This window comes from Streptomyces diastaticus subsp. diastaticus, assembly GCF_011170125.1.
GTDB classification, from domain to species: Bacteria; Actinomycetota; Actinomycetes; order Streptomycetales; family Streptomycetaceae; genus Streptomyces; species Streptomyces diastaticus.
Map to the genome: position 1 here is coordinate 1425626 of NZ_BLLN01000003.1, position 56566 is coordinate 1482191.

The 56566-nt window shown below is 74.4% G+C and carries 51 protein-coding genes and 1 pseudogene (2 of these 52 cut by a window edge); 29 read left to right on the forward strand and 23 right to left on the reverse strand.

Annotation, left to right across the window (positions count from 1 at the left end):
* Positions 1-757, forward strand: the 3' portion of a protein-coding gene (locus Sdia_RS14840; RefSeq protein WP_100455594.1) for a GlxA family transcriptional regulator. 167 nt of this gene lie to the left of the window's left edge; only the last 757 of its 924 coding nucleotides appear in the window; the start codon falls outside the window, past its left edge; the stop codon is at positions 755-757.
* A 34-nt stretch (positions 758-791) separates the two neighbouring features.
* Here Sdia_RS14840 and Sdia_RS14845 read toward each other — a convergent pair whose 3' ends face one another.
* From Sdia_RS14845 to pgm, 3 genes are all read right to left on the reverse strand, one after another.
* Positions 792-1574, reverse strand: coding sequence for an SAM-dependent methyltransferase (locus Sdia_RS14845; RefSeq protein WP_100455595.1), 783 nt, complete (start codon positions 1572-1574; stop codon positions 792-794).
* Positions 1575-1733: 159 nt separating this feature from the next.
* The gene (locus tag Sdia_RS14850) at positions 1734-3755 is read right to left on the reverse strand and encodes an ABC transporter ATP-binding protein (RefSeq protein WP_229831393.1); all 2022 of its coding nucleotides are present in this window, start codon (positions 3753-3755) and stop codon (positions 1734-1736) included.
* A 223-nt stretch (positions 3756-3978) separates the two neighbouring features.
* Entirely contained in the window at positions 3979-5619 is a 1641-nt protein-coding gene (gene pgm, locus Sdia_RS14855; protein ID WP_189500312.1) for a phosphoglucomutase (alpha-D-glucose-1,6-bisphosphate-dependent), read from the reverse strand.
* Positions 5620-5772: 153 nt separating this feature from the next.
* Here pgm and Sdia_RS14860 point away from each other — a divergent pair, with 153 nt between their 5' ends.
* The 4 genes from Sdia_RS14860 to Sdia_RS14875 all read left to right on the forward strand — a co-directional run bounded on the left by Sdia_RS14860 (position 5773) and on the right by Sdia_RS14875 (position 10580).
* The gene (locus tag Sdia_RS14860) at positions 5773-6537 is read left to right on the forward strand and encodes a uracil-DNA glycosylase (protein ID WP_100455597.1); all 765 of its coding nucleotides are present in this window, start codon (positions 5773-5775) and stop codon (positions 6535-6537) included.
* Positions 6538-6865: 328 nt separating this feature from the next.
* Entirely contained in the window at positions 6866-7816 is a 951-nt protein-coding gene (locus tag Sdia_RS14865; protein WP_189500313.1) for a TauD/TfdA dioxygenase family protein, read from the forward strand.
* Positions 7817-7942: 126 nt separating this feature from the next.
* Entirely contained in the window at positions 7943-9403 is a 1461-nt protein-coding gene (locus tag Sdia_RS14870; protein WP_100455599.1) for an MFS transporter, read from the forward strand.
* A gap of 136 nt (positions 9404-9539) precedes the next feature.
* Entirely contained in the window at positions 9540-10580 is a 1041-nt protein-coding gene (locus tag Sdia_RS14875) for a glutathione S-transferase family protein (RefSeq protein WP_100455600.1), read from the forward strand.
* Positions 10581-10584: 4 nt separating this feature from the next.
* Here Sdia_RS14875 and Sdia_RS14880 read toward each other — a convergent pair whose 3' ends face one another.
* From Sdia_RS14880 to Sdia_RS14905, 6 genes are all read right to left on the reverse strand, one after another.
* On the reverse strand, positions 10585-11121 hold the full coding sequence (locus Sdia_RS14880) for an adenylyltransferase/cytidyltransferase family protein (protein WP_229831395.1): 537 nt from the start codon (positions 11119-11121) through the stop codon (positions 10585-10587).
* Positions 11122-11368: 247 nt separating this feature from the next.
* The gene (locus Sdia_RS14885) at positions 11369-11530 is read right to left on the reverse strand and encodes a hypothetical protein (RefSeq protein ID WP_164495084.1); all 162 of its coding nucleotides are present in this window, start codon (positions 11528-11530) and stop codon (positions 11369-11371) included.
* Between the two features lie 121 nt (positions 11531-11651).
* A complete protein-coding gene (locus Sdia_RS14890; RefSeq protein ID WP_100455602.1) occupies positions 11652-12602 on the reverse strand; it encodes a cytochrome c oxidase assembly protein in 951 nt (316 codons plus the stop codon).
* Positions 12603-12738: 136 nt separating this feature from the next.
* Positions 12739-13764, reverse strand: a complete 1026-nt coding sequence (locus Sdia_RS14895; RefSeq protein ID WP_100455603.1) for a 6-phosphofructokinase — start codon at positions 13762-13764, stop codon at positions 12739-12741.
* A gap of 285 nt (positions 13765-14049) precedes the next feature.
* Entirely contained in the window at positions 14050-14781 is a 732-nt protein-coding gene (locus Sdia_RS14900) for a type 1 glutamine amidotransferase (RefSeq protein WP_100455604.1), read from the reverse strand.
* 29 nt (positions 14782-14810) lie between these two features.
* Positions 14811-16049, reverse strand: a complete 1239-nt coding sequence (locus tag Sdia_RS14905) for a MurT ligase domain-containing protein (protein WP_100455605.1) — start codon at positions 16047-16049, stop codon at positions 14811-14813.
* Between the two features lie 206 nt (positions 16050-16255).
* Between Sdia_RS14905 and def the strand changes: the two genes are divergently transcribed.
* A complete protein-coding gene (gene def / locus Sdia_RS14910) occupies positions 16256-16804 on the forward strand; it encodes a peptide deformylase (RefSeq protein WP_100455794.1) in 549 nt (182 codons plus the stop codon).
* A gap of 39 nt (positions 16805-16843) precedes the next feature.
* Here def and Sdia_RS14915 read toward each other — a convergent pair whose 3' ends face one another.
* Positions 16844-17497: a TetR/AcrR family transcriptional regulator gene (locus Sdia_RS14915; RefSeq protein ID WP_100455606.1), complete on the reverse strand. Its 654-nt coding sequence runs from the start codon at positions 17495-17497 to the stop codon at positions 16844-16846.
* Between the two features lie 171 nt (positions 17498-17668).
* Here Sdia_RS14915 and Sdia_RS14920 point away from each other — a divergent pair, with 171 nt between their 5' ends.
* A complete protein-coding gene (locus Sdia_RS14920) occupies positions 17669-18895 on the forward strand; it encodes an acyl-CoA dehydrogenase family protein (RefSeq protein WP_033238848.1) in 1227 nt (408 codons plus the stop codon).
* A gap of 164 nt (positions 18896-19059) precedes the next feature.
* Complete coding sequence (locus Sdia_RS14925) at positions 19060-20073, forward strand: zinc-dependent alcohol dehydrogenase (RefSeq protein ID WP_115068370.1); 1014 nt, start codon at positions 19060-19062, stop codon at positions 20071-20073.
* 39 nt (positions 20074-20112) lie between these two features.
* Here the strand turns inward: Sdia_RS14925 and Sdia_RS14930 are convergent, their stop codons facing one another.
* On the reverse strand, positions 20113-22107 hold the full coding sequence (locus Sdia_RS14930) for a hypothetical protein (RefSeq protein ID WP_115068369.1): 1995 nt from the start codon (positions 22105-22107) through the stop codon (positions 20113-20115).
* A 309-nt stretch (positions 22108-22416) separates the two neighbouring features.
* Here Sdia_RS14930 and Sdia_RS14935 point away from each other — a divergent pair, with 309 nt between their 5' ends.
* From Sdia_RS14935 to Sdia_RS14945, 3 genes are all read left to right on the forward strand, one after another.
* The gene (locus Sdia_RS14935) at positions 22417-23502 is read left to right on the forward strand and encodes an S-(hydroxymethyl)mycothiol dehydrogenase (protein WP_124288269.1); all 1086 of its coding nucleotides are present in this window, start codon (positions 22417-22419) and stop codon (positions 23500-23502) included.
* Positions 23502-24131 (forward strand): MBL fold metallo-hydrolase, encoded by a 630-nt coding sequence (locus Sdia_RS14940; RefSeq protein ID WP_100455610.1) that lies wholly within the window; start codon positions 23502-23504, stop codon positions 24129-24131. The genes Sdia_RS14935 and Sdia_RS14940 overlap by 1 nt, the downstream gene beginning before the upstream one ends.
* Positions 24132-24320: 189 nt before the next feature.
* Complete coding sequence (locus tag Sdia_RS14945) at positions 24321-26321, forward strand: NAD-binding protein (protein ID WP_100455611.1); 2001 nt, start codon at positions 24321-24323, stop codon at positions 26319-26321.
* A gap of 43 nt (positions 26322-26364) precedes the next feature.
* Here Sdia_RS14945 and Sdia_RS14950 read toward each other — a convergent pair whose 3' ends face one another.
* Positions 26365-26841 (reverse strand): VOC family protein, encoded by a 477-nt coding sequence (locus tag Sdia_RS14950; protein ID WP_100455612.1) that lies wholly within the window; start codon positions 26839-26841, stop codon positions 26365-26367.
* A gap of 97 nt (positions 26842-26938) precedes the next feature.
* A complete protein-coding gene (locus tag Sdia_RS14955) occupies positions 26939-28207 on the reverse strand; it encodes an ROK family transcriptional regulator (RefSeq protein WP_229831403.1) in 1269 nt (422 codons plus the stop codon).
* Between the two features lie 169 nt (positions 28208-28376).
* On the opposite strand from Sdia_RS14955, the pseudogene Sdia_RS14960 reads away from it, so the two are divergent.
* Positions 28377-28741 (forward strand): annotated as a pseudogene (locus Sdia_RS14960) (extracellular solute-binding protein); the annotation flags it as partial.
* A gap of 180 nt (positions 28742-28921) precedes the next feature.
* Positions 28922-30307 carry a GH1 family beta-glucosidase gene (locus Sdia_RS14965; protein WP_100455613.1) on the forward strand — a complete coding sequence of 462 codons (1386 nt, stop codon included), beginning with the start codon at positions 28922-28924 and terminating at the stop codon, positions 30305-30307.
* 30 nt (positions 30308-30337) lie between these two features.
* Here the strand turns inward: Sdia_RS14965 and htpX are convergent, their stop codons facing one another.
* A complete protein-coding gene (htpX, locus tag Sdia_RS14970; RefSeq protein ID WP_100455614.1) occupies positions 30338-31255 on the reverse strand; it encodes a zinc metalloprotease HtpX in 918 nt (305 codons plus the stop codon).
* A 171-nt stretch (positions 31256-31426) separates the two neighbouring features.
* Positions 31427-32569, reverse strand: a complete 1143-nt coding sequence (locus Sdia_RS14975; protein ID WP_100455615.1) for a S1 family peptidase — start codon at positions 32567-32569, stop codon at positions 31427-31429.
* Between the two features lie 241 nt (positions 32570-32810).
* Here Sdia_RS14975 and Sdia_RS14980 point away from each other — a divergent pair, with 241 nt between their 5' ends.
* Entirely contained in the window at positions 32811-33656 is an 846-nt protein-coding gene (locus tag Sdia_RS14980) for a DUF4389 domain-containing protein (protein WP_100455616.1), read from the forward strand.
* Here the strand turns inward: Sdia_RS14980 and pspAB are convergent.
* From pspAB to Sdia_RS14995, 3 genes are all read right to left on the reverse strand, one after another.
* Positions 33643-34245, reverse strand: coding sequence for a PspA-associated protein PspAB (gene pspAB, locus Sdia_RS14985; protein WP_100455617.1), 603 nt, complete (start codon positions 34243-34245; stop codon positions 33643-33645). The genes Sdia_RS14980 and pspAB overlap by 14 nt on opposite strands.
* Positions 34246-34737: 492 nt before the next feature.
* Positions 34738-35088, reverse strand: a complete 351-nt coding sequence (locus Sdia_RS14990; protein WP_189500314.1) for a hypothetical protein — start codon at positions 35086-35088, stop codon at positions 34738-34740.
* A 52-nt stretch (positions 35089-35140) separates the two neighbouring features.
* Positions 35141-35893, reverse strand: a complete 753-nt coding sequence (locus Sdia_RS14995; protein ID WP_100455619.1) for a sulfite exporter TauE/SafE family protein — start codon at positions 35891-35893, stop codon at positions 35141-35143.
* Positions 35894-36171: 278 nt separating this feature from the next.
* On the opposite strand from Sdia_RS14995, the gene Sdia_RS15000 reads away from it, so the two are divergent.
* A complete protein-coding gene (locus Sdia_RS15000) occupies positions 36172-36360 on the forward strand; it encodes a hypothetical protein (RefSeq protein WP_189500315.1) in 189 nt (62 codons plus the stop codon).
* A gap of 13 nt (positions 36361-36373) precedes the next feature.
* On the opposite strand, the gene cobF is transcribed toward Sdia_RS15000, so the two are convergent.
* A complete protein-coding gene (gene cobF, locus Sdia_RS15005) occupies positions 36374-37141 on the reverse strand; it encodes a precorrin-6A synthase (deacetylating) (protein WP_189500316.1) in 768 nt (255 codons plus the stop codon).
* A gap of 372 nt (positions 37142-37513) precedes the next feature.
* Here cobF and Sdia_RS15010 point away from each other — a divergent pair, with 372 nt between their 5' ends.
* From Sdia_RS15010 to Sdia_RS15030, 5 genes are all read left to right on the forward strand, one after another.
* Positions 37514-38716 carry a PP2C family protein-serine/threonine phosphatase gene (locus Sdia_RS15010; protein ID WP_100455621.1) on the forward strand — a complete coding sequence of 401 codons (1203 nt, stop codon included), beginning with the start codon at positions 37514-37516 and terminating at the stop codon, positions 38714-38716.
* On the forward strand, positions 38713-40344 hold the full coding sequence (locus Sdia_RS15015) for a sensor histidine kinase (protein ID WP_100455622.1): 1632 nt from the start codon (positions 38713-38715) through the stop codon (positions 40342-40344). The genes Sdia_RS15010 and Sdia_RS15015 overlap by 4 nt, the downstream gene beginning before the upstream one ends.
* Positions 40341-40784: a response regulator gene (locus Sdia_RS15020; protein WP_100455623.1), complete on the forward strand. Its 444-nt coding sequence runs from the start codon at positions 40341-40343 to the stop codon at positions 40782-40784. The genes Sdia_RS15015 and Sdia_RS15020 overlap by 4 nt, the downstream gene beginning before the upstream one ends.
* A 119-nt stretch (positions 40785-40903) precedes the next feature.
* A complete protein-coding gene (locus Sdia_RS15025; protein WP_203605147.1) occupies positions 40904-41371 on the forward strand; it encodes an ATP-binding protein in 468 nt (155 codons plus the stop codon).
* 205 nt (positions 41372-41576) lie between these two features.
* Positions 41577-41972, forward strand: a complete 396-nt coding sequence (locus Sdia_RS15030; protein ID WP_100455625.1) for an STAS domain-containing protein — start codon at positions 41577-41579, stop codon at positions 41970-41972.
* Between the two features lie 60 nt (positions 41973-42032).
* Here Sdia_RS15030 and Sdia_RS15035 read toward each other — a convergent pair whose 3' ends face one another.
* Positions 42033-42953: an AEC family transporter gene (locus Sdia_RS15035; protein ID WP_100455626.1), complete on the reverse strand. Its 921-nt coding sequence runs from the start codon at positions 42951-42953 to the stop codon at positions 42033-42035.
* Positions 42954-43180: 227 nt separating this feature from the next.
* Here Sdia_RS15035 and Sdia_RS15040 point away from each other — a divergent pair, with 227 nt between their 5' ends.
* Both Sdia_RS15040 and Sdia_RS15045 read left to right on the forward strand, forming a co-directional pair.
* Positions 43181-44023 (forward strand): aldo/keto reductase, encoded by an 843-nt coding sequence (locus Sdia_RS15040; RefSeq protein WP_100455627.1) that lies wholly within the window; start codon positions 43181-43183, stop codon positions 44021-44023.
* A gap of 81 nt (positions 44024-44104) precedes the next feature.
* Positions 44105-44947, forward strand: a complete 843-nt coding sequence (locus Sdia_RS15045; RefSeq protein ID WP_189500317.1) for a sulfite exporter TauE/SafE family protein — start codon at positions 44105-44107, stop codon at positions 44945-44947.
* 11 nt (positions 44948-44958) lie between these two features.
* Here the strand turns inward: Sdia_RS15045 and Sdia_RS15050 are convergent, their stop codons facing one another.
* Positions 44959-45117, reverse strand: a complete 159-nt coding sequence (locus tag Sdia_RS15050; protein ID WP_189500318.1) for a hypothetical protein — start codon at positions 45115-45117, stop codon at positions 44959-44961.
* Between the two features lie 172 nt (positions 45118-45289).
* Between Sdia_RS15050 and Sdia_RS15055 the strand changes: the two genes are divergently transcribed.
* The 3 genes from Sdia_RS15055 (at position 45290) to Sdia_RS15065 (ending at position 48322) form a co-directional block, all read left to right on the forward strand.
* The gene (locus Sdia_RS15055) at positions 45290-47173 is read left to right on the forward strand and encodes an ABC transporter ATP-binding protein (protein ID WP_189500319.1); all 1884 of its coding nucleotides are present in this window, start codon (positions 45290-45292) and stop codon (positions 47171-47173) included.
* Between the two features lie 76 nt (positions 47174-47249).
* Positions 47250-47615: a GNAT family N-acetyltransferase gene (locus Sdia_RS15060; RefSeq protein WP_100455630.1), complete on the forward strand. Its 366-nt coding sequence runs from the start codon at positions 47250-47252 to the stop codon at positions 47613-47615.
* 50 nt (positions 47616-47665) lie between these two features.
* Complete coding sequence (locus Sdia_RS15065) at positions 47666-48322, forward strand: arylsulfatase (RefSeq protein ID WP_100455631.1); 657 nt, start codon at positions 47666-47668, stop codon at positions 48320-48322.
* Positions 48323-48860: 538 nt separating this feature from the next.
* On the opposite strand, the gene gnd is transcribed toward Sdia_RS15065, so the two are convergent.
* Entirely contained in the window at positions 48861-50321 is a 1461-nt protein-coding gene (gene gnd, locus Sdia_RS15070) for an NADP-dependent phosphogluconate dehydrogenase (RefSeq protein ID WP_124288277.1), read from the reverse strand.
* 372 nt (positions 50322-50693) lie between these two features.
* Between gnd and Sdia_RS15075 the strand changes: the two genes are divergently transcribed.
* Positions 50694-52034 (forward strand): transglycosylase family protein, encoded by a 1341-nt coding sequence (locus tag Sdia_RS15075; protein ID WP_189500320.1) that lies wholly within the window; start codon positions 50694-50696, stop codon positions 52032-52034.
* Between the two features lie 18 nt (positions 52035-52052).
* Here Sdia_RS15075 and Sdia_RS15080 read toward each other — a convergent pair whose 3' ends face one another.
* Positions 52053-52967, reverse strand: a complete 915-nt coding sequence (locus Sdia_RS15080; RefSeq protein WP_185392790.1) for a DMT family transporter — start codon at positions 52965-52967, stop codon at positions 52053-52055.
* A gap of 358 nt (positions 52968-53325) precedes the next feature.
* Here Sdia_RS15080 and Sdia_RS15085 point away from each other — a divergent pair, with 358 nt between their 5' ends.
* The 3 genes from Sdia_RS15085 to Sdia_RS15100 form a co-directional block, all read left to right on the forward strand.
* Entirely contained in the window at positions 53326-54786 is a 1461-nt protein-coding gene (locus tag Sdia_RS15085; RefSeq protein ID WP_100455635.1) for an SDR family NAD(P)-dependent oxidoreductase, read from the forward strand.
* Positions 54787-55148: 362 nt separating this feature from the next.
* Positions 55149-55322, forward strand: coding sequence for a hypothetical protein (locus Sdia_RS15090; RefSeq protein ID WP_164495085.1), 174 nt, complete (start codon positions 55149-55151; stop codon positions 55320-55322).
* A gap of 1059 nt (positions 55323-56381) precedes the next feature.
* Positions 56382-56566, forward strand: partial view of a SpoIIE family protein phosphatase gene (locus tag Sdia_RS15100; RefSeq protein WP_100455636.1) — the start only. The gene runs 1927 nt beyond the window's last position; 185 of the gene's 2112 nt are visible here — the first part of the coding sequence; its start codon is at positions 56382-56384; the stop codon falls past the right edge of the window.

Consider the following 56566-nt stretch of genomic DNA (forward strand, 5'->3'; position numbering starts at 1 on the left):
CACCGACTGGCCCGAGCTGGGCCCCGGCGACCTGCTGCTGGTCCCCGGCCGCCGCTCGCTCCGGCTGGGCGGCGGCCCCTGGTTCGGGCCCGGGATCCGCGAGCGGCTGCGCGCCCACCACGCCGCCGGAGGGACCGTCGCCAGTGTCTGCTCCGGTGCCGGAGCCCTGGGCGAGGCCGGACTGCTGGACGGGCGCCGCTGCACCACCCACCACGAACTCCAGGACGAACTGGCCGCCCGCCACCCGCGGGCGACCGTGGTCCGCGACGTCCTGTACACCACCGACGACCGGGTGGTCACCTCCGCGGGCATCGCCAGCGGTATCGACCTCGCCCTGCACCTGCTCGCCGAACGCCACGGCCCGGCGCTCGCCGCCCGGGTCGCCCGCAGCATGGTCGTCCACGCCCGCCGCAACGGCCACGAACCCCAGGCCAGCGTCATGCTGCGGCACCGCGCCCACCTCGACGACGCCGTCCACCGCACCCAGGACCTCATCGACGCCCGGTTCGCCGAACCGCTGCCCCTCGCCGGCCTCGCGGACGCCGCCCGGGTCAGCCCACGCACCCTGACCCGGCTCTTCGCCCGGGCCACCGGCGGGCTGACCCCGCTCCGCTACCAGCAGCAGCTACGGCTGGAGCACGCCCGGCACCTCATCGGCCAGGGCACCCCGGCCGAGACCGCCGCCCGCGCCGTCGGCTTCAGCGACGCGCGGATGCTGCGCCGCCTGCGGCACCGCGAGGCGGCGGCCACCGCCTGAGCCCCGGCGTCCGTTCGCCGGACCTCCGTCCGCTCTACGGGACCCGGGCCACCCCCACGTAGAAGCCGCTGCGTTCACTGACCGGCGCGGGCTCCTCCCGGTACCAGCCGGTCGCCGTCACCAGGCCGGGCGCCGCCAGCTCCAGCCCCGCGAAGAACCGCTCGACCTCGGCGCGGGTGCGCATCCGCAGCGGGATCGCGCCCTCCTTGTAGGCGTCCTTGGTGCTGCTCTCCAGCTCCGGGTGCTCATCGGCGGTGCCGTGCGAGAGGACCAGCCAGCTCCCCGAGGGCAACGCGTCGACCAGCGCCCGCGTGATGCCGTACGGGTCGTCGCCGTCCGGGACGAAATGGAGCAGGGCGATCAGCGACAGGGCGACCGGCCGGTCGAAGTCCAGGACCGAACGGGCGTGCATGATGATCGACCCGGGGTCGCGTACGTCGGCCTCGATGTAGTCGGTGACGCCCTCCTCGCTGCTGACCAGCAGGGCCTCGGCGTGGCGCAGCACGATCGGGTCGTTGTCCGCGTAGACCACCCGGGCCGAGGGGACGACGGCCTGCACGATCTGGTGGAGGTTGGGCTCGGTGGGGATACCGGTGCCGATGTCGAGGAACTGGTCGACCCCCTGCCCGGCCAGCCAGGCGGCCGCCCGGTGCATGAAGGCCCGGTTGCGGGCGGCGTTGCCCCGCGCCTCGGCCGGGAGCTTCTCCCCGACCCGCTGGTCGACGAGGTAGTGGTCCTTGCCGCCGAGAAGCCAGTCGTAGACCCTGGCCGGGTGCGGCCGGCTGGTGTCGATCGCGGGTTTGGGCGTTGCCGTCATGGGCTGCTCCGGTGGGGCTCGGAGGTATGGGACGCGGAACCGGCCGGACACGGGCCCGGCCCCCGGTACGCCCCTGAGGCCGCTCAACTCCCTTGCGCACCGCGCGAGGTGCCTCACGGTCGGCCAGGTGGTCCCCGGTCAGCCGGATTATGCCATCGCTCACCTGCTCGATTCGGCAGGGGCGGGCGGCGGAGGACCGGCGCACGCGGGGTTCTGCCCGGCGTCGGCCTCATCCGCCGCCTCGGCCGCCGGTCCGGCCCGGTGGGGGAGCGGCGGCCCGTCCCCGGTCTCCGGCGGGCCCGGCTCGTACTGTGCCGCCTGCGCCTCGTACATGGCGGCATAGCGGCCGCCCGCCGCGAGGAGCGTGTCGTGGGTGCCCTCCTCGGCGACCCGGCCGCCGTCCAGGACGTAGATCCGGTCGGCCCGGCGCACGGCCGCCATCCGGTGGGTCACCAGCACCACCGCGCGGTCGGGCCCCGCCAGCCCCCGGATGCGGTCGAAGGCGGCGATCTCCGCCTCCGGGTCCAGTGCCGAGGTCGGCTCGTCCACCAGCAGGAAGCGGGCGTCGCGGTACTCCGCTCGGGCCAGGCCGATGCGCTGCCACTGGCCGCCCGAGAGGTCGCTGCCGCCTCTGAAGACCCGCGACAGCAGCGTATGCAGGCCGCGCGGCAGCCCCTCGACCAGCGGGCCGGCGCCCGCCGCCCGGGCCGCCTCCAGGACGGCCCGCTCGTCGCCCGGCCGGTCCGGAGCGCCGATGCGGATGTTGGTCCCGGCCGTCATCGGCCACCGTTCGAAGTCCTGGGTGACCAGGCCGACCTGGGCGAAGAGCTGGGCGCGGTCCGCCTCGCGCAGGTCCACCCCGTCCCACAGCACCCGGCCCGAGGCCGGCAGCAGCAGGCCGGCGAGGAGCTTCATCAGCGTCGACTTGCCCGCGCCGTTCTCCCCGACCACCGCCGTCACCTCGCCCGTCCGCACCCGCAGCGACACTCCGTCGAGCACCGGCTCCGCCCGGTCCGGGTAGCCGAACCGCACCGTCTCGAAGCGCACCTCCGCCACCTTCTCCGGCAAGGGAACCCCGCCCACCGGGACGGCCCGCTCCGCCGCCCGCGCCACACACTTCTCCAGGTCCGCCACGTACAGCGACTCCTCGGTCACCGCGTTGAGGTTCACCACCAGGGCCCCGAGCGTCGCCGACCCGGTGCGGATCGCCACCACCGCCGTCCCCGCCACCGCCAGGTCCACCCGCCCGGACACCACCAGCAGCGCCAGCGCGACCCAGGTCACCAGCATGGCCAGCCCCGAGAGCGCGGCCGCCGCCAGCTCCGTGCCGGCCCGCTCCCGCGCCAGCCTCGCCTGCTCCGCCTCGGCGTTGGCCGCCATGGCCCGGTAGTGCCGCAGGAGGAACGCGCCCGCCCCGTGCACCCGGATCTCCGGCGCGGAGTGCCGCGAGGTCAGATGGCGGCTGATCAGCGATCCGGCCCGCCGGTGCTCCACCCAGTGCATCACCGAGGCGTACCGGCGCTGCGTCACCCGCATCGCGCCCCAGCCGCGCGGCGCCGCGATCAGCACGAGCATCGGCAGCAGTACCGGATGCAGGACGGTCAGGACGCCAGCCGCCGCCAGCAGCGACAGCAGACTGTTCACCGTGGAGACGCCCTGCCCCACCATCCGCCGGGCCGAGGAGGCGCCCATCTCGGCGACGTCGATCAGCCGCCGGAACTCGCCGTCCTCCACCGCCTCCAGTTCCACCGCCACGACCGCGCCCAGGAACCGCTCGTTGGCGGCCCGCTCCACTTTCGGCTCCAGCCGCCCCGTGGCCGCCGTCGACAGCGAGGCGAGCAGCGCCCCCGCCACCGCCACGGCCCCGCCGGCCGCCAGCGCGGGCAGCGCGCCGTACAGCCGGTCGGCCACTTCGCCGACGCCCAGCAGCGCCCCCAGCACCTGGTTGACCAGGACCAGCCCCACCGCCGCCGCGACGCCCTGCCCCACCTCGGCCGCGCCCACGGTCCACAGCGCCCGCCGGTCGGCCCGCGCCGCCAGCCGCAGCGTGCCCGCCACCATCCCCGGGAAGGCCCGCAGCGTGGAACGCAGGGTCTGCCCCTCGAAGGCGTACTCGTGGGTGGACCAGCCCAGGTCGTACCGGAGCGGGCCGCCGAACAGCTCCTGTTCCGACTCCGACACCGGGGGTTTCGCGGCCTTTCCGGGCCGTCGCCCGCCGGGCAGCCTCATCGCCGCGCCCCGTCCCCGCACCCGCTCGCCACCGCGTCTCCCCTCGCCGACGGTCCGGACGGGCACACCCTCCCCGCCCCGCCGGCCCGCTACGCACCGCGCCCCCCGTGCGACCACGGTGTGCCCCCGGACGCCCCTCCCGCATGAGGCCGGGCGCCCGGGGGGAAAGGGCCTGTCAGCCGTCGAGGGCGGCCCGCACCACGGCCTTCGCCGCCTCCTGGACCTCGGTCAGGTGCTGCTCGCCGCGGAACGACTCGGCGTAGATCTTGTACACGTCCTCGGTGCCGGACGGCCGGGCGGCGAACCAGGCGTCCGCCGTCGTGACCTTGATGCCGCCGATCGACGCGCCGTTGCCCGGCGCCTCGGTGAGCACTCCGGTGACCGGCTGCCCGGCCAGGGTGTCCGCCGTGATCTGCTCCGGCGACAGCCGCGCGAGGACCGCTTTCTCCTCGCGGGTCGCGGGCGCGTCGATCCGGGCGTACGCCGGGGCGCCGAACCGCTCGGTCAGCTCCGCGTACCGCTGCGAGGGGCTGCTTCCGGTGACCGCGAGGATCTCGGAGGCGAGCAGCGCCAGGATGATGCCGTCCTTGTCGGTGGTCCACACCGAGCCGTCCCGGCGCAGGAAGGAGGCGCCCGCCGACTCCTCACCGCCGAAACCGAGCGAGCCGTCCAGCAGCCCGTCCACGAACCACTTGAAGCCGACCGGCACCTCCACCAGCTCCCGGCCGAGGTCCGCCGCGACCCGGTCGATCATCGACGAGGAGACCAGCGTCTTGCCGATCCCGGTGGCGGCGGGCCACCGCTCGCGGTGCTCGAAGAGGTAACCGATCGCCACCGAGAGGTAGTGGTTGGGGTTCATCAGCCCGCCGTCGGGCGTGACGATGCCGTGCCGGTCGGCGTCGGCGTCGTTGCCCGTGGCGATGTCGAACCGGTCGCGCCCCTCGATCAGCGAGGCCATCGCGTACGGCGACGAGCAGTCCATGCGGATCTTGCCGTCCCAGTCCAGCGTCATGAACGACCAGGCCGGGTCGGTCCGCGGATTGACCACCGTCAGGTCGAGTCCGTACTGCTCGGCGATCCGGCCCCAGTAGCCCACCGAGGCGCCGCCCAGCGGGTCGGCGCCGATCCGCACCCCGGCCTTGCGCACCGCCGCCAGGTCCACCACCGAGGCGAGCGCGTCGGCGTACTGGCTGAGGAAGTCGTGCCGGCCCGTCGTGGGCGCGGCCAGCGCCCGCGACCACGGGATACGCCGGACCTCCTTCAGCCCGCCCGCGATGATCTCGTTGGCCCGGTCCTGGATCCACCGGGTCGCCTCGCCCGCCGCCGGGCCGCCGTTGGGCGGGTTGTACTTGAACCCGCCGTCCGTGGGCGGGTTGTGCGAGGGCGTGACCACCACACCGTCCGCCAGGTGCCCGGTGCGCCCCCGGTTGTACTCCAGGATCGCCAGTGACACCGCCGGCGTCGGCGTGTACCCGTCGGCGAGGTCGAGCAGCACCCGCACCTCGTTGGCGGCGAAGACCTCGACGGCCGTCACCCGGGCCGGCTCCGACAGGGCGTGCGTGTCCGCCCCCAGGTAGAGCGGGCCGTCGGTGCCCTGGAGCGCCCGGTACTCGCAGATGGCCTGGCTGGTGGCGGCGATGTGCGCCTCGTTGAACGCCGTCGCCAGCGAGGACCCCCGGTGTCCGGAGGTGCCGAACGCGACCCGCTGCGCCGGGTCCTCGGCGTCGGGCCGCAGCGCGTAATAAGCCGTCACCAGCCGTGGGACGTCGACCAGGTCCTCCGGCCGTGCCGCCTCTCCCGCACGCTCGTGGGCCATCCGCCTTCTCCTTCTCCTCGTCCGACCGGGCTCCGCCGCCATCTTCGCCGCTGCCCGCCGCCGCCGCGAGTACACGCCGCCGTGGCGGGGGCGTCCGGACAGCGGCCACCGGGCGGCCGAGCTCCGCCCGCCCCGCCCCCGTACGGTGGCCCCATGCACGACCCCGCCGCCCCGGACCCGAACGACCGCGACTACCCCGCCCTCATGGCGCCCGGCGCCCGGGACCTGGACGCCCTGGACGCCCGGCTCGTCGACTGCCGGGCCTGCCCGCGGCTGGTGGAGTGGCGCGAGGAGGTCGGCCGGGTGCGCCGCGCCGCCTTCCGCGACGAGACCTACTGGGCCCGGCCCGTACCCGGATTCGGGCCGGCCGACGCCCCGCTCGCCGTCATCGGGCTCGCCCCGGCCGCGCACGGCGGCAACCGCACCGGACGCCTCTTCACGGGCGACCCCACCAGCGACTTCCTCTTCGCCGCCCTGCACGCCGCGGGCCTCGCCGCGCTGCCCCACTCCCGCAGCCGCGACGACGGCCAGCGGCTCTACGGCACCCGGCTGGTCTCCCCGGTGCACTGCGTCCCGCCCGACAACCGCCCGAGCCCCGCCGAACGCGACAACTGCCGCCCCTGGATGGCCCGCGAACTCGACCTGCTCGGACCCGCCCTGCGTGCCGCCGTGGTCCTCGGCGGCTTCGGCTGGCAGGCGCTGATGCCCGTCCTCACCGCCGCCGGGTACGCCGTCCCCAGGCCCCGCCCGGTCTTCGGCCACGGCGCGCACACCCGGATCGAGGGCCCCGACGGCCCGCTCGACCTCATCGGCTGCTACCACCCGAGCCCGCGCAACACCTCCACCAAACGCCTCACCCCCGCGATGGCCACCGAGGTCTTCCGCCACGCCGCCCGGCTCGCCGGCGCCGGCCGCTGACCCGCCCTCTGCCGCTCCGCGCCGCCCTGCGATACGGTGCGGCCATGCACCAGCACCCCCGACTCCGCACCCGGGAAGCGCCGTTGAGCGCCTCCTGCGCGCAGGGGGTACGGCGCGGGCTCAGCCCGCTGCGCCGCCGTGGCCGGGTGGGTTCGCCCCCGGCCCTTACCTGTCGCTGATCCCCGGCACCCCCGCCGCGGCCAGGCAGCCCGCCGAGGACCCCGTGTCCACCAGGCCGGCCACGCTCGACCTCCCCGCGCGGGGCCCCGCCCGCCCCACCCCGCCGCGCGCCTTCGCGCCGCGGCTCCTAGCAGAGGGAGACCGACCGATGAGCATCACCGCGGAACCGACCACCACCGCGCCGGCCGCCGGCCCGCTCCTGCGCGACCACCGCGTCCCCGCCGACGGCATCCACGAGGGCCCCCGCCTGCTGCGGCGCCTGCCCGAGGGCACCGAGGACCGGCCGTACGAGCGGTTCACCCTCGTCCCGCAGGGCCCCCTCATCGGTGCCGAGATCCGCGGCCTCGACCTCTCCCGGCCCCTGGCCGAGGCCCACCGGGCCGAACTCGACCGGGCCCTGCTGGAGTGGAAGGTGCTCTTCTTCCGCGGCCAGCACCTCACCTCCGCCGCCCAGCGCGACTTCGCCCGCGCCTGGGGTGAGCTGGAGACCAACGCGCTGCTGGCCGCCGGCGACGCCGAGGACGTGGTCCGCTTCGACCGCAGCCAGGTGCCCACCTTCGAGAACGTCTGGCACGCCGACACCACCTTCCGCGAGAACCCCGCCCTGGGCGCCGTCCTCCAGCTCCGCGAGGTGCCCCCCTACGGCGGCGACACCCTGTGGGCCGACATGGCCGCCGCCTACGACAACCTTCCCGAGGCCGTCCGCGAGCGCGTCGAGGGCCTGCGTGCCGTCCACGACTACCTGCCCGGCTTCGCCCGCTTCACCTCCGCCGACCACCTCGCCGCCTTCCAGGCCACCTTCCCGCCCGTCGAGCATCCCGTGGTCCGCCGCCACCCGCGCACGGGGCGCCGCACCCTCTTCGTCAACACCTCCTTCACCACCCGCGTCACCGGCCTCCCGCAGGAGGAGAGCGACCGGCTGCTCCGGTACCTCTTCCAGCAGGCGCACGTCCCCGAGTACCAGGTCCGCTTCCACTGGCGCGCGGGCGACGTCGCCTTCTGGGACAACCGCGCCACCCAGCACTACGCCAGCGGCGACTACGCCGGCCACCGCCGGGTCGCCGAACGGGTCGCCGTCGTCGGTGACCGTCCCCACTGACCGGTCCGCGCCACGCCGCTCCCACCCGTGCGCCGCGCCCGGCGCGAACAATCGACGCACCCCCACTAAGGTGCGTCGAGGGGGCGGCCCCCCGGCCGCACCGACCGACACACAGGGGGCAGCCCGGTGAGTCAGCAGCAGCACCCGCCCGAGGCGCACGAACCCGACCCCCAGCGCTGGCGGGCCCTCGGCGTCTGCCTCGTCGCCGGCTTCATGACGCTCCTCGACGTCTCCATCGTCAACGTCGCGCTGCCCTCCATCCGCACGGGCCTCGACACCCCCGAGTCCGACCTCCAGTGGGTCCTCTCCGGCTACGCGCTCGCCTTCGGCCTCTTCCTGATCCCGGCCGGCCGGCTGGGCGACGCCCGGGGCCGGCGGACCGTCTTCATCGCCGGACTGGTCCTGTTCACCCTCTCCTCGGCCGCCTGCGGAGCCGCCCAGAACAGCACCTGGCTGGTCGTCGCCCGCCTCGTGCAGGGCGTCGCGGGCGGACTGATCTCCCCGCAGATCTCCGCCCTCATCCAGCAGATGTTCCGGGGCCGCGAACGCGGCCGGGCGTTCGGCATGTTCGGCACCGTCGTCGGCATCTCCACCGCCGTCGGCCCGCTTCTGGGCGGCCTCCTCATCCAGGCCGCCGGCCACCAGGAGGGCTGGCGCTGGGTCTTCTACGTCAACCTGCCGCTCGGCGTCGTCTGCGTCCTGCTCGCCCGCCGCCTGCTGCCCGACACCCCGCACGCGGGCCGGGTACGGCTGCGCGACCTCGACCCGGTCGGCGTCGTCCTGCTCGGCCTCGGCATCGTCGCCCTGCTGCTGCCCTTCGTGCAGTCCCAGCAGTGGAGCGGCAACGGGAAGTGGCTGATGCTGCCCGTCGCCGCCGCCCTGCTCGCCCTCTTCCTGTTCTGGGAACGGCGCTGCTCCCGCCGGGGCTTCCAGCCCGTCGTCACCCTCTCGCTCTTCCGGGTGCGCTCCTACTGGCTGGGCTGCCTGCTGATCCTGCTGTACTTCGCGGGATTCACCTCGATCTTCTTCATCACCACCCTCTACCTCCAGGTCGGCCTGGAGTACACCGCGCTCCAGGCCGGCATCGCCATCACGCCGTTCGCCCTGGGCTCCGGTCTGGCCGCCGGGACCGGGGGCCGCCTCGTCTCCCGGTTCGGCAGGCCGCTGGTGGTGGTCGGGCTCGGCATGGTCGCCGCCGGGCTGGCCTTCACCGCGCTCGCCGTGCACCTGGTCCCGGGCACCAACGCGGGCTGGGCGATGGCGCCCCCGCTGCTGCTCGCCGGACTCGGCAGCGGCCTGGTGATCGCCCCCAACCAGACCCTCACCCTCTCCGAGGTCCCCGTGCACACCGCCGGCTCCGCCGGCGGCACCCTCCAGACCGGGCAGCGGGTCGGCTCGGCCGTCGGCATCGCCGCCGTCGGCGCCGTCTTCTTCGCCCAGGTCGGACCGGACGGCTGGGCCACCGCCTACGACCACGGCCTGATCGTCTCCGTCGCCTTCGTCGTCGCCGCCCTGATCGCCGCCGTCGCCGACGTCGCGGCCGGCCACCGGCAGGCCCGGAAGGGCGGCGGCCCCGCCACCGACTGACCGCCTCCCGCCCCGGGAGCCGGAGGAACGGGACGCGTGTGTTCCTCCGGACGGGTGGGGAGGAGCCACGAACACCGCCCACGGGGAACGGATGATGACCGTTCCCGCCACCGCCCCCACCGGAAGGAGCCCGGCGATGAGCAGCCCCGCCACCACCCCCGCGGCCGACCCCAGCGGCAACGCCGAGTACGGCCACAAGCCCTTCAAGCGGGCCCGGAGCCACTTCGCCGACCGCATCACCAAGGACGGCCGCGACGGATGGCCCGTCGAGTCCGGCCGCTACCGCCTGGTCGTCAGCCGCGCCTGCCCCTGGGCCGGCCGCGCCCTGATCGTCCGGCGTCTGCTCGGCCTGGAGGACGCCCTCTCCCTCGCCGTCACCGACCCGCTCCAGGACGACCGGAGCTGGCGCTTCACCCTCGACGCCGACGGCGTCGACCCGGTCCTCGGCATCCGCTACCTCGGCGAGGCGTACCGCGCCCGCGAGAAGGAGTACGACGGCGGGATCAGTGTCCCCGCGATCGTCGACGTACCCAGCGGCGAACTGGTCACCAACGACTACCAGCAGCTGACCCTGGACCTGGAGACCCAGTGGACGGGCCTTCAGCGCGCCGGCGCCCCGGACCTCTACCCGGAGCGGCTGCGCGAGGAGATCGACGAGGTGATGGACGCCGTCTACCAGGACGTCAACAACGGCGTCTACCGCGCAGGGTTCGCCTCCACCCAGGAGGAGTACGCCGAGGCGTACCGGGCCCTCTTCCGTCGCCTGGACTGGCTCTCCGAGCGTCTCGCCGGGCGCCGCTACCTGGTCGGTGACACGCTCACCGAGGCCGACGTGCGGCTCTTCACCACCCTGGTCCGCTTCGACGCCGTCTACCACGGCCACTTCAAGTGCAACCGGGAGAAGCTCACCGAGGACCCGGTGCTGTGGGCGTACGCCCGGGACCTCTACCAGACACCCGGTTTCGGCGACACCGTCGACTTCGACCACATCAAGCGTCACTACTACCAGGTGCACACCGGCATCAACCCGACCGGGATCGTGCCGCTCGGCCCGGACCTCACCGGCTGGCTCTCGCCCCACCACCGGGAGGAGCTGGGCGGCCGTCCGTTCGGCGACGGCACCCCGCCCGGACCGCCTCCCGCCGCCGAGGTGATCGGCCCGGCCGGGCGGCCGTGACCGGTCAGCCCGGCATCCGGCCGCTGACGATCCGCGTCGTCGAACGCCCCGGGGTCTCCCCGATCTCCCAGGCCCGCGCCCCCAGCTCGGCCGCGGCCCGCCGCTTCTGCGCCGTGTAGGGGTCGTGCGCGGTCCACGCCATCGCGCCCGGGGCGAGCGGCGCCAGCAGCGCCGCGTAGGCGGTCCAGTCCGTCACCGACGGGTCGCCGTGGACGAGGAAGGTCCCGTCGACCGCTCGCAGGGCCCGCAGGATCTCCGCCCGCTCCGCCTCCGGCTGGAACGGACGCTCCGGGCCCTTCCACCCGCGCGTGCGCCGGTCGTCCTCGACCCCCACCAGGAGCGGCAGTCCGCGCTCGCGCACCTCCGTGAGGAAGCGCACGTGGCCCACGTGCAGGAGGTCGAAGACCCCGGTCACCACCGCCGCACCGCCCCGGGCCGCTTCGGGCACCGTCCCCCCGGGCCACGACAGGGTCAGTCCCCCGCCGTGTCCGACGGGCGCGGCGGGGGAGGAGGACGAGGCGGATGACGCGGAACGGCTCATGGGTCACACGCTAGTGCCCGCCGGGAGCCCGCCGGGCCGGGCGCCGGTCCCGGTCACCCCCGGAACAAGGTCGCAGGCCGGGGGAGGGCTCAGGCAGTGGCACACCTCACGCCGGTCATCACGCCTGTGCGCCGGCCGGGCCGCCGCCCGCCTCCTCGCCTTCCGGCCTCCGGACCGGCCCCGCACACACCGACGGGCGGGCCCCCGGGGGGGAACCCGCCCGTCGGACGCTCTTCGGGCGCGGATCTCACGCGCCGCGGGAGGCCGCCACCATGCTGACCGTGGCCATCGCCAGGATCACCCAGCCGAACCAGACCCAGCCGTTGCTACCCAGCGTCACCGAGTACGCCGTGGCGAGCACCAGGGTGCCGACCGTGAGCGCTCCCATCGTCTTCGTGGAACCGTGCATCGGACGCCTCCTTCCGGTGGCCGGAACCTGAACCGGTGCCAGGCCGCCTCGGCCTCCATGGTCGCCCGCCGGAGCCCGCACCGCCAGGGCTGTGACGCCTCCCGCGGCCCCTCCCGCCGCTTCAGCCCCGCCGGGTGTGCAGCGAGGCGAGGTAGGCGTTGTACGCCTCCAGCTCCTTGTCACCGTCCCGGTCCGCGGCCCGGTCCTTGCGCCGCGCCTGCCGCTCCTCCGAGCGCCGCCACTGGAACAGCAGTGCCAGCAGCACCAGCACCGACGGGATCTCGCTGAACGCCCAGGCGATGCCGCCGGCCGCGCTCTGGTCGCTCAGCGCGTCGATGCCCAGCGAGGCCGGCGGGTCCAGGTACGTCCCGATCATCGGGCCCGAGGCCATCATCAGCGCGATGCCGAAGAAGGCGTGGAAGGGCATCCCCGCGAACAGCTCCAGCATCCGCATCACGTAACCCGGCCGGTGCGGGCCCGGGTCCACGCCCATGATCGGCCAGAAGAAGACCAGGCCCACCGCGAGGAAGTGCACCATCATCACGATGTGGCCGGCCGCCGAGCCCATCAGGTGGTCGAAGAGGGGCGTGAAGTACAGCCCGTACAGGCTCGCGATGAACATCGGGATGGTGAAGGCGGGGTGGGTGATGATCCGCATGTACCAGCTGTGCAGGAGCTTCAGCAGCAGCTCCCGAAGCCCGGTCCGGCCGCGCGGGGCCACCGGCAGCGCGCGCAGTGCCAGCGTGATGGGGGCGCCGAGCAGGAGCAGGATCGGTGACAGCATGCTGATCACCATGTGCTGCACCATGTGGACACTGAACATGACCATGCCGTAGTCGTTGAGCCTGGTGCACATCACCAGCAGCACGGTCAGCACACCGACGACGAACGAGACGGTCCGTCCCACCGGCCACCGGTCGCCGCGCGCCACCAGCCGTGCCACGCCCCAGCCGTAGAGGGCCAGCCCCAGCAGGCAGGCGAAGAGGAAGAAGCCGTTGAACGACGGTTCCAGGCCCCGGCTCAGCGTGAACGGCGGCAGCTCCGTCATCATGCCGTGCCCGCTGTGATCCATGTGTCGCGCTCCCACGGGGAAGATCCGGCGCCGTACGGAAGGATTCGTACGGGATGTCCGCACCAGACTAGAGCCGCCCCCGGCCGCGTCGGCGGCCGGGGGCGTCCTTCGTGCGCGTGGCGGCGCGCGGGCGCGGTCAGAGGACCGTCTGCGCCTCGGCGTACCGGTCCTCGGGGACCGTCTTCAGCGTCTCGACCGCCTCGGCGAGCGGCACCATCACGATGTCCGTGCCGTGCAGCGCCGTCATCCTCCCGAACTCGCCGCGGTGCACCGCCTCCACCGCGTGCCAGCCGAACCGGGTGGCCAGCACCCTGTCGTACGCGGTGGGGGTGCCGCCGCGCTGCACGTGGCCGAGGATCACCGCGCGGGCCTCCTTGCCGAGCCGCTGCTCCAGCTCGATGGAGAGCTGCTGGGCCACCCCGGCGAACCGCTCGTGGCCGTAGATGTCGGTGCCGCCGACGTCGAACTCCATGGTGCCCTCAAGGGGCTTCGCACCCTCGGCGACGACGACTATGGCGAACTTCTTGCCCATCGAGAACCGCTCGCCGACCACCCGGGTCAGCTCCTCGATGTCGAAGGGCCGCTCGGGCACGACGATGGCGTGCGCGCCGGCCGCCATGCCCGAGTGGAGCGCGATCCAGCCGGTGTGCCGGCCCATGACCTCGACGATCAGCACGCGCTGATGGGACTCGGCGGTGGTCTTCAGCCGGTCCAGCGCCTCGGTGGCGACCCCGACGGCCGTGTCGAAGCCGAAGGTCACGTCGGTGACAGCGATGTCGTTGTCGATGGTCTTCGGCACCCCGACGATCGGCAGGCCCGCGTCGGACAGCAGCCGGGCCGCCTTGAGGGTGCCCTCGCCGCCGATCGGGATGATCGCGTCGAGACCGAGATCGGCGAGGTGGCCGCGGGCCCGCTCGACACCGCCGCGCAGATGGGCGGGCTGCACCCGTGAGGAGCCCAGGATGGTCCCGCCGCGGGCCAGGATGCCGGAGACGGCGTCCAGGTCCAGCTTGCGGTAGTCGCACTCCAGCAGGCCCTTCCAGCCGTCGTGGAATCCGATGACCTCGTCACCGTGGTCGACCACGGCGCGGTGCACGACCGAACGGATGACGGCGTTCAGACCGGGGCAGTCGCCGCCGGAGGTGAGGACACCAATACGCATGGCCCGCAAAAACCTTTGCAACGTGGGCGGAGACCGGACCGCGTCGTCCGGCTGGATGGCCGCCACCCTACCGGCGCCGAGGGCCCGTGTCCGAATCCGGAGTCCGCCTGCTGGACGTCTGTCAAGTGTGCGAAGAGGCCGTCGTTTGAGCGGAGTTGACGCAGCCCAGTGGCTTGCGGGGAACTCCCGCCGAGGGCACGCCGGTTGGCCTGCGCGGGTACGCGGACGGCGCCGCCCCCGGGTCGGGGAGCGGCGCCGTGGGACGCTCGGGAAGACCGGTCGCGGTCAGGCCGGCTGCTGGGTCGCGGCGGCGATCCGCTCGGCCCGCAGCGCCTCGTACCAGCGGTCGTCGGCCGGCGGCAGCGCGTTGACGTCCAGCGCCAGCTTCAGCAGCAGGTCGGCGATGAGCGGGTTCCGGGCGAGGACGGGGCCGTGCATGTACGTGCCGAAGACGGTGCCGTTGAAGGCGCCCTCGGTGCCGTCGCCGGTGCCGTTGCCGCGGCCCATCCGGACCTGCGCGAAGGCGCTGGCCGAGGGGCCGAGGTGGGTGACGCCCTGGTGGTTCTCGAAGCCGGTCAGCTGCGGCAGGCCCAGGCGCGGGTCGATGTCGCCGAGGACGTCGCCGACGCACCGCTCGCCCTCGCCCCGCGTGGAGACGACGTCCAGCAGGCCGAGACCCGACTGGCGCTGGCCCTGGTCGTTGACGAACTCGTGGCCGAGGATCTGGTAACCGGCGCAGACCGAGAAGACGATGGCGCCGTTGCCGACGGCGCGGGAGAGTCCGCCGTCACGGTGCAGCCGCTCGGCCGCGAGCCGCTGCGGGCGGTCCTCACCGCCGCCGATCAGGTAGATGTCGCCGGAGGTCGGCACCGGCTGGTCGCTGCGGACGTCGATCCGCGTCACGTCCAGCCCCCGCTGCCGGGCCCGGCGCTCGACGACCAGGGCGTTCCCCTGGTCGCCGTAGGTGCTCAGGAGGTCCGGGTAGACCCAGACCAGACGCAGGCTGTTGTCGCTCATGCTGTGGTGTCCTTACGGGCTGGGGCGGATCAGTTGCCGACGCGGCGGCGCACGTCCTGGAACGCGGTGTAGTTCGCGATGACCTCGATCCGGCCGGGCGGCGCCGACTGCACCGCCTCGTCCAGGGTCTCGCAGACCCGGAAGTCCAGCCCCGCGACCTCCAGGCGCACCGCCAGGTCCAGCTTGCGGTCGCCGATGACGAAGATCGGGTGCCCGGCCAGTTGCGTGTAGTCGACGTCCCACAGCCACGAGGTGTCCGTGCCGTCCGCGCCGCGCGCGTTGACGGAGAGGACGACCGGCGTGGGCGGCGGGTCGATGAGCGAGAAGGTCTCCAGCCAGCCGGCCGGGTTCTTCGCCAGCAGCAGCCTCAGGTCCCGGCCGAGGAACGACACCACGTCGTACCGCCCGGCCACCGCCTGTACCTGGTACATCCGCTCCAGTGCCACCTGCGGCGGCACACCGAAGACGGCGGCGACGGCCGCCGAGGAGGTGGCGTTGGCCTTGTTGGCCCGGCCCGGCAGCTGGAGGTGGATCGGCCAGGCGGAGCCGTGCGGGTCGAGGACGTGGTCGCCGGTGAGCGCCCAGGTCGGCGTCGGACGGCGGAAGCCGCACTGGCCGCAGAACCAGTCGTCGCCGGGGCGCTGCATGACGCCACCGCAGGACGGGCACGACCAGGCGTCGTCCTTCCACGCCTGACCGGCGGCCACCCAGACCACCTGCTGCGAGGAGGAGGCGGCCCACACCACCAGCGGGTCGTCGGCGTTGGCGACGATGACGGCCTTCGAACCGGCCAGGCCCTCCCGCCACTTCTCCGCCAGCATGCGGGTCTCCGCGGCGCGGTCGAGCTGGTCGCGGGAGAGGTTGAGCAGCGCGATCGCCTTCGGCGTGACGTCGCGGGCCACCCCCGCCAGGTACTTCTCGTCGACCTCGATCACACCGAACTTGGCGTCCGAACCGCCCGCCAGCGCCGAGGTGATGCCCGCGGGCATGTTGGCGCCGAGCGCGTTGGAGACGACGGGCCCCGCCGCCCGCAGCGCCTCGGCGATCAGCCGGGTCGTCGTCGTCTTGCCGTTGGTCGCCGAGACCAGGACCACGTCCAGGTGCTGCGCGAGCCGGGCCAGAAGATCGGGGTCGAGCCTGAGGGCCACCTTGCCGCCGATCACCGATCCGCTGCCGCGGCCCGCGGCGCGGGACACCGCCGCCGCCGCCTTTCCCGCCGTCACGGCCAGCTTGGCCCGCGGCGACAGCGGCTCCGTGTTGCCTGCCATCGTCCTAGCTCCTCCTTGCGTCCGCGCCCGCGCCTCACACCTGGCGGCCCGCCGTCGCACCGTCGGTGTTACGGCTGTCGCCCCTGGGCACCGCACACCGGCCGGGAGGCGTGCGGTCGGGATCAGCCTATCGACTGACGCGCCGGGGCCCGAACCACGGCACCTGGCCGCTCACCCGCCACGCCGTCCTGCGTACGCTGATCGCCATGCGACAGCGTTCCATTCCGGGCAGCGCCGGACGTGTCCGGCCCCTGGCCCTGCTCGGCGACCCGGTCCTCGCCGCCCCCTGCGAGGAGGTCACCGACTTCGGCCCCGCGCTGGAGCGCCTGGTGGAGGATCTCTTCGCCACCATGTACGCCGCCCGGGGGGTGGGCCTGGCCGCCAACCAGATCGGCGTACCGCTGCGCGTCTTCGTGTACGACTGCCCGGACGACGAGGACCGCCGCCATCTCGGCCACCTCGTCAACCCCCGCCTGACCGAGGCCGACGGCGTGGTGGTCCGGGGACCGGAGGGGTGCCTGTCGCTGCCGGGGCTGGAGGCGGGCACCGAGCGGTACGACCATGCGGTGGCCGAGGGCGTCGACCTGAGAGGCGAGCCGCGCACCGTGCACGGCAGCGGCTTCTTCGCCCGCTGCCTCCAGCACGAGACCGACCACCTGGAGGGGACCCTCTACATCGACCGGCTCACCGGTCTGCGCCGCCGCCGGGTGCTGCGGGCGGCGGCCCGGGCTCCCTGGGCGGGGGAGGAGAGGTAGAGCACTGCCCTGGGAAGGCGGATGCCGCCTGGGCCGCCGTCAGAACCCCGGCCCGCCGGCCTTGTCCCCCGCCGCCGCCAGCCGCCCCCACAGCAGGTCGGCCAGGGCGCTCACCAGGGCCGCCCGGCCGCAGGGCCGCTCCGAGAGCCACCAGTCGCCGGCGGCGTGCATCATGCCGACGATGCCGTGGCCCCAGGCCCGGGCCAGTTCGTCGCCGCGGGGCCCGAGGTCGACGCGCTCGGCGATGACGTCGGCCAGCTCCTCGCCCATCAGCCGCAGCAGCGGTGCCGAGTGCCGGCCCGCGTCGAAGGGGCTGTCGCCCGCTCCCGGCTCGCCCGCGGCGCCCTCGGCGGGATGCATCAGGAAGCGGTAGACCTGCGGGCGCGACTCGATGGCCGCCAGATAGGTGTCGAGAGTGGCCTCCACCCGCTCGCGGCGGTCGGCCGGAGCGTCCAGTGCCGCCCGCAGCGAGGCGAGCAACGCGTCGGTGTGGCGCTTGGCCAGGGCGCTGTACAGGCCGCCCTTGTCGCCGAAGTGGCGGTAGAGGATCGGCTTGGTGATGCCGGCCTCGGCGGCGATGGCGTTCATCGAGGCGCCGGGGCCGTCCCGCAGGACCACGCGGTCCGCGGCGTCCAGCAGCTCGCGGCGCCGCTGGGCGGCCCGCTGCTCGGCGGTCCGCTGTGTGGTCTCCATGGATTCTCCCCGCCGGCTGCTCAATCGTGACGCCTCGGCAACGTAACACCCTGGAGGTCGCCGACGGTGACCGGGCGGCCGGGCCGGGGAGCCCCGGTGGCGGAGGTTGACAGATGCTACCGACCGGTAACAGACTCGGGTTACCGCAAGTAACAAGCAGCTGGAGGGGTCATGGCCGAGTTCACCATGGAGCTCAACGACGAGCAGAAAGAGGTGCGGGACTGGCTGCACGGCTTCGCCGCCGACGTGATCCGCCCGGCCGCCGCCGAGTGGGACGAGCGCGAGGAGACCCCCTGGCCCATCATCCAGGAAGCCGCCAAGGTCGGAATCTACTCCCTCGACTTCTACGCGCAGCAGTACTTCGACCCGACCGGTCTCGGCATCCCCATGGCGATGGAGGAACTCTTCTGGGGGGACGCGGGCATCGCCCTGTCGATCGTCGGCACCGGCCTCGCCGCCGTCGGCGTCCTCGCCAACGGCACCGAGGAGCAGATCGGCACCTGGATACCCCAGATGTACGGCGACGTGAACGACGTCAAGGTCGCCGCCTTCTGCTCCTCCGAGCCCGACGCCGGCTCCGACGTGGCCTCGATGCGCACCCGGGCCGTCTACGACGAGGCCAAGGACGAATGGGTGCTCAACGGCACCAAGACCTGGGCGACCAACGGCGGCATCGCCAACGTCCACGTGGTCGTCGCCGTGGTCGACTCGGAACTGGGCTCCAAGGGCCACGCCTCCTTCATCGTGCCGCCGAACACCCCCGGCCTCTCCCAGGGGCAGAAGTTCCAGAAGCACGGCATCCGCGCCTCGCACACCGCCGAGGTCGTCCTGGAGGACGTCCGCGTCCCCGGCTCCTGCCTGCTCGGCGGCAAGGAGAAGCTCGACGAGCGCCTCGCCCGCGCCCGGGAGCGCGCGAAGAGCGGCGGCGAGCGCGTGAAGAACGCCGCCATGGCCACCTTCGAGGCGTCCCGACCGGCCGTCGGCGCGATGGCCGTCGGCACGGCCCGCGCCGCCTACGAGGAGGCCCTGGAGTACGCCAAGACCCGCACCCAGTTCGGCCGCCCGATCATCGACAACCAGGGTGTCGCCTTCCAGCTCGCCGACATGCGGACCTCCGTCGACGCGGCCCGGCTGCTGGTCTGGCGTGCCTCCTGGATGGCGGTCAACGGCAAGCAGTTCACCGCCGCCGAGGGCTCCATGTCCAAGCTCTTCGCCAGTGAGACGGCGAAGAAGGTCACCGGCCAGGCCATCCAGATCCTCGGCGGCAACGGCTACACCCGTGAGTACCCGGTGGAGCGAATGCACAGGGATGCGGCCATCTACACCATCTTCGAAGGCACGAGCGAGATCCAGCGCCTGGTCATCGCCCGCACCCTGGCGGGCATGCCCATCCGCTGAGGCCGGCCCCGCAGGGCGGGGCTCCGGGTGGTGGACGCGTCCGCCGTCCTCCGGTACGCCGGGAGGGCGGCGGACGCCGTTTCCGGGCAAGCGTGGTCAAGAGGGGCGAACTAGCCTGTTGGACGGCGTGACGCGCCACCCGTCCGCAGCGCAGGGAGCACCTCATGAAGGCAGCCGTTGTCCGTAGCTTCACCGAGCCGCTCGTGGTGGAGGAGCGGGAGGTGCCCGAGCCCGCGCGGCACCAGGTGCTGGTGCGGATGGAGACCTCCGGGCTCTGCCACACCGACATCCACGCCGCACACGGCGACTGGCCGGTCAAGCCCAGCCCGCCGTTCGTCCCCGGACACGAGGGCATCGGGGTGGTGGAGGCCAGGGGCGACCAGGTGGACCACATCGGCATCGGCCGACGGGTCGCCATCCCCTGGCTGGCCGAGGCGTGCGGGCACTGCACGTACTGCGTCACCGGCTGGGAGACGCTCTGCCCGGAGCAGCGCAACAGCGGCTACTCGGTCGACGGCACCCACACCGAGTACGCCCTGGCCCACGGCGACTACGTCGTCCCCGTCCCCGACGGCGTCGACCCGCTCGACGCGGCGCCACTGACCTGCGCAGGTGTCACCACGTACAAGGCGGTCAAGGTCTCCGGTGCCCGGCCCGGCAAGCGGGCCCTGGTCTCCGGCATCGGCGGGCTCGGCCACCTCGCCCTCCAGTACGCCGGCATCTTCGGTGCCGAGACCATCGCCGTCGACATCACCGACGAGAAGCTGGAGCTGGCCCGCGAACTCGGCGCCGACCACGTGATCGACGCCCGCACCCAGGACGTGGCCGAGGAGGTCGGGCGGCTCGGCGGGGCCGACGCGGCCATCTCCCTCGCCGTCAGCAACGACTCCTTCCGCGCCGCCTACGCCTCGCTCAACCGGGGCGGCACCCTCGTCCTGGTCGCGCTGCCGCCCGAGGGCGAACTGTCGGTCCCGGTCTTCGACACCGTCCTGAACGGCACCACCGTCACCGGCTCCATCGTCGGCACCCGCGAGGACCTCGCGGACGTCTTCCGGCTCCACCGGCTCGGCCGCACCCGCGTCGTCCGCGAGAGCCGCCGGCTGGAGGACGTCAACACCTCGATCGACGAGGTCCTCGGCGGACGGGTCTCCGCCCGCCTCGTCTTCGACCTGCGCTGACCGGGGCGGCGGCCGGCGCCCGCCCCGGCCGGTGCCGGTTCAGCGGTAGTCCAGCTCCGCCACCTCGTCCCCGCCCGGCAGCCGGCCGGTCACCCGCGGGTCCGGCGCACCGCCCGTCCCCAGGGCCTGGGTCCGGCCCCGCTCCCGCTCGTGCCCGGAGACCGTCAGCGCCCGCACCTCACGGCTGCCCGCCGCCAGCGCGTACCAGCGGCCCGACGGCGCCCGCCACGCGGTGCTCGCCACCAGGTGCCGGCCGAACCGGCCGCACGCGGCGGTGGGGCCGCTCTCCCCGATCAGCCGCACCGGCGCCGCCCGCCCGCCTGGCAGCCGCAGATGGACCAGGACCCGCCCCGGCCCCCGCCAGGTACCGATCCGGGTGCACCCCCAGACCGCCCGCCCGGCCTTCTCCGGCAGGTCCTGCTCGGCGAAGTCCCAGGTGTTCACGGACCGCACCCCGCCGCGCTCCAGGCCGGCCAGGCGGCACCCGATCCGGGCCCACGCCGCCAGCGCGGCCTTCCCGGTCGCCTCGCGCGGCGACCGGGCGGGGGCCCGCCCACCCGGCGGTGGCGTGTAGGAGAGGTGGGCCGTCGTCAGCTCGCCCAGGTCGGTGACGAGGAAGGCGTGGTCCTCCGCGATCCGGGACGAGGAACGCAGCCGCACCACCGGCCACCGCTCGCAGGCGGTGCCCGCGACCGGGGGCCCGGCCACCGCCTCCGTCACGCCGTCCCCGGCGACCCGGAGCTTCTGCCCGGCGCCGCCCGGCCGCAGCAGGTCCCGCGTCCCGGCCTCGCTCACCCACGGGGCGAGCAGGAACCGCACCCCGCTCTCGGTGCGGCTGACCACCAGCGCCGCGGCCGTCGTCACGTCGGCCCCGTCGGTCCTGGCCACCTCCAGCGAGGGCGGGGCGGAGCCGTCGAGTGGTTCGGTGTAGCGCGCGACGCGGCCGCCGTCGTGCAGCAGGACCACCGCCGAGCCCGTCACGTCGCCCGCGTAGAGCAGCCGCGGCGGGCTCGCCGGCGCCTTCACCGGCGTGGCCCGCGAGCGGACGAGCGTCACCTCGGCCGCCTCCGGCGCTCGCCAGGCACGCAGTGCCCGGCCCAGCAGACGGGCGTCCTCCACGCGGCCGCCACGAGGCGGCCACGCCGTGAAGTCCATCCGGGAGGTGTCCGTCCACTGGCCGGCGTCCGTGCGGGTCAGCGATCGGGCGCCCAGTGCCGGGGCGCCGTCCCGGGTCCCGGCGACCGGCGCCACCTCGCCCCTCGTACCGCCACCGGCCGGGACGGGCGCCGGTGCGGGGGCCGGAGAGGCCACCGCCAGCGCGCACGAGGCGGCCACCGCGGCGAGCCCCACCCCGGTCAGCCGCTTGCCGCGGCGGCGGCTCAGCAGATCGGTCGGCCGGGCCCGCACCTGGCACGGGTCGAACTCGTGGGACGCCGGCAGCACCCCCGCCGACTCGCCGGTCCGGGCCCGCACCCCGGCGGCCTCCGCCAGGGCCGCGTCGGGCTCCGCCACCCCGGCCGCCGCCAGCAGCGCTGCCACGTCCCGCGCCCCCAACTCCTCCAGGGCCGCCAACGCGAAGGCGGCCCTGGCCGGTGCCGAGACCCCCGCCAGCGCCCGGTCCAGCGCCAGTTCCTCCGTACCGCCCGCCCGGGGGAGGAACCGCAGCCCCCACACGACGGGCAGCCCCGGCCGCAGGGCGCGCGGCGGCGGCAGGCGACGTGGCCAGAGCCGGGGCCGGCGCTCGAAGGAGAGGGCGGCAGACAGGACTCGGCCGCGCACCCAGGCGTAGCCGGCCGGGTCCGTGCCGCCCTCCGGGACCGGGACCTCGCCGCGTCCGGTGGTCAGGCCGGGCAGGGCCCGCTGCACCACGCCGTGGGCCAGCAGGATCCGCCGGTGGCGGCCCAGCGCGGGCGGCAGCACCAGATGGGCCAGGCGGACCAGTCGCGCGTAACGCTCGACCACCACCGCCTCGGCCCGGTCGAGCCCGATCCGGGCGGGCGGTGCGGCGTCGGGACGGTGGGGGAGGGGCGCCATGGGATCGGGGAGCCTTTCGCTCAACAGGGGGACGGCGGTGGAGCACTCCGTCAAACGAGTGAATCCGGGGACGGTCACCCGGTCCGCCCGCACCCGCTTCCACCTGCGGGGCGGTGGCCCGCCCGGCCACGACCCGCCCCCGGCCGCTCCCCGCGGCGGGTCCGGCGACCCGGCCCGTCCCGCCTCCGCCTCGCGCCCGGCGATCTGTGATCCTGGTGTCAGCGACCGGCGCGCGACGGGCGCGTACCGCCGCGCCGTGTCACCGGACGGCGCCACCGCGCCGCACGACGAAGAGGAGAGGCACCAGAGATGGCACAGCACGTGCGGGGCGTCATCGCCCGCGCCAAGGGCGAGCCCGTGGAGATCACGACGATCGTCGTGCCCGATCCCGGGCCCGGCGAGGCCGTCGTCGACATCCAGGCGTGCGGCGTCTGCCACACCGACCTGCACTACCGGGAGGGCGGCATCAACGACGACTTCCCGTTCCTCCTCGGCCACGAGGCGGCGGGCGTCGTGGAGTCCGTCGGCGAGGGCGTCACCGAGGTGGCCCCCGGCGACTACGTGATCCTCAACTGGCGCGCCGTCTGCGGCCAGTGCCGGGCCTGCAAGCGCGGCCGTCCGCAGTACTGCTTCGACACGCACAACGCGAAGCAGAAAATGACTCTCCTCGACGGCACCGAGTTGACGCCCGCCCTGGGCATCGGCGCCTTCGCCGACAAGACCCTGGTCGCCGCCGGGCAGTGCACCAAGGTCGATCCGGCCGCCTCCCCGGCCGCCGCGGGGCTGCTCGGCTGCGGCGTGATGGCCGGTATCGGCGCGGCCATCAACACCGGCGAAGTCGGCCGCGGCGACTCGGTCGCCGTCATCGGCTGCGGCGGCGTCGGCGACGCCGCCGTCGCGGGCGCCCGCCTCGCCGGAGCCCGCCGGATCATCGCCGTCGACATCGACGACCGGAAGCTGGAGAAGGCCCGTTCCGTCGGCGCCACCCACACCGTCAACTCCCGTGGGACCGACCCGGTGGAGGCCATCCGCGAACTCACCGACGGCTTCGGCGCCGACGTGGTCATCGAGGCCGTCGGCCGCCCCGAGACCTACCGGCAGGCGTTCTACGCCCGGGACCTGGCCGGCACCGTCGTCCTGGTCGGGGTCCCCACCCCGGAGATGAACATCGAACTGCCCCTCCTCGACGTCTTCGGCCGCGGCGGCGCCCTCAAGTCCTCCTGGTACGGCGACTGCCTGCCCTCCAGGGACTTCCCGATGCTCATCGACCTCTATCTCCAGGGGCGGCTCGACCTCGACGCGTTCGTCACCGAGACCGTCGGCCTGGACGACGTGGAGGAGGCGTTCGCCCGGATGCACCAGGGTGACGTGCTGCGCTCGGTGGTGGTCCTCTGATGGCCGCCCGCATCGAACACCTCGTCACCAGCGGCACGTTCTCGCTGGACGGCGGCACCTGGGACGTCGACAACAACGTGTGGATCGTCGGCGACGACACCGAGGTGATCGTGGTGGACGCCGCCCACGACGCGGACGCCATCGCGGCCGTCGTCGGCGAGCGGAAGCTCGTGGCGATCGTCTCCACCCACGCCCACGACGACCACATCGACGCCGCTCCCGCCCTCGCCGACCGCTACGGCGCGCCCATCCTCCTCCACCCGGACGACCTGGAGCTCTGGGACACCACCCATCCGGCCCGCCGCCCCGACGCCGATCTCGCCGACGGCCGGCAGATCACCGTCGCCGGGACGACCCTGACCGTGCTGCACACCCCCGGCCACAGCCCGGGAGCGGTCAGCCTGTACGCCCCGGAACTGCACACCGTCTTCAGCGGCGACACGCTCTTCCAGGGCGGCCCCGGTGCGACCGGACGCTCCTTCAGCGACTTCCCGACCATCATCGACTCGATCCGGGACCACCTCCTCACCCTCCCGGACAACACCGTGGTCCGCACCGGGCACGGGGACACCACCACCATCGGCGAGGAGGCGCCCCACCTCGACGAGTGGATCGCCCGCGGGCACTGACGGCCTCTCAGGTGGCCGCGCCGGTACGGCCGGTGACCGCCGTCGTCCGCCGTGTTCGCCCGCTCCCGGCTCCGGGGGCGGGCGAACCCCGTTCGCGGAGCGGGGCGTACGCGAACCCGCACACACCCCTCACGCGCCCCCGCCCCCCGAGATCGCCCCCGCGCGCCCCTGATAGGGCACCCTGTCCACGTGTCCTTCGCCTCGACCCCGTCCTCCGCCGTGCCGAGCCAGTCCCCGCCCGCCGACCCGCACATGGTGGTCTGCGGGGACGACGCGCTCGCCCAGCGGCTCGCCGCCGAACTCGCCGACGTCTACCGGGTCCGCGTCGTCCTGCTGACTCCGGCCGGTTCGGAGAGCCGCAGTCCCGGTCTGCCCGGCGCCGCCCGCCCGCCGGGCCGGGCCTCGTTGCTGCTCGGCCGGGTCTCCTCGGTGATGAGCCGCAACGGCGGCCCCGGCAACGGCGCCGGCCCCGCCGCGCCCCCCGCCCCGGAGGCCGCACGGCGGCCGGGCCAGGTCCGGGTGGTGGACACACCGGCTCCGGACGACGAGGCGTTCGCGGTCGCCCGCGTGCACACCGCGGAGGCCCTGGCCCTCGTCTACGACGACGACGAGACCAACATCCACGCCGCCCTGCGCGCCCGTCGCCTCAACCCCCGCCTGCGGCTGGTGATCCGCCTCTACAACCGCAAACTCGGCCAGCACCTCGAAGAACTCCTCGAACAGGCCGCCCACCTCGCCGGCCTGGAGGACGTCGACGCCGGGGTCACCGTGATGTCGGACGCCGACACCGCCGCGCCCGCCCTCGCCGCGGCCGCCGTCGCCGGGTCGAGCAAGGTCGTCGAGGCCGACGGCATCCTGCTGCGCGCCGCCGAGCGGGACCCCTCCCTCCCGCGCCGCCCGGGAGACCCGCCCCCGGTCACCCTCGCCCTGCTCTCCGCCACGGTCAGCGACCCGGCGGGCGCCGAGGGCTCCGACAGTGACGGCGACACGCCCTCCCTGCTCCCGGACGACGCCGACGTGGCCGACTCCCGGAGCCGGGGCACGGTCGTCCTGGAACGCGTCGGCACCACCGTGCCGCAGCTCCCGCGCCGCCGCCTGCGAGGCCGCGGCGCGCCCCTCGGCTCCCTCTTCTCCCGGCAGCTTCGTTGGTCGGTCGCGGGGCTGGTGGCCGCTGTCGTCTGCCTGGCGGTGGTCGCCATCGTCACCACCGACGAGCGCCCGCTGCACGCCATGCACATGACCCTGCTCGACCTGCTGGCGATCAACGAGCCCGCGGTCGAGGACGGGGAGGTGCTGACCCGGAAGGTCCTGCAACTGCTCGCCTCCGTCGTCGGCATGCTGCTCCTGCCGTTCCTGCTCGCCGCCGTCCTGGAGGCGCTCGGCACCTTCCGCACCGCCACCCACCTGCGCCGTCCGCCGCGTGGCCTCAGCGGCCACGTGGTGCTGCTCGGTCTCGGCAAGGTCGGCAGCCGGGTGCTCAGCCGCCTGCACGAGATGGAGGTGCCGGTGGTCTGCGTGGAGGAGGACCCGGAGGCCCGGGGCATCGCGCTGGCCCGGCGGCTGCGGGTGCCGACCGTCATCGGCGACGTCACCGAGGAAGGCGTACTGGAGGCGGCCAAGATCCACCGGGCCCGCGCGCTGCTCGCGCTGACCAGCGTCGACTCCACCAACCTGGAGGCCGTGCTCTACGCGCGCGGCGTCAAACAGGACCTGCGGGTGGTGCTGCGCCTCTTCGACGACGCCTTCGCCACCGCCGTCTACCGCACCCTGCGCGCCGCCCACCCCACCGCCCGCACCCGCAGCCGCAGCGTCTCCACGCTCTCCGCCCCGGCCTTCGCCGTCGCCATGATGGGACGCCAGATCCTCGGGGCCGTCCCGGTCGAGCGGCGGGTGCTGGTCTTCGCCGCGCTCGATGTCGCGGGGCACCCCGAGTTCGAGGACCGCACCGTCGAGGAGGCGTTCCGCCCCGGCTCCTGGCGGGTCGTGGCCCTCGACGCGGCCCGGCCCGACGAGCGCCGCGACCACCTCGGCGCCATGCCGGGAGAGCAGCGCCCGCCCACCCTGGCCTGGGACGTCCACCCCGGCTACGTCCTGCGGGCCCAGGACCGCGTGGTCCTGGTCGCCACCCGGCGCGGCCTCGGCGAGCTGCTCGGCCGGCAGGGCCTGACCGACCCGGCCGGTCGGCCCTGACACCTGGTGCGCCGCCCCGGACGCGGCCGGGGCGGCGCCCGGCTCAGCCGCCCGCGGCGGCGTCCCGCAGCGCCTGGACGTCGAGCTTCTTCATCTCCAGCATGGCGCGGGTGGCGCGGGTGGCGGCCGCACGGTCCGAGGAGGCCAGCAGTTCGACCAGCGCACGCGGCACGATCTGCCAGGACAGCCCGTACTTGTCCTTGAGCCAGCCGCACCGCACCTCCTCGCCGCCGTCGGCGGTCAGGGCCTCCCAGTAGCGGTCGACCTCCTCCTGCGTCTCGCAGTCCACCGAGAGCGAGACCGCCTCGGTGAAGGTGAACTCCGGTCCGCCGTTGATGGCGACGAACTCCTGGCCGGCGAGCTGGAAGGTGACGGTGACGACGGTGCCCGGCTCACCCGGGCCCGCGTCGGTGAACCGTTCGACGCCCAGGACGCGGGAGTCCTCGAAGACCGAGGTGTAGAAGGCCGCCGCCTCCTCCGCCTGTCCGTCGAACCACAAATTGGTGGTGATCTTCTGCATGGCGCGCTCCCGGTGTGTTCGGCCCCTCCCGGCCCCGGGGCGGGAGGCGGGGCCCGGCGGCCCTCTCACAGGGATGGACCGCGCGGGCCCCGCCTATTCACCGGGGCAGCCGTTCGGCGGACGCCGGCGGCCGGGCGGTGGTGGTGTGGTGCAGCAGATGGTTGAGCGGCAGGGTGGCGGCGCCCTGGGTGATGGCGTCGGGGCCGAGCGTGGAGAGGGTGATCTCGGTGTGCCGCCCGGGGTGGTGCAGGGCGTAGCCGCGGGTCCGCTCGCGGATGGTGTCCAGCAGCAGCGGCCCGAGCTGGAGCCCGGCCCAGCCGCCGATGAGGATGCGCTGCGGCTGGAAGAGGTTGACCAGGTCGGAGAGGCCGGCCGCCAGGTACTCGGCGGTGTCGTCCAGGATCGCCAGCGCCGTCGGGTCCGCCTCGGTGCCCTCGTCCGCGGGCCGCGCGGCCGCCACCAGCCGGTTGATGCCGTGCTCCTCGGTCGCCTCTTCGGGACCGGGCCCACCCGCCTCGTGCCAGCGCCGCAGGATCGCCTGCGCGCCGGTGTACGCCTCCAGGCAGCCCCGTGAGCCGCAACGGCAGGTGCGGCCGCGCACCTGCACGGTCAGGTGGCCGAACTCGGCAGGCGTGCCGTGGTCGATGCCGTGGATCTGCCCGTCGGTGACGATGCAGGCGCCGACGCCGGAGCCGAAGAGCACGATGGCCGCGTCCGTGGTGCCGCGTCCGCCGCCGTACCACATCTCGGCCTGGCCGAGCGCCACGGTGCCGTTGCTGATGTGGAAGGCGGTGGCCGGCGGCAGGCCGGTGGCGCCGCGCAGCAACTCCTCCAGCGGGACGGCGTCCCAGCCGACGGTCTGGCCGTGCACGACGGCACCGCCCGGGGCGCGTTCCACGATGCCGGGCACGCCGACGCCGATGCCGGTGAGCGCCTCGACGGCGACGCCCGACTCCTCCAGCACGGCGGCGACGGAGCGGGCGGTGTGGGCGACGACGGTCTCGATGTCGCGGGCACCGCCGCTCAGCGGCAGCTCGCAGCGGGCGAGTTCGGTCATGGCGAGGTCGAACAGCTCGGCGCGGACCCGGGTCTCCCCGATGTCGATGCCGATCAGGTACCCGGCCCTGGGGGCGACCCGCAGCAGGGTGCGGGGGCGTCCGCCGTCGGACTCGACGAGCCCGGCCTCCTCGACCAGCCCCTCGGCGGCCAGCTCGGTGACGACGTTGCTGATCGACCCCGAGCTGAGTCCGGTCACCGGTCCCAGCGCCTGCCGGCTCATCGGGCCCTGGAAATACAACCGTCGCAGAACGGCGGCGCGGTTGCCGCGCCGCAGGTCGCGCACGGTCCGTCTGTGGTTCTCGGCCATGTGGCTCCTTCCCAGGCCGCAACATACCGGTGTGCGAACCCTTGACGCGACCTTCCCCCGAGGTTTAACTCACGTCCTAAATTAAGCCGTGAGGTCATAGGGTCCGCGCACGCCTCCGCCCTGGCCGCCACGAGTTGGCATGTTCTCCTTTCTGGAAGGGACTCGCGTCATGCGCAGATTCAGAGCCGCCTGTACCACCGCCACGGTCACCGCGCCGGCCACCATGGCCGCAGGCTGCGGCGGTGGTACCGGCACCGCCGGCGGCGGCGCCGGCCGGCCCGGGGAACTCGTCTACCGGGCCTCGAACCAGGGCCCCAGCGCCGAGGCGGACAAGAGGATCCTCACCCCCGGCTGAAGAGGTTCGAGCAGGAGACCGGGATCAAGGTAAAGCTCGAGGTCGTGCCCTGGTCCGACCTGCTCAACCGCATCCTCGCCGCCGCCACCTCCGGGCAGGGCCCCGACGTCCTCAACATCGGCAACACCTGGTCCTCCTCGCTCCAGGCCACCGGTGCCCTGCTGCCCTGGGGGCAGCGTCCCGTCGTCGCCGGCTTCCTGCTGCTCCAGCGCCACCTGGTCGCCGGACTCACCGCGGGCTCGGTCAAGTGACCCCGCCCGCCCGCCGCACCGCCCGCCGCCCGTAACGCTCCAGGCCGCTCGCCCGGCCGCCGCCACGGCGGCGCCCCCTGCCCCGCCAGGCTCCCGAAAGGACCGCACATGACCACCGTCGACCCCTCGCCCCTGCCCGCCGCCCTCGACGCACCCGACCTCGGCGGGCTGCCCGCCGACTTCACCTGGGGCGTGGCCACCGCCGCCTACCAGATCGAGGGCGCCGTCGCCGAGGGCGGCCGGGCCCCCTCGATCTGGGACACCTTCTCCCACACCCCCGGCAAGATCGCCGGAGGCGACACCGGCGACGTGGCCTGCGACCACTACCACCGCTGGCCCGAGGACATCGCCCTGATGAAGCGGCTCGGCGTCGACTCCTACCGCCTCTCGATCGCCTGGCCCCGGGTCCACCCGCAGGGCGACGGCCCCGCCAACGAGCCCGGCCTCGCCTTCTACGACCGGCTCGTCGACGCCCTCCTGGAAGCCGGGATCACTCCCAACGTCACGCTCTACCACTGGGACCTGCCCCAGGCGCTCCAGGACCGGGGCGGCTGGCCCGCCCGCGAGACCGCCGAGCACTTCGCCGCCTACGCCGGCACCGTCGCCGCCCGCCTCGGAGACCGGGTCGGCCGCTGGGCGACCCTCAACGAACCGCTCTGCTCCGCCTGGATCGGGCACCTCGAAGGCACCATGGCGCCCGGCCTGCGCGACATCACCGCCGCCGTCCACGCCTCGTACCATCTGCTGCTCGGCCACGGCCTCGCCGCCCAGGCCGTCCGCGCCGCCTCGCCGCACGCGAAGATCGGCATCGTCAACAACCTCTCCACCGTCCACGCCGCCAGTGACAGCGAGGCCGACCGGGCCGCCGCCCGCCGCATGGACGGCCACACCAACCGCTGGTGGCTCGACCCGGTCCACGGCCGCGGCTTCCCCGCCGACATGCGCGAGGTCTACGGCGTCGACCTGCCCGAACGCCCCGGCGACCTCGACACCATCGCCCAGCGCCTCGACTGGATCGGCCTCAACTACTACTTCCCGGCCGTCGTCGCCGACGACCCCGGCGCCCCCCACCCGCACGTCCGCACCGTCCGCCGCGAGGGCGTCCCGCGCACGGGCATGGACTGGGAGATCGAGGCGAACGGCCTGGAGGAACTCCTCCTGCGCCTGACCCGCGAGTACGGCGCGCGCTCCATCCACGTCACCGAGAACGGCTCGGCCTTCCCCGACACCGTCGCCCCCGACGGCTCCGTCCACGACCCCGAGCGCACCGCCTACCTCCGGGACCACCTGGCCGCCTGCGCCCGCGCCGCCCGCGCCGGAGCCCCGGTCGACGGCTACTACGCCTGGTCCCTGCTGGACAACTTCGAGTGGGCCTACGGCTACGACAAGCGTTTCGGCCTCGTCCACGTCGACTACCCGACCCAGCGCCGCACGATGAAGACCAGCGGCCACACCTACGCCCGCCTCATCGGGGGATTCCGCCACACCCGCTGACGGCCGTCGGGGCCCGGGGCGGACCCGGCCTCAGGGCCGCCCCAGCTCCCGGCCGATCTTCCGCAACTGCTCCAGGCGCTGCTCCAGCGTCGGGTGCGAGGCGAAGAGGCGGGCCATGCTCTGCCCCGAGGAGAAGGCCGGCACGAAGTAGAACGCGTTGTACGGCTCGGCCTCGCGCAGGTCCCGGGTCGGGATGCGGCCCATCTGCCCGGTGATCTTCGTCAACGCGGAGGCCAGCGCAGCGGGCCGTCCGGTCAGCAGTGCCGCGCCCCGGTCCGCCGACAACTCCCGGTACCGCGAGAGCAGCCGGGTCAGGAGGAAACCGACTGCGTAGACCACGGCGCTGACCAGCGGGATCAGCATGATGAGCAGCCCGGCCTGGTTGTTGCCGCCGCGTCCGCCGCGGGCCAGGCCGCCCCAGAGGGCCACCCGGGTGATCACCCCGGCCAGCACGCCGAGGAACGAGGCGATCGTCATGACCGCCACGTCCTTGTGGGCCACGTGGGACATCTCGTGCGCCAGTACGCCGTCCAGTTCCTCGGGCTCCAGGCGGCGCAGCAGGCCCGTCGTCACGCAGACCATCGACGTCTTCTCGCTGCGCCCGGTGGCGAAGGCGTTCGGCACGTCGCTGTCGGCGATGGCCACCTTCGGCTTCTCCATGTCGGCGAGGGCGCAGATCCGGTCCACCGCCCCGTGCAGCTCCGGCGCCTGCTCCCGGGTGACCTGCCGCGCCCCCATCCCGTACGCGGCGATGGAGTCACTGAACCAGAACTGGGCCACGAAGAGGCCGCCGACCAGCAGCACGATCAGCGGCCAGGAGCCGTGCGCCACCGCCAGCAGCACCCCCACCAGGACCACGTACAGCAGCCCGATGAAGAACATCGTCATGACCATGCGCGCGGTGAGCCCCCGGTCACCCGCGAACCGCGATCCCCGCCGACCAGCCATCGGAGCACCTCTCACCGGCTAACAGCTCTTTCCCTCCCATTCTCCCCTTACCGGCGGCAAACGTGCTGAACCATCCTTCGCCCCCGCCCGTGACGCGAGGCCCCCCGCGCCGGCCCGAGCCGCGCGGGGGACCCGGTCCGCCGTCCTGGCGGGTCAGGTCGTTGTGCAGGGTCAGGCCGTGTGCAGGGTCAGCCCGTACCGGCCCAGGATCTCGTTGACCGGCTGGTACCAGGTCTCACCGCCGCCGGAGCAGTTGCCCCAGCCGCCGGAGGTGACGCCCTGGGCCTGGTCGCCGCTGATGAACGAGCCGCCCGAGTCACCGCCCTCGGCGCAGACGCTGGTCTTGGTCATCTGGTGGACCGCGCCCTGGCTGTAGTTCACGGTCTCGTTCTTGGCCAGCACCGTGCCGCAGTGCCAGTGCGTCGTGGAGCCGGACCGGCAGATGGAGGCGCCGACCGGCGCCTCCGCCGAGCCGCGCACCAACTGGTCGGAGACGGTGCCCCAGCCGAGGACGACCGGCTCGGTCCACCAGCCGTTGCCGACGCTGACGTACGCCATGTCGTCACCGGGGAACGAGGAGCCTTGGAACGAGCCGATCCCGCTGCCGTCCCAGCCGCTGACGCTCTGGCCGGTCCCGCCGCAGTGACCGGCGGTGACGAAGCCGCCGTGCACCGAGAAGCCGATGGAGCAGCGCACGTTGCCCGTGTAGTAGGGGTCGCCGCCGACGGTGCCCGCCGCGAAGGTCTCCGGTGCCGCCGCCACCGTCTCCACCTCGACGGGGCCGATCGCGCCTGCCCGCTCCACGAAGCCTCGCACCGGCTTCTCGGTCGCCCGGCCCTCGACGACGCTCACCACGACGCTGTTGGCCTTCGGGTCCACCCGCCAGCCGGCCACGCCCCGGGGCGCGTCCAGGGTGTCGATCCGCTCCTTCGCCGCGTCCAGGGTCTTCGCGCTGTGCTCCACCAGCCGGACCGAGGCGCCCACCCCGGTCACGGCGTCCGCGGCGGCGCCGTCGCTGACCGCCACCACCAGAGAGTTGGTCTCGGCGTCGAACCAGGAACCGCCGTACGCGGCGCCGGCCGCGCGTTCGGCCCTCCGCTCGACGGCGGTCGCCTCCTTCTCGGCGGCCAGGCGTGCCTTCGCCTCGGCCGGGGTGAGGCCGAGGTCGCGTTCCATCCCGGCCAGCACCGCGCTGGAGGCGACGGGTGCGGGTGCCGGGGCGGCGTTCGCCGCGGGGGTCAGGCCGAACGCGGCCCAGCTTCCGGCGACCAGCAGGGAGGACAGGCCGATACGTGCTGCGGTGGTGCGTCTCACGGGGGACCCTTTCGTCGTTCCAGCGAGGTGGGGGTGGGAACCGAAGTGGTGAGAGCGCTCTCAATCAGGCTCGGCAGGAGCTTAGAAGTGACTACTGGGCATGTCCATACCAATAATCGGCCGGATCGGCGGTCCCGTGCGCCCGCCCGCCGGTTCACCCGCGTGGCCGTCACGGCTTGTCCGCCCGCCCCGACGCCTGAAATCTGGGGGTTCACGCCGAGCGGGCCGGGAGCGAACCGCCATGACCGAAGGCCAGTGGGCACAGCCGTCCCCGCCCTTTGCGCCGGAGCGCCTGCCGCAGCTCGACATCCCCGCGCCGGGACCCCAGCGCCGCCTCACGGTCTTCTTCCGGCTGCTGCTGCTCGTCCCGCACTTCGTCGTGCTGTTCTTCCTGCACGTCGCCGCCTGGTTCGCGACGATCGCCGCCTGGTTCGCCGCCCTCGCCACCGCCCGCGTCCCCGACCCGCTGTACCGCTTCCTCTCCGGCTACCTCGGCTGGACGACCCGGGTGGACGCCGAGGCGATGCTCCTGGTCGACCGGTATCCGCCGTTCGCCCTGCACGCCCCCGCCCACCCGGTACGTGTCGAGGTCGGCGGCGACCGGCTCAACCGCCTCGCGGTCCTCTTCCGCGTCGTCCTCATGCTCCCGGCGGTGATCGTGCAGGCGCCGGCCGTCTGCGGCTGGTGGACGCTCGGCCTCGTCTGGTGGCTGATCGTGCTGATCAGGGGCCGCGTCCCGCAGCCCCTCTTCGAGGCGTCCGCCGCCCTCCTGCGCTTCCGCGTACGCACCGGTGCGTACGTCATGATGCTGACCCCGGCGTATCCGAAGGGCTTCTTCGGCGACCGCCCGGGTGCCCTGGGCACCGACGCCGAGGAGGCCGCGGAGGTGGGCCGGGTCACCGAGAACCTGGGCGGCGCCGGGTCCGCCACCCGGCCGCTGGTCCTGGGGACGCCCGCCACCGTGCTGCTGGTGGTCTTCCTCCTCGCCGGGCTGGCGGCCGGCGCCTCCGGTTCCACCTCGTCCTACACCACGGGTGACGAGCCGGGGCGTGAGCCCGGCGGCGCCCGGACCGTCACGGACCGCTGAGCGCGGGACTGTTCCACAGCGGGTACCAGCGGCCGAGGTCCGCCTCCAGCGGCAGCTCGTGCTCCAGCGCGCCCTGCACGCGCAGCTCCAACGCGTTGTCGCGGCGGTTGCCGGTGCGGGGCGCGAACGGGTAGAAGGTGCCCCGTTTGTAGAGGTAGACCAGACCGAGCGGCAGCCCCGCCTCCTGGCTGTCGGCCGGGCCGGTGAAGCCGACGAGGGAGCACAGGAGCTGGGGCCCCCAGCCGTGGTCCTGGAGCATGCTGTTGATCGTGTGCAGGTCGTTGACGAGGGCCGGGAGGTCGTCCGGGGGCTGCTCCACCTGGAGCCAGGTGTAGCCGTACCGGTCCTGGCTGTACTCCACCGGCTGCCCGCCCTGTGCCGTGTCGGTGTCCAGCAACTCCCTGATCTCCTGCTTCAGCCGCGCGAACTGCCCGCCCTCGACGCCGGTGAAGCAGACGGCTCCCCGCCCCGCGGGGGTGAACCCGGTGGCCGCCTCCAGCTCCAGCGCGGCCGAGGGGAGGGCGAACCAGTCGTCCAGGTTGGGCTGGATCTGCTTGCGGCGGCCGAAGAGGGCGTCGAGGAATCCCATGCAGGGATCTTCCGTGATCCACGCGGCGTTCCGGCCGCGACGTGCCGGGCGGGGTGCCCGGCGCCGGAACCCGGGCAGGGGCACGGGCGGCTGCCCGGCACCGCGCCGCTCGTCGGTGGGTGGTCTCAGGCGCGCTCCGCAGGGGGCAGAGCCCCGCCCGGGCCGGTCCGGTGCGGACGTCCGGTGGGCCGGCGCGTCCCTCGGCAGGCTGTCGGCAGTACAGGAGCGTCTGCCGGGCGGACAGGCTCGTCGGCACACCGAGGACTCGCCGGTGCCGGTCCGGGGCGCTGCCCCCGGGGTGGCCTTGAGGAGCGCGTCGAGCAGCCGGCCGGGTGCCGGGGCTGTCACCGGCTCGTCGGCCGTCAGGCCCGGCACGGGTCCGCCGCCGCTGCCGCACGGCGGTGGCGGGCGGGTCCGGTGCCGAAGGCGGCCTGGCGGGTGCCGGGGCCGCCCCGCCGGACCCTCCGGCGGCGAGGGCGTCGTGAGGCCGGGTCAGAGACTGCCCGGGGTGTCCCGGGCGGGCGCGTACCAGCCGAGGGCCGCGGCCAGGAAGAGGCCGGTGCTGACGAGGACCGCCGCGGTCCGCAGGACGGGCGAGGCGGTGGTCCGGCAGGCGACGGTCCAGGAGAGGAGGGGCAGGGCCACCCCGATCAGCACCATGGCCGGGAAGTCCAGGTAGAGCACACTCCACTCCGGGCTGGTCTCGAATTCCCCGGGCCACCGCCGTGGGGCCGCGACGGCCCACGCGCCCAGCCCGGCGGCGGCGCCGAGGGCGGCGGACAGGCAGCCCCCCGCGGTCCCCGCTCCGCTCACGGCCGGGCGCTTCCGCTCGGTGGTGATCACGTGGGTGAGGACGCAGCCCGCCCGCGCCCGGTTCCGGGCGCGGTGGAGCCCCTCAGCGCATGACGAGGGCGTCCACCAGCATCAGCGCGGCGACGGCGAGCAGCGCCACGCCGAAGACGCGTCGCACGGTGCGCCCGGAGACCCGGGCGGCGAGCCGGCGCCCGTCCCACGCGCCGAGGACGGCCGCGGCGGTGAAAGGGCCGACCACCGACCAGTCCAGCCCGGCGAGGGTCCCGCCCCGGGCGGCGAGGGAGGCGGTGGAGGTCAGGCTGATGACGAGCAGGCTGGTGCCGACCGCCGCCCGGATCGGCAGCCCGACCACCCGTACGAGGGCGGGCACCCCGAGGAACCCGCCGCCCACCCCGAGCAGCCCGGTCACCGCGCCCAGCCCCGCCCCCGCCCCGGCCGCGCGGAGAGCGCTCGGGTCGCCGGCCGGCGGGGCGTCGTCGCGGGCCCGCAGCATGCCGACGGCGGCGACGGCGGCCAGTACCGAGAAGGCGGCGGTGAGCAGCACCTCGGGGAGCCTGGTGGCGAGCAGGCCGCCCGCCACCGCCGGGAGGAGCCCGGCGCCCGCGAAGAGCAGCCCGGGCCGCCAGCGGACGTTGCCGTCGCGGCCGTGGGCGTACAGGGAGGTGGCCGTGGTGATGGCGACGATGACCAGGCTGGCCGTGGTGGCCTCCACGGGAGAGAAACCGAGCAGGTGGATCAGGGCCGGTACGGCGAGGACGCTGCCGCCGCCGCCCATGCCCCCGAGGGCGAGCCCGGCCACCGCTCCGGCCAGCAGGGCGAGGACCACGGCGCTCATGCCGGGCCGCCGGACGTGAGGGGCGGCAGGGTACAGCCGGGGTGGGGCATGGTGCGGGCCGGTTCCGTTCGTAGGTGACGCGGTGCGGTCGTGCGGGCGCGGGCGGGTTACAGGTCACGGTGAGGCCGGCGGCCTCGGCCTGGTCGGGAGAGCCGCCGACGGCGACCGCCTCATGGCCCGCGGCGTCCGGCAGCGAGGCGTCGACGACGACGCGCCACACCCGGACGGGGTCTTCGGGAAGCTCGGTGGAGCCGCCCCGCCAGGGTGTGCGGCGAGATGTGCGGGGAATCCTCGCCCGGCGCCCGGCGCCCGGCGCGCTCGCCGTCGGGGCGGACGTCGAGGACGGCGGCCGGGCGCTCCTCGGCGAGGGCGGCGAAGGTGGCACGCCGAAGGGGGCGGGCGCGGCGCCGGACGGCAGCCGGTCGGCCGGGCCGCCGGTCGCCGCCGAGGCGGGGCGGTGCCGGTGACGGGGGGCCGGGATCAGCCGCGCCGCAGGAGGTAGGTGTCCATGATCCAGCCCTTGCGGGCGCGGGCCTCGGCACGGAGCTCGGTGATGCGGTCGGCGACCTCGCTGAGGCGCCCCGAGACCAGGATCTCGTCGGGGGTGCCGACGTAGGCGCCCCAGTGGATCACCGGATCCTCTGCCAGGTGGTGGCGGTAGGCCTGCTGAGCGTCGAGCATCACCACCAGGTCGTCCACCCCCTCGGGCCAGCCCTGCGCCAGCCGCCGGCCGGTGGTGAACTGCACGGGCCGGGCGACCCGGTTGAGCCCGGTGCGATGGCGGGCGAGCAACGCCGAGACGCTGCTGATGCCGGGGATCACCTCGTACCCGAAGGCGACCCTGCCCCGCTCCAGGATCTCCTCCAGGATGCCGAGTGTGGAGTCGTACAGCGCCGGGTCGCCCCAGACCAGGAAGGCGCCCGTGCCGTCCTCGGGCAGCTCGTCGGTGATCATCCGCTCGTACACGTCGGCCCGGCGGCCGCGCCAGTCCTCGACCGCCTCGGTGTACGCGGCGGTCCCCGCGCTCCGGTCCCGGTCGCGGTCCGGGTCCCGGGCCTCCACCAGCCGGTACGGGCGGTCCCCGGCGTGCTCGGCCAGCATCTCGTGGCGAAGCCGCAGCAGGTCCGCCTTCTCCTCGCCCTTGTCGAGCAGGAAGAACACGTCCACCCGCCGCATCGCCTTCACCGCCTGAAGGGTCAGCTGATCCGGATCTCCCGATCCCATACCGATGACATAGATGTTCCGCACCCGACCGAGTCTGCCCTACCGCCGCCGGCGCCCGGGCGCCAGCCCCCGTGCCCCCGTGCGCGAGGGAGCGCGCGCCCTCCCCGCCGGCCACGCGGCGGCGACCTTGACCGGATCGTGCCGCCGAGGGCGGTCCGGAGGGCCCCTTGCCCCGTTATGACCGAGTGAGCCCGGACACAGTGCGCGGGCCACGCCCCCTGCGCATGGCGGGATGTGCCCGGCCGGAGCCGCGACCGAGGGCGTACACCCCAGCCCTTGTCGCATATGCTTCCGGCCGGTGGCGCCGCACGCGCGTGACACAGGTGAGTGAGGGGGTGGAGCGCAGCCGTGCTGCTCCCGCAGGTGATGCCGCCTCCTTCGAGGACGGCAGGAAAGATGAACCCACTGAACGGCACCGGACCGGTCAACGGCTCGCTCAGAGCCGTCGACGCCGTACTGCTCCTCGTCGAGGACGACCCCGGCGACGCCCTCCTGCTGGAGGAGACGCTCGCCGACAGCGACCTCGACGCCGAACTCGTGAGCGTCCACACCCTCGCCGAGGCGCAGAGCTACCTCGCCGACTGCGACCGCCTGGTCTGCGTCCTGCTGGACCTGCATCTCCCGGACGTGCACGGCCTCGACTCGGTCACCCGCATCGTGCACTCCGCGCCCGACGCCGCCATCGTCGTCCTGACCGGGCTCGCCGAGTCCGAGGCGGGCCTCGCCGCCGTCGCGACCGGCGCGCAGGACTACCTCGGCAAAGGCCACCTCGACCCGGAGACACTCAGCCGCGCCGTCCGCTACGCCCTCCAGCGCAAGCAGGTCGAACGCGCCTCCGCGGCCCTGCGCGCCAACGAGCGGATAGCCCAGGAGAACGCCCGCCTCGAACGGGGCCTGCTGCCCGTCCCGCTGCTGCACGGCGACGACTTCGGCGCGGCCGCGCGCTACGAGCCCGGCCGGGCGCACGGCTTGCTCAGCGGCGACTTCTACGACGTGGTGCAGACCGCCGACGGCGCCGTCCACGCGGTGATAGGCGACGTCTCCGGCCACGGCGCGGCCGAGGCGGCACTCGGCGTCTGCCTGCGCGTCGCCTGGCGCACCGCCGTGCTGTGCGGCACGGAGCAACTGGAGAAGGTCCGGCTGCTGGAGGAGATCCTGGTCGCAGAGCGCTCCGACCCGCACGTCTTCGCCACCGTCACCCTTCTCGTCTTCCCGGCCGACCGCGGTTCCGTGCGGGTGGTACGCGCCGGGCACCCCGGCATGCTGATCCGCTCCGGCGCCACCGTGCAGCAGGTGGAGACCCCCGGCGGCATGGCCCTCGGGCTGCTGCCCGGCCGGGGGGAGTGGCCGCAGGAGGAGGTGCCGCTGCCGCCCGGCGGCCACGTCGTCCTCTTCACCGACGGCCTCTTCGAGGGCCGTACCGGCCCCGGCACCCGCCTCGGCGAGGAGGGGCTGCTGGAGCTGGCCCTGCGCAACGCCGACCTGGAGCCCGCCGCCTTCGTGGACGCCCTGGTGGACGGCGCCTCCGAGGGGGCCGCGCCCTACGGCGGCCTCGCCGACGACGTCGCCGTCCTGCACCTCGGATGGAGGAAGTCGTGAGCCGCACCCGCAGGACCTTCCAGGAACGTCTCTCCGTCCAGGGCTGGGTCCGCCTCGTCCTGGTGGCGATGGTCGTCGTCGTCCTCGGCTGCACCGCGGTGGCCGGCGCCCTGCTCTCCCGCGCCAACGACCGGACCAACGAACTGGTCGACCGCATCCAGCCCGCCCGCTCCATCGCCTTCCAGCTCCAGAAGTCGCTGCTGGACCAGGAGACCGGCGTCCGGGGCTACGTCCTCACCGGCGACACCTCCTTCCTCACCCCCTACGCGGAAGGGCGGAAGGACGAGCGCGCGCAGGTCGCCCGCATCGAGCGGTACATCGGTGGCGACGCCCGCTTCGCGCAGGACGTCGAGCGCATCGAGAAGTCGGCGGCGAAGTGGCGCCGCGAGCAGGCCGAACCGCTCATCGCCGCCGTCCGCGAGGGCGGCCCGCAGGCCGCCACCGCCGTCGACGTCACCGAGAGCAAGCTCCAGTTCGACTACATCCGGGACCTCTTCGAGGCTCAGCAGAGCCACCTTGAGGAGGCCCGCGCCGCCACCCGGGCGGAACTCGACGAGGCCCGCTCGGTCCGCGACATCATGCTCGTCGTGGTCCTGGTCTTCTTCGTCCTGGCCGTCGTCGTCCTCGCACTGCTCCTGCACCGGATGGTCGGTCGCCCGCTGAACCGGATGCTGGTCGCCTCCGAACGCGTCCGTGAGGGCGATTTCGACCGCCGCATCGAGGTCGGCGGACCCTCCGACCTGGCGGCGGTCGGTGGTGCCGTCGAGGCGATGCGCCGCCGCCTGGTCGACGAACTCGTCGCCGGCCGGGGCCGCGAGGCCCTGCTCTCCGGCCAGGCCGACGAGCTGCGCCGCTCCAACGCCGAGCTGGAGCAGTTCGCCTACGTCGCCTCGCACGACCTCCAGGAGCCCTTGCGCAAGGTCGCCTCCTTCTGCCAGCTGCTGGAGAAGCGGTACAGCGCGCAACTGGACGACCGCGGCCGCCAGTACATCGACTTCGCGGTCGACGGGGCCAAGCGTATGCAGGTCCTCATCAACGACCTGCTCACCTTCTCGCGCGTCGGCCGGGTCGGCGACGCCTGGCAGCAGACCTCGCTCGACGGCGCGCTGGACCGCGCGCTGGGCAACCTCGAACTCGCCATCGAGGAGAACGGCGCGCTCGTCGTGCGCGACGCGCCGCTGCCGGAGGTCAGCGGAGACCCCACCACGCTGGCGATGCTCTGGCAGAACCTCATCGGCAACGCCCTGAAGTTCCGGCGCCCGGACGTGCCCAGCCGGATCGTCGTCGACTGCGTCCGCGAGGACGACGACACCTGGCACCTGTCGGTCACCGACAACGGCATCGGCATCGCGCCGGAGTTCTCCGAGAAGGTCTTCGTGATCTTCCAGCGGCTGCACGCCAAGGACGCCTACGGCGGGACCGGCATCGGCCTCGCCCTCTGCCGCAAGATCGTCGAGTTCCACGGGGGCCGGATCTGGCTGGAGCCGGTCACCGGCGCCGGCGAGGACGGGGACGCGGGCACCGCACAGGGCACCCGTGTCCACTTCACCCTGCCCGCGACCGCGACCGGCTCGCGGTCCGACCTGCTCACCCCCGCCACCACCAGCCTCCCGGGAGACGGCCAGTGACCACCCCCGCCCAGCCCATCGAAGTCCTGCTCGTCGAGGACGACCCCGGCGACGAGCTCATGACGCGCGAGGCGTTCGAGGACAACAAGATCCGCAACACCCTCCACGTCGTGCGCGACGGGGAGGAGGCCCTCGACTTCCTCTACCGCCGCGGCGCGTACCCCGAGGCCCCTCGCCCGGACCTGATCCTGCTCGACCTCAACCTGCCCAAGTACGACGGCCGGCAGGTCCTCGCGCAGATCAAGGCCGACGCGGAACTGGCCCTCATCCCGGTCGTGGTGCTCACCACCTCGTCCGCCGAGGAGGACATCCTGCGCAGCTACAAGCTGCACGCCAACGCGTACGTGACCAAGCCGGTCGACCTGGACCAGTTCATCGCGGCGGTCAAGCAGATCGACGACTTCTTCGTCACGGTGGTACGGCTCCCGGGGCGGTCCTGATCCGTTCCGCCGGTGGGTGACACCTTTCACGGCGGAAGGAGACATACCCGTGGATCCGCTGGGCACAAGCGGATGGAGGAGAACCCAGAGCTTCTCACCGGGTGCACGGGCAGGAGCAGATGAACGAACAGGTCACCATGGACACGGGCTTTCCCTTCGCCGCGGCGGACTCCGTCGAACCGCTGCGGCAGGCAGTCGAGTTCGACGGGGAGCCGGGCTGCATAGCGCGGGCCCGCCACGTCGCGAGCCGCTTCCTCCAGCAGCTCCAGGCCGAATGGCTGGCCGTCCCGCGGCCCCGTCTCGGCGACGACCTGCTGCTCGTCGTCAGTGAGCTGGTCACCAACGCCGAGCGGCACAGCCACGGACCGTACGTCCTGGAGCTGGAGGGCACCGACACCCACCTGTCGGTGAGCGTCTACGACAGCAGCTCGGCCCTGCCGCGCTGGTACGAGCCGGACCCGACGCGGCTCGGCGGCCACGGGCTGGAGATCGTCCGGGCCGTCGCCGACCGCGTCACCGCCGAGCGGGTGCCGGTCGGCAAGCGCGTCACCGCCGCCTTCGCCCTGCCGCCCCGGGCCGCCGTCTGACCCGACCGGACCTCCCGCGACCGACCACGGCGCGAGGTCCACCGGGGGAAGCGTGAAGAAACGGGGGAAGTCGCTTGTTGTCAGCACCTGACGCTCGCTCATGTCGTGGGGCCCCGCGCCGCGCCCTTCTGGCCGCGGTGCGTACGGCTCCGGTGCGCATCGTCCACGACCACCGGCCCAGGGCCGGTTGATCAGAGAGGTTGTCGTGTCCTCAGCCCAGTCCTCCCCCCGTCCCGCGGACCGCTCCCTGCAGATTCGGCAGCGCCCCGAAGGCGGCGGCATCGTCGTGTCGCTCGGCGGCGATCTCGACCTGGAGAACATCACCCCGCTCGGCCCCGCCCTCAGCGACGCCGCGGCCTCGGTGTCCGGCCCCGTCGTCGTGGACCTCTCCGGCGTCGGCTTCGCCGACTCCAGCACGGTCAACGTCTTCCTCCAGGCGTACGGCGCCATAGGGCCCCGCCTGCGGTTCGCCGCGCTCTCCCCCTTCGTCGAGCGGCTCTTCGGGCTCATCGGACTCCAGAGCGCCCTGCCGGTGCACGAGACGGTGGCCGAGGCGCTCGCGGCCCCGCTGCCCGCCCCCGACGGCGACCGCGCCCCCTGACGGCGGCGGCCGGGGAGCCCGCCGCGGCGCTTCCCGGCCCCACCGCGCGTGCCGTCGCCGTCAGCCCAGCAGCACCGCCACCGCCACCAGCGCCGGTACCGCCAGCACCGTGGAGAGCAGCACCGCCTCCCGGGCCAGCCGGACGCCGGTGTCGTAGCGGGAGGCGTAGGTGAAGAGGTTCTGCGCGGCGGGGAGGGCGCTGGTGACGACCACGGCCAGCAGCGCCGGGCCCGCCAGCCCGAAGACGCCCGCGCCCACCGCCCACGCCGCAACCGGCTGGCCGGCCGTCTTCAGCCCGACCGCGAGCAGGACCTGCCCCCGCTCCGGGCCCCGGGCGGGCAGCGTGGCACCCCGCAGCGAGATCCCGAAGGCCAGCAGCACCGCCGGGACCGCCATCGCCCCCATCAGCTCCACCGGGTCGAGCACGGGAGCGGGCACCCGTATCCCCGCGGCGGCCACGGCGACACCGGCCAGCGAGCCGAGCACCACCGGGTTGCGCAGCGGCGCCGTGACCACCGCCAGCGGCGAGGTGCGGGCCCCGGGCCGGGAGAGGTCGATGACGGTGAGCGCCAGCGGGGAGACGACCAGCAACTGGAAGAGGAGGACCGGCGCGATCAGCGTGGCGTCGCCGAGCACGTAGACCGCGATGGGGATGCCGAGGTTGCCGGCGTTGACGTAACCGGCGCACAGGGCTCCGATGGTGGTCGGCCCGGTACCCCAATGGCGTAGCGCCCCCACCACGATGTAGACGCCCGCCACCAGCAGCGTCGAGACGGCGGTGACCAGCAGGGCGGGGGAGGTCAGGGCACCGAGGTCGGCCTGGGCCAGGGTGGTGAAGAGCAGCGCCGGGGAGGCGACATGGAAGGCCAGCCGGGTCAGCACGGGCCCGCCCTGCTCCCCGAGGACGTGGGTCCGCCCGACCAGGTAGCCCACCGCGATCAGGGCGCCGATGACCGCGAACCCTTCCAGCACCCCGGTCACCGCGGGCTCCGGGGCCGGGGGCGGCGACAGGGCCCCGCGCGCCCGGCGCGTCCCTCGCGCGGGGCCTCGCGAGGACCGGCTATGTCCGAGGGGTCGCCGCTCACCGGCTGGTCGGGATCGTGTCGCACATGACCCGCACCCTAAGGATCATGGAACCCGGTGGGCAAGCCCGCCCCGCGCCCGCCGCCCGGCCCGCCCGACCAACGATCCGAGGAGTCCTGACCGCCATGACCGGACCGATCCCGCCCCTCGCCCCGACCGTCCGGCTGCGTCACGGCGCCCAGATGCCGCGCCTCGGCTTCGGCACCTACCCGCTGGACGACACCGAGGCCGAGCACGCCGTCGCCACCGCCGTCGAGAACGGCTACCGCCTCATCGACACCGCCGCGCTCTACGGCAACGAGATCGGCGTCGGCAGGGGTATGCGTGGCGGGGGCGTCGCCCGCGACGAACTCTTCGTCACCAGCAAGCTCACCAAGGGGCAGCAGGGCGCCGGCACCCGCCGCGCCGTCGAGGAGAGCTGCGCCCGGCTGGGCACCGACCATCTCGACCTGTACCTCATCCACTGGCCCGACCCCGTCCAGGACGCCTACGTGGAGACCTTCCGGACCCTGGCCGACCTGATGGGGGAGGGGACGCTGAAGGCGGTCGGTGTCTCCAACTTCAAGCCCCACCACCTCGACCGGGTCATCGAGACCACCGGCGTGGTGCCCGATGTCAACCAGATCCAGCTCAGCCCGTACCACACGCGGGACGCCGCCCGGGCGCACCACGAGAAGCTGGGCATCGTCACCGAGGCGTGGAGCCCGCTCGGCCGGGACGGCACGGTCTTCGCCGAGGAGCCCGTCCGCCGGGCCGCCGAGCGGCACGGGCGCACCCCGGCGCAGATCGTGCTGCGCTGGCACGTGCAGCAGGGGATCGTGCCGGTGCCCAAGTCCGGCCACTCCGAGCGGATGCGGGAGAACCTGGACGTCTTCGGCTTCGAGCTGACCGAGGCGGAACTGGACGAGATCTCCGGGCTCGACCGGGGTGAGGCCTCCGCCGACGACTCGGACGTCATCGCGCACTGAGCCGGGCGCGCGGCGGGCCGGGCACGGCCTACGGGGCCGCCGGTCAGACGGCCGGTACCCGGGCTTAGGATCGGCTTCCGCATGGACCCGATCACTCCCGGGGCGTTCGCCCTGCTCGCCGCGGCCGCCCTGCTCGTCGGCTTCTCCAAGACCTCGGTCAGCGGCGCCAACACCATCAGCCTCGCCGTCTTCGCCGCCGTGCTGCCCGCCAAGGAATCGACCGGCGTCCTGCTGCCGCTGCTCATCGTCGGCGACGTCTGCGCGGTCCTCGTCTACCGGCGCCACGCCCACTGGCCCACGCTCTGGCGGCTCTTCCCGGCGGTCGCCGCCGGAGTGCTGGCCGGCACCACCTTCCTGGCCGTCGCCGACGACGGAGCGGTCCGCACCTCGATCGGCGCGATCCTGCTGGTGATGTCCGCCCTGACGTACTGGCGCCGCAGGCAGGCCGCCCGGCCCCGCGCGGCCCCGGCGCCGGCCGCCCCCGAGCCGGCGGCGCCGGAGGCGGCCGGCGTGGCGGCCGGGAGCGCCGCGCCCGGCACGGGGGAGGCCCCCGGGACCGGGCGTGGTGCCCGCCTGAAGGCCCGTACCTACGGTGTCCTGGGCGGCTTCACCACCATGGTCGCCAACGCCGGCGGCCCGGTGATGTCGCTCTACCTGCTCTCCGCGGGCTTCCGCAAGCTCGGCTTCCTGGGGACGTCCGCATGGTTCTTCCTCATCGTCAACACCTCCAAGGTGCCGTTCAGCGTCGGCCTCGGACTCATCGACGGGCCGTCCCTGCTGCTCGACGCCGTGCTGGTGCTCCTCGTCGTCCCCGGCGCCCTGCTCGGCCGCGCCCTGGCCCACCGGATCAACCAGGTGCTCTTCGAGCGGCTGGTCCTGGCCGCCACGGTGGCCGGCGGCGTCCAGCTCCTCCTGCTGGGCTGAGTGAGGAGGCTTCAGCGGGACAGCGCGGCCGTGCGCGCCGTGCCGGTGGGCTTCGTGAGGTCGCGTACCGCGTGGAAACCGGTGAAGGGACCGTCCGACAGGTGGACCGCCGCCACCGCGTCGAGCGCGCCGCCGAGCCCGAGGACCAGCGCCGGGGCGCCGTCGGCCACTGGCCGGCCGCGGGGCGTCCGCGGTGATCCCGGCGACCCCGCCCAGCCCTGCGGCGAGCAGCCGGGCCACCTTGCCTGCGCCCACGACCGGCCGCGGCGCCGCCTGCTTCGCACCGCCGCGCCGGAGGGCGGCCTTGACCTCAACTCGAGTGCAGGTCCTACCTTCGCGGTCATGAGCATGGAGACCACGGCATGGACGCAGCTCTACAGCGTCCTCCACGCCGATCAGGACCGCCGCCCCTTCGCCCGCGCCACCGTGCGCCGCATCGCCGCGTTCGCCCGCCCGCACCGCGTCCGGATCGCCTGGTTCGTGGTGCTCAGTGTCGCCACCGCACTGCTCGCCGTCGCCACGCCCGTCCTCGCCGGGCAGGTCGTCAACACCCTGGTCTCCGGCTCCGACCCCTCCCTGGTCACCCGGCTCGCCCTGCTCATCGCCGCCATCGCCGTGGCCGAGGCCGGCCTCGGCATGGTGGCCAGGGGCCTGAGCGCCCGCCTCGGAGAGGGGCTCATCCTCGACCTGCGCACCGCCGTCTTCGACCACGTCCAGCGGATGCCGGTCGCCTTCTTCACCCGCACCCGCACCGGCGCCCTGGTCAGCCGCCTCAACAACGACGTCATCGGCGCCCAGCGCGCCTTCAGCGACACCCTCTCCGGGATCGTCTCCAACGTCGTCACGCTGGTCCTCGCCTTCGCCGTGATGGTCGGCCTGTCCTGGCAGGTGACCCTGCTCGCCCTCGCGCTGCTCCCCGCCTTCGTCCTCCCGGCCCGCCGCACCGGCCGCCGCATGGCCGCGCTGCGACGCGAGGCCGCCGAGCACAACTCCGCCATGGGCACCCGGATGACCGAGCGGTTCTCCGCACCCGGCGCCACCCTCGTCAAGCTCTTCGGCCGGCCCGCCGACGAGTCCGCCGAGTTCGCCGCCCGGGCCCGCCGCGTCCGCGACATCGGCGTGCGCACGGCGATCGCCGAGTACACCTTCATCACCTCCCTGACGCTGGTCTCCGCCCTCGCGCTCGCCCTCGTCTACGGCCTCGGCGGCCGCCTCGCGCTGAGCGGCGCCCTCGAACCGGGCGCCGTCGTCTCCCTCGCCCTCCTGCTGACCCGCCTGTACGCCCCGCTGACGGCCCTCGCCGGGGCCCGGCTGGAGGTGATGACCGCCCTGGTCAGCTTCGAGCGGGTCTTCGAGGTCCTCGACCTGAAGCCGCTCATCGCCGAACCCGAGCAGCCCCGTCCGCTGCCCGAAGGCCCCCTCTCCGTCACCTTCGAGGACGTCACCTTCGCCTACCCGGCCGCCGACAGGGTCTCGCTGGCCTCCCTGGAGGAGGTCGCCGCCCTCGACGGCCGGGAGGAAACCGAGGTCCTGCACGGTGTCAGCTTCCGCGCCGAACCCGGGCAGACCGTCGCCCTGGTCGGCTCCTCGGGCGCCGGCAAGTCCACCATCGCCGCCCTGCTTCCCCGCCTCTACGACACCGACGCGGGCACCGTCCGGATCGGTGGCCAGGACGTCCGGGACCTCGGCGCGGACACCCTGCGCGACACGCTCGGCATGGTCACCCAGGACGGTCACCTCTTCCACGAGTCGGTCCGCGCCAATCTGCTTCTCGCCCGCCCCGCCGCCACCGAGGACGAACTCTGGGACGCGCTGCGGCGGGCCCGCCTCGACGGCCTCGTCGCCTCCCTGCCCGAGGGGCTCGACACCGTCGTCGGCGAACGCGGTTACCGGCTCTCCGGCGGTGAGCGGCAGCGCATGACGATCGCCCGGCTGCTGCTGGCCCGCCCTCGCGTCGTCATCCTCGACGAGGCCACCGCCCACCTCGACAACACCTCGGAGGCGGCCGTCCAGGAAGCCCTCGCCGAAGCCCTCGACGGACGTACCGCCCTGGTCATCGCCCACCGCCTCTCCACCGTCCGCACCGCCGACCGCATCCTCGTCGTGGAGGAGGGCCGCATCGTCGAACAGGGCACCCACGCCGGCCTGCTGGCCCGCGAGGGCCGCTACGCCGAGCTGTACCGCACCCAGTTCGCCCCCGCAGCCGGCGGGGTGTCCGTCGGCTGACCCGCGGGACGTGCCGCCGGGCCGCCGGGAACGTACGGTGGCGACCGTGACCGCCGGACCGGCGAAGGAGCGAGGAATGAGCGAGACCCCGGGCGAGCGCCCCGTCCCCGAACTGATCGACGACCGGCCGGCGGGCATGCTCCGCGCCGTCGCCGGCGACGAGGTGATCGGGCACATCCAGTACCTCGTCCTGGAGACCCCCGAGGCCGCCCTCGCCCCGGTCCACACCATCGTGGACCCGGGCCACGAGGGGCAGGGCGTCGGCTCCGCCCTGGCCGCCGAGTTCTACGCCATGGCCGACCGCGAGGGGGTGGCCGTCGCCCCGCTCTGCCCCTACGTCGCCCGGTGGGCCGAGCGCCACCCCGACCAGGCGGCGCCCGCCTCCGAGGAACTGCTCGCGGCGGCCCGCGCCAAGGTGGCGGAGGACCCCGCCCTCTGGTGAACCTCGCCCGGCCCCGGCCCCGCACCGGCCGGTGACCGTACGCTCGGCGGATGCTCACCCTGCTGCACACCTCACCCGTGCACATCCCCGTCTTCGACGCCCTGCGGGACCGGCACCGGCCCGGCCTGCCCCTGCGCCATGTGGTCGAGCCGGAACTGCTCGACCGCGCCCGGCGGGAGGGGCCCGCCGCCGTGGCCGCGGAGATCGCCGGGGTGGTGCGGCGGGCCGCCGCCGACGGCGCGGGGGCCGTCCTGTGCACCTGCTCGACGCTGGGGGCCGTCGCCGAGACGGTGGCCGCGCCCGTCCCGGTCCTCCGGGTCGACCGGCCGATGGCCGAGGCGGCCGCGGACCACGCGGGGGACGGGCGGATCACCGTGGTGGCCGCGCTCGCCGCCACCCTCGGCCCCACCGCCGACCTGGTCGCCGAGGTCGCCCGCCGCGCCGGACACCGGCCCCGCCTCACCACCCTGCTGGTCCCGGGCGCCTGGGACCTCTTCGAGGCGGGCGACACCGCCGGGTACCACCGGGCCGTCGCCGGCGCGGTCGCTGGGCTCACCGGGACCGACGCCGTGGTGCTCGCCCAGGCGTCGATGGAACCGGCCCGCGCCCTCCTCCCCGCCGCGCCGCGGGTCTTCGCCAGCCCCGGCCCGGGCTTCGCGGCCGCCGCTTCGGCCGTCACCGGCGAACCCGGTCCCCCGAACGGATGAGTGGGCGCGCGGACGCCGGGTAGCCGTGGGACACATCAGGAGCCGGAACCCTTCCGGCGCCGCCCGTCCACGCCCGCTCCGGGCGCAGGCCGCACGGCGGGGCGTCCACGCCCGGCAGCGCCGGGCCGCCCCGCCCGGCCGCCCCGGCTGGAGGACACGATGACCCACCCGTACCCCGACCCCGTCCCCCCGGCGCCGCCGGGCCCGCAGCCCGTACCGCCGGGGCCCGACCGGCCCGACCCGGTGCCACCGGCACCGAAGCCGGTACCGACGCCTCCGGGGCCCGGCCGCCCCGACCCGGTGCCGCCCGTCCCGCCGCCTGACCCCGGCCCGCTGCCGGGCCCGGGCCCGGCCCCGGGCGGCCCCACTCCGGGCCCGGGGCCCGGCGATCCGGGGCCGCTGCCCGAACCCCCGCCCGCCCCGGCGCCCTACCCCGATCCGGCGCCGCCGGAGCCCGAACCGGACCCGCGCTGAACCGCGGCCGGCCCGGCACCCTGGGTACTCCGCGGGTGCCGGGCCGGCCGCGTGCCCGGGTGGCTCAGTCCTCCCGCGTCTCGCTGCGGTCGCCGCCCCACAGCGTGTGGAAGACACCCTCCCCGTCGGTCCTGCGGTAGGTGTGTGCCCCGAAGTAGTCGCGCTGGCCCTGCACCAGCGCGGCCGGCAGCCGCTCGGCCCGCAGCGCGTCGTAGTACGCGAGCGCGGCCGCGAACCCCGGGACCGGCACCCCCTGCCGGGCGGCCTCGGCGACCACGGCCCGCCAGTCGTCCTGGGCCTCGCCGATCTCACGGGCGAAGGTCTCGTCGGAGAGCAGCGAGGGCAGGTCCCCCCGCCCGTCGTAGGCCGCCCGGACGCGGTCCAGGAACGCGGCCCTGATGATGCAGCCGGCCCGCCAGATCGCCGCCACCGCCCCCGGGTCCACCTCCCAGCCGTACTCCTCGCTGCCCGCCCGGATCTCGTGGAACCCCTGCGTGTACGAGACCAGCTTGGAGGCGTACAGAGCCTGCTCCACCTGGTCCGCGAAGCGCGCCGCAGCCGCCTCGCCGAGCGGCGCCGGAGTGGGGCCGGGCAGTGAGCGGGAGGCCCGGCGCAGCCCGGCGTGGCCCGAGAGCGACCGGGCGAAGACCGCCTCCGCGATTCCCGGCACCGGCACCCCGAGGTCCAGCGCCGCCTGCACCGTCCACCGTCCGGTGCCCTTCTGCTCCGCCTGGTCCAGCACCACGTCGACGAACGGCTCGCCGGTCCGCTCGTCGACGTGCGCGAGCACCTCGGCGGTGATCTCGATGAGGTACGAGTCCAGCCGCCCGGTGTTCCACCGGCGGAAGATCTCCGCGATCCGGGCCGGTCCGTACCCGGCGACGTCCCGCAGCAACTGGTACGCCTCCGCGATGAGCTGCATGTCGGCGTACTCGATGCCGTTGTGGACCATCTTGACGAAGTGACCGGCACCGTCCGGACCCATGTACGCCGTGCAGGGCGCGCCGTCGTCGGCCTCGGCCGCGATGCGCTCCAGCATCGGCCCGAGCGCCCGGTACGACTCGGCAGAGCCGCCCGGCATGATCGACGGTCCGCGCAGCGCGCCCTCCTCGCCGCCGGAGACGCCGGTGCCGACGAAGTGGATGCCGCGCTCGCGCAGCGCCTTCTCGCGGCGCCGGGTGTCCTCGAAGTGCGCGTTGCCCCCGTCGATGATCATGTCGCCCTCCTCCAGGAGCGGGGCGAACTCCTCGATCACCGCGTCGGTCGGCGCGCCGGCCTTCACCATCACCAGCACCCGCCGGGGCCGCTCCAGGGACTCCACCAGCTCCTCGGGGGTGGAGGCCGGCAGGAAGGCGCCCTCCTCGCCGAACTCGGAGACCAGGGCCTCGGTCCTGGCGGCGGTGCGGTTGTGCACCGCGACGGTGTAGCCGTTCCGGGCGAAGTTCCGCGCCAGGTTGCGGCCCATCACCGCGAGCCCGGTGACACCGATCTGGGCCGTCCCACTGGTCTGCGCTGTCTCACTCATGACGTCTCTCTCACACGATCGGGAAAGGAGCCGGGTACGGGGCGCGCGGCAGGGCCGCCGAGGTCCGGCGGGCCGGGCCGTCGCCGTCCCGGTCAGTATCGGCGCGCGGCCGCGGGTCCGCGCGCCCGGCGCCGTCTGCCCCGCGGCCGGGCCCGCCACACGCCGGGACCGTCCGCGGGGGCGCCCGACGGCATGTGCCGACGGCACGGTGCCGGAGGAGGGGCGCCGCTCGCTCCCGGTGAGGGCCCGGGTGCCGCGTGCGCCCGTCGTGCGCCCCCTTGTCACGGAGCGTTCGTGCCCGTTACGTTCGGGGCTTCACACCACGCCCGGCCGGGGCGGGCCCCGGACGCGCAGAGTCAAGGGGGGCCTGTCATGGCCGTACGCGGACGTCACCGGCGCCGACAGCAGAGAAGATTCAACCGGGCGTCACTCACCGTCACGGCCAGCGGCGCGGGACTCGCCTTACCGCTGGTCGCGGCCGGTACCGCCGACGCCGCCTCCGCGGACACCTGGGCCAAGGTCGCCGCCTGCGAATCCTCGGGCGACTGGAGCGTCAACACCGGCAACGGCTACTACGGCGGCCTCCAGTTCAAACAGTCGACCTGGGAGGCGTACGGCGGTAGTGCCTACGCGGGCCGGGCCGACCTCGCGACCAAGGACCAGCAGATCGCGGTCGCCGAGAAGGTGCTCGACGGCCAGGGGCCGGGTGCCTGGCCCGCCTGCTCGCAGAAGGCCGGGCTGACCCGGGGCGGCCCCGCACCGGTGGCGCCGGAGGCCGCCCCGGCGCCCCGGCCCGCCACGTCGCAGGCGGCGACGCCGACCACCACCCCGCAGTCCAAGGCGGGCACCGCCGAGATGTACACCGTGGTCCGCGGCGACACGCTCTCCCAGATCGCCGACGATCAGCGGGTCAAGGGCGGCTGGCAGCGGCTGTACCAGGCCAACCGCGCCCAGGTGGGCGCCGACCCCGACCTGATCGTCCCGGGCCAGCGCCTCCAGCTCAAGCCCGGTGCCACCGCCACGCCCCAGAGCCGCCCCGCCCCGAAGGCCAAGGACCGGACGGGGCCGGAGCCGACCGGGAAGCCGGCGGCCGAGAAGGCGGCCGACACCGCGCGGGCGAAGGCCGTGGCGGCCAGGAAGGCGGCGGAGGCGAAGAAGGCCGAGGAAGCGAAGAAGGCCGAGGAGGCGAAGAAGGCCGAGGAGGGCCGCAAGGCGGCGGCAGCCAAGAAGGCCGAGCAGGCGGCGGCCGCCAAGAAGGCGGAAGCGGCCAGGAAGGCCGAGCAGGCGAAGAAGGCCGCCGCTCCCCGCACCACCCTGAGCTCTCCGGTGGACGCCGGACCGAGCACCCCCTACCGCGCCTCCGGGGCGTCGTGGTCGAAGGGGTACCACACCGGGGTCGACTTCCCCGTCCCCACCGGTACCAGCGTCAAGGCCGCCGCCTCCGGCACCGTGGTCTCGGCGGGCTGGGGCGGCTCCTACGGCTACCAGGTCGTCATCAAGCACGCGGACGGCAAGTACTCGCAGTACGCCCACCTCTCCGCGCTCACCGTCCGCGGCGGGCAGAGCGTGCAGGCCGGGCAGCGCATCGCCCGTTCCGGCTCGACCGGCAACAGCACCGGACCCCACCTGCACTTCGAGGTGCGCACGGGGCCCGGCTTCGGCAGCGACATCGACCCGCTCGCCTACCTCAGGGGAGGCGGGGTCAAGGTCTGACGGACGCCCCGGCCCGGTTCAGCGGTGCCGCGCGGCCTGCGGCTTTCCGGCAGCCTCACCGGAGCCGGGGGAGTCCGGGTCCGCACCGGACCGCGCCGGGGTGGCCAGGCGGTCCTGCATGCGCTCCGTGGTGAGCAGGATGAGGCCGCCGGCCGCCACCACCCCGCAGCTCAGCGCGAGGACGGTACCGGCCGTGCCGTACCGGAAACCCTCTCCGAAGAGCACCAGGCCCACGGCTGCCGCGGCCACCGGATTGACCACCGTCACCGTGGCCAGTGGCGCGGCCAGACCCGCGCCCCGGTACGACGCCTGGGAGAGGAGCAGGCCGCCGGCGGCCAGGACCGCCACCACCGCGAGGTCGGGGAGCTGCCCGAGGACTCCGCGGTCCCCGAGCGCCTGCGTGACGATCTTGGTGAAGACCGAGGCGATACCGAAGGCCACGCCCCCCGCCGCGGCCAGCAGTCCGCCCCGTACCGCAGGGTGCCGGTGCACCGCCAGCGCCGCCCCGGCCAGGACCGCCACCACCGAGCCGGTGACCACCACCAGCACGGTCCGCTCGGTGGCGTCCGGACCGCCGGTCCCGGCCGAACCGGTGAGCGCCAGCAGCCCGGCCAGCCCGGCCGTGGCCATCAGCGCGCCCCGCCACGCCGTGGTCCCGGCCCGGCGCCCGAGCAGCGCCGCCATCGGCAGCGCGAAGACTATGGTCAGCGCCCCCAGCGGCTGCACCAGCGTGAGCGGCCCGAAGGCGAGCGCCAGGACGTGCAGGACGGCACCGGCGCCGTTCAGCGCCACCGCGCCCCACCAGGCGAGACGCCGCCAGGGGACGAACGCCGGGCCCTGTTCGCCGGCCACCCGCTCCTGCACGATCGCCCCGGCCGCGTAGGCCACCGCGGAGGCCAGGCACAGGAGGGCGGACAGCGTGAGGTCGTTCATTCGATCGGCTCCCGGAGCAGCGCCGCCCCCTGTCAGCCGGCATCCTGCCGGGCAGTCTGCCGGTGGGCGGGGCCCGTGTCGTCGTTCCACGGAGGCCATCGCGTCCACTGCCGCTGGAGTGGACGAGGCCGCGGATCGTCCCGTCCGGTGCGGGCGGCCACCCGCCCTCCGGCGACCGGCACCCGCTCCTCTTCAGTCTCCCGCTCCTGCCCACTTGCCGCGCCCGGAACCCGGCCCGCTCCCGCGGCATGGCAAAATTGGCGGGGCCGCCGGTACCGGCGTGCCCCCGCCCCGCGAGAAGCGCGCCCCGGCCGGCACCGCCCCGGGGACCCCGCGGACGAACACACGAGGAACAACGATGACGGTGGCACCCGAGGGCCAGGAATTCGGCCCCGGCATCGACCCCGAACGTCTGGCCGTCTGCCTGTCGGTCCTGGACGAGCTGGACGGCCTGGAGATCGACCACCCCGACGCGATCACCGTGCGCCGCGCCACGGCCGGGATCTACCGGACGGTCAAGCAGCGCCGCCGCCAGGAGCGCAGGGCCGCCAAGACCGCCCACGACCGGGCGGTGACCGAGGCGACCGCGACCGGTTCGGCCGAGCGCATCGACGACGAGACGCAGGGGCTGCTGCCCACCGCCTCCGCCGAGGGCACCATCGCCGGCGTGCTCCAGCGCCCCCGTTCCTGCTACATCTGCAAGACCCGCTACGTCGAGGTCGACGTCTTCTACCACCAGCTCTGCCAGAGCTGCGCCCACGAGAACCGCGAGCGGCGCGACGCCCGCACGGACCTCACCGGAAAGCGGGCGCTGCTCACCGGTGGCCGGGCGAAGATCGGCATGTACATCGCGCTGCGCCTGCTGCGCGACGGCGCCCACACCACCATCACCACGCGCTTCCCCAACGACGCCATCCGCCGGTTCAAGGCGATGCCCGACAGCGACGAGTGGATCCACCGGCTCAAGGTCGTCGGCATCGACCTGCGCGATCCGGCCCAGGTGGTCGCCCTCAGCGACTCGCTGGCCGCCGAGGGCCGTCTCGACATCCTCATCAACAACGCCGCGCAGACCGTGCGCCGCTCCCCGCAGGCCTACAGCGAGCTGCTCGGGGCCGAGTCCGCGCCGCTGCCCGCGGGGGAGCTGCCCGCCTCGGAGGTCATCGGCGGTTTCGGGTCCGGCGCGGTCGCCGCTCTCCCCGGCCCGCGCCACGGCAGCCTGAGCGCCCAGGACGTCACCGAACTCGCCCTCGTCACCGGCTCGGCGACCCCGGCCCGGATCGCCGCGGGGACGGCCATCGACGCCGGGGGGCTCGTCCCCGACCTGCACGACTCCAACAGCTGGGTGCAGACCGTCGACGAGGTCGACGCGGTCGAACTGCTGGAGGTGCAGCTCTGCAACTCCACGGCGCCGTTCATCCTCATCAGCCGGCTCCGCCCGGTGATGGCCGCCGCGGCCGAGCGGGCGGGGCGGGCGTACGTCGTCAACGTCTCCGCCATGGAGGGCGTCTTCGGCCGGGGCTACAAGGGCGCCGGCCACCCGCACACGAACATGGCCAAGGCCGCGCTGAACATGCTGACCCGCACCAGCGCCCAGGAGATGTTCGACAAGGACCGCATCCTGATGACGGCCGTCGACACCGGCTGGATCACCGACGAACGCCCGCACCCGGACAAGATGCGGCTCGCCGAGGAGGGCTTCCACGCCCCGCTCGACCTCGTCGACGGCGCCGCCCGCGTCTACGACCCGGTGGTCCGTGGCGAGGCCGGCGAGGACCTGTACGGGGTCTTCCTCAAGGACTACGCCGCCGGGCAGTGGTGAGCACCTGACACCGCCTTCCGCCTCGCGGGCGCCCGGTCCGTCCCTCCTGCGGAGGGACGGACCGGGCCGCTTGGGTGGATCATGGCCGAATAAGGGGGTTCGTCCCGACAACCCGTCCGGCATTTGAGCGCTATCGAGCGCGGCGCCGCTCATTTGGTTAATCTGGACGACGGACAGCCCCTCCGGGTTCCACCTCACCCACGGCGCGTCCCGGGATCCACCGGTCACCCGGTGGTCCTCCCGCACGATTCCCGGCGCCACCGCGCCCGAACGGCCTCGAACAGCAGGACCCATTCGGCGGGTGCCCGGTACACGGCGGGACGCCCGGCACCCGACGGGTAACCGATACGAAGGAGTGCGCGGTGACACCAGACCAGACGATCCAGGACGAACCTCCCCTGTCCCGGCCAGAACGCCGGGCCAAGGCCACCCAGAACCCCGGCTGCCTCGAAGTCTGGTCGCGGTCGGCACCGATCCGGCTGGCGGGTTACGAGGACGACCTCGCCGAACCGCACATCCTGCCCAGCGTCGACTGACGCCCCGGGCGGACCGGCCCGGCCCCCCCCCCGCAGGTGCGGGCCGCTCTGACGCCCCGGCCTCCTGGCCCCGTGGCGGCGTACGGCGCCTCCGCCGGGCCGAGGCCGGGCACCAGCCCTCCCGGACGAGGAGTCCCCGGGGCGGCCCCGTCGCGGGCGTCCGGCCACCCCCAGGACGCACCGCGGTTGCCGGCGCGCTTCCGGCGAGCCGGCCACCGCGGGACACCGCGCAGGGCTCGCGGACGCCGCGCGGGGCTTCGGAGGCGCCCTTGGGGCTGTCCGGCGGATCTTCGTGGGCCCGCGACGCCCGGCACCCACTCTCGGCGCACGCCCGAATCGCCCGAGTGCGTCCAGTGCGAGGGAGGTCCGGGCGCGCGTCGAGAGCACGCAGCAGGCGCCGCAGGCTGTGCCACGAAGGTCCGCCGGACGGGCCCTGGCAGTGCGGCCCCCCCGGTGCCCAGCGCCCAGGGGGCCGTTTCCGGACTTTCCGGGCCGGCTTTCCCGTAGTGCCGGGCAGCGGCCCGCTCGCCGGGGACCGCGCTCCAGCAGTGTGGGGCCGACCTGTTCGCGGACCAGCGTCCGGTGCCACCAGTCGCCGGCCGCCCGCCGCTCCTCCCTGGTCGTGAAGCGGTACCGGTACAGCCGCACCCGCACGTGGAACGGCGGTGCGTCCGGGGAGGGGACCGTGCCGCCGGCAGGGCGCAGCCCGTCCAGGCGCAGCAGGCGAAGGGGCCGTCGGAGCGGGGGTGGCAGCAGCAGGCCGGGCGTGGTCCGCCACCGGGTCCACCGGGTCTTCTCGGGGGCCGGGGTCATGCCCCGGCTGCCGTTCGGCGCGCGGAAGCTCAGGGCGGTGGTGAGAAGGGCGACCAGGTGGAGCAGTGCCACCAGTCGCTGGAAGACCGGCCGGCTCAGCCGGCACTCGGGTGCCGCGAACCATTCCAGCCGGCCTCTCCCCTGCGGAGGCGGGCTCATCCTCACCCCCGCCGTGCCTGCCCGCACGCCTCGCCCCCGGAGCGGTGAAATGTCGACCTATCGACGCGGGGGTGGGAAAGTGAGGACATGGCTGACCGGGGCGCGAACGAGCATTCCCTCCCGGACGACTGGCCGGCGGACCCGGACCCGATCCTGGCCCTGAACCGCATCGGCAGCTTCGACTGGGACCTGGCCAGCGGCCTGATGGCGATGGACGGCCAGGCGCTGGCCGTGTTCGACATGCGCCCCGACGAGTACGACGACAACCCCGA

Coding starts and splice junctions, on each gene's coding strand:
- Sdia_RS14845 (WP_100455595.1), bottom strand. CDS start 1,574: ATGACGGCAACGCCCAAACCCGCGATCGACACCAGCCGGCCGCACCCG.
- pgm (WP_189500312.1), bottom strand. CDS start 5,619: ATGGCCCACGAGCGTGCGGGAGAGGCGGCACGGCCGGAGGACCTGGTC.
- Sdia_RS14860 (WP_100455597.1), top strand. CDS start 5,773: ATGCACGACCCCGCCGCCCCGGACCCGAACGACCGCGACTACCCCGCC.
- Sdia_RS14865 (WP_189500313.1), top strand. CDS start 6,866: ATGAGCATCACCGCGGAACCGACCACCACCGCGCCGGCCGCCGGCCCG.
- Sdia_RS14875 (WP_100455600.1), top strand. CDS start 9,540: ATGAGCAGCCCCGCCACCACCCCCGCGGCCGACCCCAGCGGCAACGCC.
- Sdia_RS14880 (WP_229831395.1), bottom strand. CDS start 11,121: ATGAGCCGTTCCGCGTCATCCGCCTCGTCCTCCTCCCCCGCCGCGCCC.
- Sdia_RS14885 (WP_164495084.1), bottom strand. CDS start 11,530: ATGCACGGTTCCACGAAGACGATGGGAGCGCTCACGGTCGGCACCCTG.
- Sdia_RS14890 (WP_100455602.1), bottom strand. CDS start 12,602: ATGGATCACAGCGGGCACGGCATGATGACGGAGCTGCCGCCGTTCACG.
- Sdia_RS14895 (WP_100455603.1), bottom strand. CDS start 13,764: ATGCGTATTGGTGTCCTCACCTCCGGCGGCGACTGCCCCGGTCTGAAC.
- Sdia_RS14900 (WP_100455604.1), bottom strand. CDS start 14,781: ATGAGCGACAACAGCCTGCGTCTGGTCTGGGTCTACCCGGACCTCCTG.
- Sdia_RS14905 (WP_100455605.1), bottom strand. CDS start 16,049: ATGGCAGGCAACACGGAGCCGCTGTCGCCGCGGGCCAAGCTGGCCGTG.
- def (WP_100455794.1), top strand. CDS start 16,256: ATGCGACAGCGTTCCATTCCGGGCAGCGCCGGACGTGTCCGGCCCCTG.
- Sdia_RS14915 (WP_100455606.1), bottom strand. CDS start 17,497: ATGGAGACCACACAGCGGACCGCCGAGCAGCGGGCCGCCCAGCGGCGC.
- Sdia_RS14920 (WP_033238848.1), top strand. CDS start 17,669: ATGGCCGAGTTCACCATGGAGCTCAACGACGAGCAGAAAGAGGTGCGG.
- Sdia_RS14925 (WP_115068370.1), top strand. CDS start 19,060: ATGAAGGCAGCCGTTGTCCGTAGCTTCACCGAGCCGCTCGTGGTGGAG.
- Sdia_RS14930 (WP_115068369.1), bottom strand. CDS start 22,107: ATGGCGCCCCTCCCCCACCGTCCCGACGCCGCACCGCCCGCCCGGATC.
- Sdia_RS14935 (WP_124288269.1), top strand. CDS start 22,417: ATGGCACAGCACGTGCGGGGCGTCATCGCCCGCGCCAAGGGCGAGCCC.
- Sdia_RS14940 (WP_100455610.1), top strand. CDS start 23,502: ATGGCCGCCCGCATCGAACACCTCGTCACCAGCGGCACGTTCTCGCTG.
- Sdia_RS14950 (WP_100455612.1), bottom strand. CDS start 26,841: ATGCAGAAGATCACCACCAATTTGTGGTTCGACGGACAGGCGGAGGAG.
- Sdia_RS14955 (WP_229831403.1), bottom strand. CDS start 28,207: ATGGCCGAGAACCACAGACGGACCGTGCGCGACCTGCGGCGCGGCAAC.
- Sdia_RS14965 (WP_100455613.1), top strand. CDS start 28,922: ATGACCACCGTCGACCCCTCGCCCCTGCCCGCCGCCCTCGACGCACCC.
- htpX (WP_100455614.1), bottom strand. CDS start 31,255: ATGGCTGGTCGGCGGGGATCGCGGTTCGCGGGTGACCGGGGGCTCACC.
- Sdia_RS14980 (WP_100455616.1), top strand. CDS start 32,811: ATGACCGAAGGCCAGTGGGCACAGCCGTCCCCGCCCTTTGCGCCGGAG.
- pspAB (WP_100455617.1), bottom strand. CDS start 34,245: ATGGGATTCCTCGACGCCCTCTTCGGCCGCCGCAAGCAGATCCAGCCC.
- Sdia_RS14995 (WP_100455619.1), bottom strand. CDS start 35,893: ATGAGCGCCGTGGTCCTCGCCCTGCTGGCCGGAGCGGTGGCCGGGCTC.
- Sdia_RS15010 (WP_100455621.1), top strand. CDS start 37,514: ATGAACCCACTGAACGGCACCGGACCGGTCAACGGCTCGCTCAGAGCC.
- Sdia_RS15025 (WP_203605147.1), top strand. CDS start 40,904: ATGAACGAACAGGTCACCATGGACACGGGCTTTCCCTTCGCCGCGGCG.
- Sdia_RS15040 (WP_100455627.1), top strand. CDS start 43,181: ATGACCGGACCGATCCCGCCCCTCGCCCCGACCGTCCGGCTGCGTCAC.
- Sdia_RS15045 (WP_189500317.1), top strand. CDS start 44,105: ATGGACCCGATCACTCCCGGGGCGTTCGCCCTGCTCGCCGCGGCCGCC.
- Sdia_RS15055 (WP_189500319.1), top strand. CDS start 45,290: ATGAGCATGGAGACCACGGCATGGACGCAGCTCTACAGCGTCCTCCAC.
- Sdia_RS15060 (WP_100455630.1), top strand. CDS start 47,250: ATGAGCGAGACCCCGGGCGAGCGCCCCGTCCCCGAACTGATCGACGAC.
- Sdia_RS15065 (WP_100455631.1), top strand. CDS start 47,666: ATGCTCACCCTGCTGCACACCTCACCCGTGCACATCCCCGTCTTCGAC.
- gnd (WP_124288277.1), bottom strand. CDS start 50,321: ATGAGTGAGACAGCGCAGACCAGTGGGACGGCCCAGATCGGTGTCACC.
- Sdia_RS15075 (WP_189500320.1), top strand. CDS start 50,694: ATGGCCGTACGCGGACGTCACCGGCGCCGACAGCAGAGAAGATTCAAC.
- Sdia_RS15080 (WP_185392790.1), bottom strand. CDS start 52,967: ATGAACGACCTCACGCTGTCCGCCCTCCTGTGCCTGGCCTCCGCGGTG.
- Sdia_RS15085 (WP_100455635.1), top strand. CDS start 53,326: ATGACGGTGGCACCCGAGGGCCAGGAATTCGGCCCCGGCATCGACCCC.